Source organism: Bifidobacterium sp. ESL0784 (assembly GCF_029433295.1).
Classification (GTDB): Bacteria; Actinomycetota; Actinomycetes; order Actinomycetales; family Bifidobacteriaceae; genus Bifidobacterium.
In genome coordinates, this window is the sequence record NZ_JAQTHV010000005.1 from 1 (window position 1) to 53,997 (window position 53,997).

40 protein-coding genes and 1 riboswitch are annotated in these 53,997 nt (G+C 55.9%); of the genes, 14 read left to right on the forward strand and 26 right to left on the reverse strand.

What is annotated here, in order from left to right; all coding sequences use genetic code 11:
• Positions 1-344 precede the first annotated feature (344 nt).
• Entirely contained in the window at positions 345-1,664 is a 1,320-nt protein-coding gene (glyA, locus tag PT279_RS08755; protein WP_277167078.1) for a serine hydroxymethyltransferase, read from the forward strand.
• Positions 1,665-1,748: 84 nt separating this feature from the next.
• Here the strand turns inward: glyA and PT279_RS08760 are convergent, their stop codons facing one another.
• Together PT279_RS08760 and PT279_RS08765 are read right to left on the reverse strand one after the other, a co-directional pair.
• The gene (locus PT279_RS08760; protein ID WP_277167079.1) at positions 1,749-2,165 is read right to left on the reverse strand and encodes a DUF3052 domain-containing protein; all 417 of its coding nucleotides are present in this window, start codon (positions 2,163-2,165) and stop codon (positions 1,749-1,751) included.
• A 101-nt stretch (positions 2,166-2,266) separates the two neighbouring features.
• Positions 2,267-3,334: a S16 family serine protease gene (locus PT279_RS08765; RefSeq protein ID WP_277167080.1), complete on the reverse strand. Its 1,068-nt coding sequence runs from the start codon at positions 3,332-3,334 to the stop codon at positions 2,267-2,269.
• A 216-nt stretch (positions 3,335-3,550) separates the two neighbouring features.
• On the opposite strand from PT279_RS08765, the gene PT279_RS08770 reads away from it, so the two are divergent.
• The gene (locus PT279_RS08770) at positions 3,551-5,197 is read left to right on the forward strand and encodes a zinc-dependent metalloprotease (RefSeq protein ID WP_277167081.1); all 1,647 of its coding nucleotides are present in this window, start codon (positions 3,551-3,553) and stop codon (positions 5,195-5,197) included.
• A 15-nt stretch (positions 5,198-5,212) separates the two neighbouring features.
• On the opposite strand, the gene PT279_RS08775 is transcribed toward PT279_RS08770, so the two are convergent.
• Positions 5,213-6,718, reverse strand: coding sequence for an ATP-dependent helicase (locus PT279_RS08775; protein ID WP_277167082.1), 1,506 nt, complete (start codon positions 6,716-6,718; stop codon positions 5,213-5,215).
• 113 nt (positions 6,719-6,831) lie between these two features.
• On the opposite strand from PT279_RS08775, the gene PT279_RS08780 reads away from it, so the two are divergent.
• Both PT279_RS08780 and PT279_RS08785 read left to right on the forward strand, forming a co-directional pair.
• Positions 6,832-8,628 carry a phosphotransferase gene (locus PT279_RS08780; RefSeq protein ID WP_277167116.1) on the forward strand — a complete coding sequence of 599 codons (1,797 nt, stop codon included), beginning with the start codon at positions 6,832-6,834 and terminating at the stop codon, positions 8,626-8,628.
• Positions 8,629-8,787: 159 nt separating this feature from the next.
• A complete protein-coding gene (locus PT279_RS08785; protein ID WP_277167083.1) occupies positions 8,788-9,012 on the forward strand; it encodes a DUF3107 domain-containing protein in 225 nt (74 codons plus the stop codon).
• 182 nt (positions 9,013-9,194) lie between these two features.
• On the opposite strand, the gene PT279_RS08790 is transcribed toward PT279_RS08785, so the two are convergent.
• Complete coding sequence (locus PT279_RS08790) at positions 9,195-10,079, reverse strand: PHP domain-containing protein (protein WP_277167084.1); 885 nt, start codon at positions 10,077-10,079, stop codon at positions 9,195-9,197.
• Positions 10,080-10,185: 106 nt separating this feature from the next.
• Between PT279_RS08790 and PT279_RS08795 the strand changes: the two genes are divergently transcribed.
• A complete protein-coding gene (locus PT279_RS08795; RefSeq protein ID WP_277167117.1) occupies positions 10,186-10,860 on the forward strand; it encodes a vitamin K epoxide reductase family protein in 675 nt (224 codons plus the stop codon).
• A 186-nt stretch (positions 10,861-11,046) separates the two neighbouring features.
• On the opposite strand, the gene dapF is transcribed toward PT279_RS08795, so the two are convergent.
• Positions 11,047-11,946: a diaminopimelate epimerase gene (gene dapF, locus PT279_RS08800; protein ID WP_277167085.1), complete on the reverse strand. Its 900-nt coding sequence runs from the start codon at positions 11,944-11,946 to the stop codon at positions 11,047-11,049.
• A gap of 167 nt (positions 11,947-12,113) precedes the next feature.
• On the opposite strand from dapF, the gene murI reads away from it, so the two are divergent.
• Together murI and PT279_RS08810 are read left to right on the forward strand one after the other, a co-directional pair.
• Positions 12,114-12,890 carry a glutamate racemase gene (murI, locus tag PT279_RS08805; protein WP_277167086.1) on the forward strand — a complete coding sequence of 259 codons (777 nt, stop codon included), beginning with the start codon at positions 12,114-12,116 and terminating at the stop codon, positions 12,888-12,890.
• A 190-nt stretch (positions 12,891-13,080) separates the two neighbouring features.
• Complete coding sequence (locus PT279_RS08810; RefSeq protein ID WP_277167087.1) at positions 13,081-13,926, forward strand: patatin family protein; 846 nt, start codon at positions 13,081-13,083, stop codon at positions 13,924-13,926.
• Positions 13,927-14,329: 403 nt separating this feature from the next.
• Here the strand turns inward: PT279_RS08810 and PT279_RS08815 are convergent, their stop codons facing one another.
• Both PT279_RS08815 and PT279_RS08820 read right to left on the reverse strand, forming a co-directional pair.
• Positions 14,330-15,226 carry an SPFH domain-containing protein gene (locus PT279_RS08815; protein ID WP_277167088.1) on the reverse strand — a complete coding sequence of 299 codons (897 nt, stop codon included), beginning with the start codon at positions 15,224-15,226 and terminating at the stop codon, positions 14,330-14,332.
• A 268-nt stretch (positions 15,227-15,494) separates the two neighbouring features.
• The gene (locus PT279_RS08820; RefSeq protein WP_277167089.1) at positions 15,495-16,556 is read right to left on the reverse strand and encodes a CrcB family protein; all 1,062 of its coding nucleotides are present in this window, start codon (positions 16,554-16,556) and stop codon (positions 15,495-15,497) included.
• A gap of 377 nt (positions 16,557-16,933) precedes the next feature.
• On the opposite strand from PT279_RS08820, the gene PT279_RS08825 reads away from it, so the two are divergent.
• Complete coding sequence (locus PT279_RS08825; protein WP_277167090.1) at positions 16,934-18,349, forward strand: FAD-dependent oxidoreductase; 1,416 nt, start codon at positions 16,934-16,936, stop codon at positions 18,347-18,349.
• A 151-nt stretch (positions 18,350-18,500) separates the two neighbouring features.
• Here the strand turns inward: PT279_RS08825 and PT279_RS08830 are convergent, their stop codons facing one another.
• Both PT279_RS08830 and PT279_RS08835 read right to left on the reverse strand, forming a co-directional pair.
• Positions 18,501-21,377 (reverse strand): ABC transporter ATP-binding protein/permease, encoded by a 2,877-nt coding sequence (locus PT279_RS08830; RefSeq protein WP_277167091.1) that lies wholly within the window; start codon positions 21,375-21,377, stop codon positions 18,501-18,503.
• A 168-nt stretch (positions 21,378-21,545) separates the two neighbouring features.
• A complete protein-coding gene (locus PT279_RS08835) occupies positions 21,546-21,920 on the reverse strand; it encodes a helix-turn-helix domain-containing protein (protein WP_277167119.1) in 375 nt (124 codons plus the stop codon).
• A gap of 475 nt (positions 21,921-22,395) precedes the next feature.
• Between PT279_RS08835 and PT279_RS08840 the strand changes: the two genes are divergently transcribed.
• A complete protein-coding gene (locus PT279_RS08840) occupies positions 22,396-23,010 on the forward strand; it encodes an NAD(P)-binding domain-containing protein (protein WP_277167092.1) in 615 nt (204 codons plus the stop codon).
• A 48-nt stretch (positions 23,011-23,058) separates the two neighbouring features.
• On the forward strand, positions 23,059-23,688 hold the full coding sequence (locus PT279_RS08845; RefSeq protein ID WP_277167093.1) for an NAD(P)H-binding protein: 630 nt from the start codon (positions 23,059-23,061) through the stop codon (positions 23,686-23,688).
• Between the two features lie 148 nt (positions 23,689-23,836).
• Here PT279_RS08845 and PT279_RS08850 read toward each other — a convergent pair whose 3' ends face one another.
• On the reverse strand, positions 23,837-24,892 hold the full coding sequence (locus tag PT279_RS08850; protein ID WP_277167094.1) for an acyltransferase family protein: 1,056 nt from the start codon (positions 24,890-24,892) through the stop codon (positions 23,837-23,839).
• A 129-nt stretch (positions 24,893-25,021) separates the two neighbouring features.
• Positions 25,022-25,143, forward strand: a riboswitch (TPP riboswitch).
• On the opposite strand from PT279_RS08850, the gene PT279_RS08855 reads away from it, so the two are divergent.
• The 4 genes from PT279_RS08855 to PT279_RS08870 all read left to right on the forward strand — a co-directional run bounded on the left by PT279_RS08855 (position 25,135) and on the right by PT279_RS08870 (position 29,777).
• Positions 25,135-26,061 (forward strand): hydroxyethylthiazole kinase, encoded by a 927-nt coding sequence (locus PT279_RS08855; protein ID WP_277167095.1) that lies wholly within the window; start codon positions 25,135-25,137, stop codon positions 26,059-26,061. It overlaps the preceding riboswitch by 9 nt.
• 98 nt (positions 26,062-26,159) lie before the next feature.
• Positions 26,160-26,900, forward strand: a complete 741-nt coding sequence (gene thiE, locus PT279_RS08860; RefSeq protein WP_277167096.1) for a thiamine phosphate synthase — start codon at positions 26,160-26,162, stop codon at positions 26,898-26,900.
• A 35-nt stretch (positions 26,901-26,935) separates the two neighbouring features.
• Entirely contained in the window at positions 26,936-27,856 is a 921-nt protein-coding gene (gene thiD, locus PT279_RS08865; protein WP_277167097.1) for a bifunctional hydroxymethylpyrimidine kinase/phosphomethylpyrimidine kinase, read from the forward strand.
• Between the two features lie 19 nt (positions 27,857-27,875).
• Entirely contained in the window at positions 27,876-29,777 is a 1,902-nt protein-coding gene (locus PT279_RS08870) for a bifunctional hydroxymethylpyrimidine kinase/phosphomethylpyrimidine kinase (RefSeq protein WP_277167098.1), read from the forward strand.
• 100 nt (positions 29,778-29,877) lie between these two features.
• On the opposite strand, the gene PT279_RS08875 is transcribed toward PT279_RS08870, so the two are convergent.
• From PT279_RS08875 to cas3, 16 genes are all read right to left on the reverse strand, one after another.
• Complete coding sequence (locus PT279_RS08875) at positions 29,878-33,387, reverse strand: FtsX-like permease family protein (RefSeq protein ID WP_277167099.1); 3,510 nt, start codon at positions 33,385-33,387, stop codon at positions 29,878-29,880.
• 4 nt (positions 33,388-33,391) lie between these two features.
• Positions 33,392-34,093 carry an ABC transporter ATP-binding protein gene (locus PT279_RS08880; RefSeq protein ID WP_277167100.1) on the reverse strand — a complete coding sequence of 234 codons (702 nt, stop codon included), beginning with the start codon at positions 34,091-34,093 and terminating at the stop codon, positions 33,392-33,394.
• 122 nt (positions 34,094-34,215) lie between these two features.
• Complete coding sequence (locus tag PT279_RS08885) at positions 34,216-36,369, reverse strand: TetM/TetW/TetO/TetS family tetracycline resistance ribosomal protection protein (RefSeq protein WP_277167101.1); 2,154 nt, start codon at positions 36,367-36,369, stop codon at positions 34,216-34,218.
• 659 nt (positions 36,370-37,028) lie between these two features.
• Complete coding sequence (gene hemH / locus PT279_RS08890) at positions 37,029-37,940, reverse strand: ferrochelatase (RefSeq protein WP_277167102.1); 912 nt, start codon at positions 37,938-37,940, stop codon at positions 37,029-37,031.
• Between the two features lie 186 nt (positions 37,941-38,126).
• A complete protein-coding gene (gene hemH / locus PT279_RS08895; protein WP_277167103.1) occupies positions 38,127-39,113 on the reverse strand; it encodes a ferrochelatase in 987 nt (328 codons plus the stop codon).
• A 55-nt stretch (positions 39,114-39,168) separates the two neighbouring features.
• Positions 39,169-40,119 carry a ferrochelatase gene (gene hemH, locus PT279_RS08900; protein ID WP_277167104.1) on the reverse strand — a complete coding sequence of 317 codons (951 nt, stop codon included), beginning with the start codon at positions 40,117-40,119 and terminating at the stop codon, positions 39,169-39,171.
• Entirely contained in the window at positions 40,109-41,545 is a 1,437-nt protein-coding gene (locus tag PT279_RS08905) for an MFS transporter (protein WP_277167105.1), read from the reverse strand. Before PT279_RS08905 ends, hemH (PT279_RS08900) begins: the two co-directional genes overlap by 11 nt.
• Positions 41,538-42,452 (reverse strand): hydrogen peroxide-dependent heme synthase, encoded by a 915-nt coding sequence (hemQ, locus tag PT279_RS08910; RefSeq protein WP_277167106.1) that lies wholly within the window; start codon positions 42,450-42,452, stop codon positions 41,538-41,540. The genes PT279_RS08905 and hemQ overlap by 8 nt, the downstream gene beginning before the upstream one ends.
• A gap of 903 nt (positions 42,453-43,355) precedes the next feature.
• Positions 43,356-43,706 carry a type I-E CRISPR-associated endoribonuclease Cas2e gene (cas2e, locus tag PT279_RS08915; protein WP_277167107.1) on the reverse strand — a complete coding sequence of 117 codons (351 nt, stop codon included), beginning with the start codon at positions 43,704-43,706 and terminating at the stop codon, positions 43,356-43,358.
• Positions 43,707-43,711: 5 nt separating this feature from the next.
• Positions 43,712-44,734 (reverse strand): type I-E CRISPR-associated endonuclease Cas1e, encoded by a 1,023-nt coding sequence (gene cas1e, locus PT279_RS08920; protein ID WP_277167108.1) that lies wholly within the window; start codon positions 44,732-44,734, stop codon positions 43,712-43,714.
• Between the two features lie 8 nt (positions 44,735-44,742).
• Positions 44,743-45,462 (reverse strand): type I-E CRISPR-associated protein Cas6/Cse3/CasE, encoded by a 720-nt coding sequence (cas6e, locus tag PT279_RS08925; protein ID WP_277167110.1) that lies wholly within the window; start codon positions 45,460-45,462, stop codon positions 44,743-44,745.
• Between the two features lie 11 nt (positions 45,463-45,473).
• Positions 45,474-46,187 carry a type I-E CRISPR-associated protein Cas5/CasD gene (gene cas5e / locus PT279_RS08930; protein ID WP_277167111.1) on the reverse strand — a complete coding sequence of 238 codons (714 nt, stop codon included), beginning with the start codon at positions 46,185-46,187 and terminating at the stop codon, positions 45,474-45,476.
• Positions 46,184-47,293: a type I-E CRISPR-associated protein Cas7/Cse4/CasC gene (gene cas7e, locus PT279_RS08935; protein ID WP_277167112.1), complete on the reverse strand. Its 1,110-nt coding sequence runs from the start codon at positions 47,291-47,293 to the stop codon at positions 46,184-46,186. The genes cas5e and cas7e overlap by 4 nt, the downstream gene beginning before the upstream one ends.
• 23 nt (positions 47,294-47,316) lie before the next feature.
• A complete protein-coding gene (gene casB, locus PT279_RS08940) occupies positions 47,317-47,970 on the reverse strand; it encodes a type I-E CRISPR-associated protein Cse2/CasB (RefSeq protein ID WP_277167113.1) in 654 nt (217 codons plus the stop codon).
• A gap of 28 nt (positions 47,971-47,998) precedes the next feature.
• Positions 47,999-49,726: a type I-E CRISPR-associated protein Cse1/CasA gene (casA, locus tag PT279_RS08945; RefSeq protein WP_277167114.1), complete on the reverse strand. Its 1,728-nt coding sequence runs from the start codon at positions 49,724-49,726 to the stop codon at positions 47,999-48,001.
• Positions 49,727-49,741: 15 nt separating this feature from the next.
• Positions 49,742-53,035 (reverse strand): CRISPR-associated helicase Cas3', encoded by a 3,294-nt coding sequence (cas3, locus tag PT279_RS08950; protein WP_277167115.1) that lies wholly within the window; start codon positions 53,033-53,035, stop codon positions 49,742-49,744.
• Positions 53,036-53,997: the final 962 nt, after the last annotated feature.

Consider the following 53,997-nt stretch of genomic DNA (forward strand, 5'->3'; position numbering starts at 1 on the left):
TGAAATAGCAACGCTGAAGCCGAAACACCTACTCCCATATAGTCGAGAATAGGTGTTTCGAATCCCTTATTGCCCACCCCTTCTTCTCACTGTTTTATCTATAACGAATTCCGGCATTCCCGTATATAACGGATTATCAATCCTTGCGATAGCGGGTTGTCCATAAATAAGGACAGACGGGGCATGTTCCCGCGCTTTTCTGGCATAATGATTTTGTGTGCAGCAAGTAAGGCAAGATGCATTTGACTGCACAATCCGTAGAATCCATTCCTTTATTAAGGACGGCGAAGCGGAAGCAAACTGCCACATCCCCGGCAGACCACGAGTATTAAAAGGAGTTCGAAATGGCTGAACCATTTAAAGCCGACACATCCAACCCTGCAGTCGTGCAGAGTTCGTCGGACGTGTTCAACACGCCCATCGCTCAAGCGGACCCCGAAATCTCGTCGCTTATCAACGACGAACTCAAGCGCCAGCAAAACGGCCTTGAGATGATCGCTTCCGAAAACTTCGTGCCCCGCGCCGTTTTGGACGCACAGGGTTCCGTCTTAACCAACAAATATGCGGAGGGTTACCCAGGACGCCGCTACTACGGCGGTTGCGAGTTCGTCGACGGCGTCGAGACCTTGGCCCGCAATCGTGCCAAGGAGCTCTTTGGCGCGGAATTCGCCAACGTCCAGCCCCATTCGGGTGCGCAAGCCAACGCAGCCGTCTATCAGGCCCTCATCAAACCGGGCGACACCGTGCTGGGCCTGGCGCTCGACCATGGCGGCCATCTGACCCACGGCACCAAGATGAACTTCTCGGGCAAGTTCTATCACGCCGAATCCTACGGCGTGAACCCCGATACCTTCCTGATCGATCCCGAAATCATTCGCCAACGTGCGTCTGAGGTCCACCCGCAGCTCATCATCGGCGGTTGGAGCGCCTACCCGCGCATCGAGGATTTCAAGGCGATGAAGGAAATCGCCGACGAGGTCGGTGCGAAGTTCTGGGTCGACATGGCCCACTTCGCCGGCATGGTGGCCGCGGGTCTGCACCCGAGCCCGGTCCCCTACGCCGATGTCGTCTCCTCGACCGCGCATAAGACTTTGGGCGGACCGCGTTCCGGTTTCATCCTGGCCAAGAAGGAATACGGCAAGAAAATCAATTCCGCTGTCTTCCCCGGCCAACAGGGCGGGCCGCTGATGCATATCATCGCCGCCAAGGCCGTGGCCTTCAAGGTCGCCGGCACCGACGCGTTCAAGCACCGCATGGAACGTACGTTGGAAGGCGCGAAGATTCTCGCCGACCGCCTGAACGCCGACGATGTCAAGGCACAGGGCATCACCGTGCTGACCGGTGGCACCGACGTGCATCTGGTGATGGTTGATCTGCGCAACAGCGAGATGGACGGACTGACCGGAGAAAACCTGCTGGCGCAGTGCGGCATCACAGTCAACCGCAACACTGTGCCGTTCGACCCGCGCCCGGCTTCCGTGGCCTCCGGCCTTCGTATCGGCACCTCGGCCCTTGCAACACGCGGTTTCGCCGCCCCACAATACGAGGAAGTCGCCGACATCATCGGCACAGCCCTGGCGGCAGGCAAGGACGCGGATGTCGAAGCGCTGCATGCCCGTGTCACCAAGCTGACCGAGGACTTCCCGCTCTACCCTGGGCTCTGAGTCGTCGTTAAGTGAAAACCGAAAGTCCCCACCGGCCATAAACCGGTGGGGACTTTCATATGAGTTGAAGATCTGTATTCTGCTTCAGCGACCCTTGCCAAACGCGCGCAGACGGATGCCGTTCCAATCATCCGAAACCGTCAGCGGGGTGGCCGCGTTCATACCGGCGGTCTTGGCCGCGGACTGCACCGTATTGGAAGCAGGGGCCCCTGAACGGCCGGGCTTGGGGGTGAGAATCCATAGCGGACCGTCTTCACCAATGACGCCGTGTGCATCCATAATGGTATCGGCCAAAGCGTCTTCGTCGTCGCCATCACGCCACCAGATGATGACGCCATCCACGGCGGAATCGTAATCCTCATCGACCAGATCCTGACCGGTCAGATCCATGATTTTCTCTCGGGTGGACTCACTCACGTCGTCATCCCACAGCCATTCCTGCACGATGTCGCCTTCGTGAAAACCGAACTCTTCAGCGTTTTTTGATGCCGTTTCATTCACACTTCCAATATAGCAAAGATAGAGGAACAGCGCACACGATGACGTCGCGTGTCATCCACATTGCGGGAACTGCTATACATTTGCATCATTTCTATAGTATTTCACTGCTTCGCCGTGCAATGAGGCAGGCTTTCGGCCTTTCCCTGCCCGATGGCAACCAAGGCGCGGTAAGCCTCATCCAGCGTCGAGACCTTGACGTCGCGCAAACCGCTTGGCACATGCCCCACAACCTCATCGCAATTGCCTGCCGGCGCAAGGAAATAGGTGGCACCGTCGCGTTTGGCCCCGAGCATTTTGAGCTGGATACCGCCGATTTTGCCGACCTCGCCCTTGGCGTCGATGGTGCCGGTTCCCGCTATCGTCTTGCCGCCGGTCTCGTCTTGCGGGGTCAACTTGTTGATCACACCCAGCGCATACATCATGCCGGCCGAAGGGCCGCCGATGTCGTCGACGTGCATTTCAACCTTGGCACTGGTTGCCCCGGTAATCCTGTGTTTACGTGCGAAAGCGAGCGCCGCCGTAGTGGCGGAGTCCTGAGAACCGGTCATCTGCTTGGTGGCGGTCTTTTCATATTCCTCCGAGCTTTGGCCGACCGGGAAAACGGCTTCACTCGGCATGACCTGCTGCTGAGGGTCGATCCATGCGATCAAAGTCTGGATACCCAAAGCTGGGGAACCGGGCACACCTTGGGCATTGACGGTCAACAGCAACAGCTTGCCCCGGCTTTTGTGCGTGGTCGCTCCGGTGATGGCGATGACCTGTTTACCGCCGGCTTCGCCCAGCACGTCCTGGGTCGGACCGGGTGTTTCGATGACATAAGGGCTGGGAAGCAGCAATACGAGGAAACACAGCACCGCGCAAATCAACCCTGCGAAATACCACAGCGAATGCCGCGAGCAATAACTGGTGAAACGCTGCCGGATTCCGAGGTGACCGCGATGTGCGACGGCCATTTTCCCGTTCTCAGCACTTATATCAGAAAGAGGATTTCCATCGACATCATCCGAGCCTTCAGCCGTTGCCGCAGAACCATTGCCTGTGTCGAATGCGCTGATAATGCTGCTGAACTCATCGCTTTCATGGGATGACGAATTCACCGTAGCCTCACCGACCGGTGATATCGGCGTTTGCTCACCCGAAAACCGCTGATCCTGATTTCTGCCTGCCATAACTCACCAGTATGCTGCCTTGCCCAGACGCAGTGCCTTGGGGAAAATGCCGAAAACAAAACGACGAAACGACGCCGGAACACAGCCTATTCCCGACTTTGCTGCAATCTCGTCGCCAGCGGAAGATTACGCTGATAAGACCATAGAAGACCATAATATGGAATCAACATACGGACGCTACATTGCTCTCAACAGGACTTTAGATAAGGAAACCCGATGGACGAAAACGCGATACATCAATGGCTGATTGACTGCTTCGGTGAAATACAAGGCAACATGGCCTTCCAGCAGCTCAACGCCTTACCCGACGCGGTCAAAGACCAGCTTATGGGGCAGGACCCTTCCAAGCTGCCCAAGCCCGCCGAAGTGAAGGCGCTGATGAACGCGTTCACCACCAGCGGCCTCAACACCGTGGGCGACATGCAGCAAAGTGCCGACCAGGGGCCGGTGAACGTGAAGCTGGCGACCTCTTTGGCCTTGGCCATCGCCAACGACGAAGGCAGCGAGCAGAGCGTCAGCGCCACTGAGGGCGAAGCCGTGCGGCAGGCGATGAGCGAGGCGAATCTTTGGCTTGACACGGCCTGCGACATCGATCCGGCCCCGGGCGAGCCGCAGGTGTTCACCCGCGCCGATTGGGTCAACGCGACGGTGGATTCCTGGGCGAAATTCGCCAGTCCAGTGGAGCAGTCCATGAGCGATGCGCTTTCCAGCGTCATTTCCGAACGCTTCGGCGATGCTTTTGGCGACGGCGGCGAAATCGCGGGGGTCTTCGCCGGCCCCATCCCCGTGCCGATTCCCGACAATATGAAGGATCCGGCCAATCTCATCAAGATTCTCGGCAACACCGCTTTCTCCACGCAGCTCGGGCACGCGGCGGGCCAGCTTTCACACGAAGTGCGCGGCAGTTTCGACCAAGGCATTGCCCTGCAGAAGAATCCTGCCGGCGCATTGATAGCCCAGAACTCCATCCAATATGCCAAAACGCTGGAAATCGACCAATCCGAGGTGCTGGCATTCCTGGCCCTCGAGGAAGTGGCTCATGCCCGCCTCTTCGCGCATGTACCGTGGCTTATGCCCCGTTTCGAGGCGTTGATCGGCAAGTACGCGCGCGGCATCAGCATCGACTTGGACGCCATGGAGGAGCAACTGCGCGACGCGACTTCGATGGATCCCGATTCGATTTCCGGAGCCGTGGATCTGACGAAGGTCGGCATTGCGGACACCCCGGAACAGAAAGAGGCACTTGAAAGCCTCGAAACGCTTTTGGCCTTGGTCGAGGGCTGGGTTGACGCGGTGACGTGGAAAGCTGGCATGGCCCATATCCCGCATATCGAGCAGCTGCGCGAGATGGTGCGTCGCGAGCGCGCGGTCGGCGGGCCTGCGGAACGCACTTTCGAAAGCCTGTTGGGCATGGAATTGCGCCCCAAGCGCATGCGCGAGGCCGCCGACATCTGGGAGAAGATCGGAGCGAAAGAAGGCGACAAGGCCCGCGACGAGAAGTGGTCGCACCCCGACTTGCTGCCTAAGTTGCCCGATGTCGATACGGGAAAGGCCGAAACCGAAACGTCGGAATCCGACAATACCACGAATCCCGACGCGAACATCAGCACGTTCGCCGCCGACGGCAGCGCTACCACATCTTCCAAACCCGGCATTGACTGGGACGCCGAATTGGAAAAGCTGCTCAACGCCCAAGGCGACGACGATGAGACGAGCGCTGAAAATGCCGACAGCAGCAATGACGACGGCAAGGATGATGATTCATCGAAACCTGATGATTCGCAGAAACCGGATGACAGCAACGACACCGCCGGAAATGCCGAGGACAACAAACCGGAAGAAAGCGACAAACCGCAAGGCTGAGCGAATCGTCACAACCTACCAGAAGCGGCTCGGAGTACGCGAGAAGGTCGAAGCACCGTCCTTGCTGCGCGCGTAGGAAAGGTGCAGAGAGTCCTCGGCACGGGTGACGGCCACATAGAAAAGCCGCCGCTCCTCCTCCAAAGCATCTCCCGGCGCGGGCGAACCATACGGCAGCAGCCCCTCCGAACAGCCGATGATGAAGACGTGCTTGAATTCCAAGCCCTTGGCGGCATGGATGGAAGAAACCGTGACCCCGGGTTCGCGCCGACTGGCCAAGATCTCCATGGCCTCGCGTCGGCTTTTGTTATCATCTTCGAGCACCGTGTCCGCGCTACTCGTGTCGTGACGGGTACGGTACGGGACACTTTGCTCTTTCAATGCCTTGCAGACCACCTGCTGTTGGGCGTTGAGCCGCGTCAGCACCGCACATTGCGATGGTTTGGCGCCCTCCGCGACAAATTGCGCGATACGTTTGGCCACACCCTGCGCTTCCTGCTCATCGTCCTCATAGGTGGTTTTGACCACGCGCATGCCCTCGTTTTTGCTCCTCACCGAAACCAGACGCAGATATTGGTCTCGATCGGGAGCCGCGGCCAGCACGCGGTTGGCCATCGAGACGACCTGCGGGGCGGAACGATAATCAATGTTGAGATTGATATCGGCGGAAAGCCTGCCGAATTCAGCCGCGAAATTGTTGAGATCGTAGCTGGAAGCCCCTGCAAACGAATAGATCGTCTGCGCAGGGTCGCCCACCACGCACACGTTGCGGTTGTCGCCGCCGAGCCATAAGTCCATCAGACGGTGCTGCAGGGGCGAGACGTCCTGATACTCGTCGACGGTGAGCCAGCCGATGGACTGCCGGATCTGCGCGGCCTGCTCGTCGAAGGCCTCAAGCACATGGCAATCCAGCAACAGGATGTCGTTGAAGTCCATCTCGCCGCGCGATGTCTTTTCCTGCTCATAGGCCGTGTACACATCAGTGAAACGTTGCGGGTCGAGCTCGGCAGGAGGTATACGATGAGTGGCTGCGCACACCCGTTCATAATCTTCAGGAGCGATAAGCGAGACCTTCGCCCAGCTGATTTCGGCTAGCAGATTACGCCTGGCGATACCGTCATACTGGTCGCTTCCGGTGGCCCGTTTCAAGGCACGCGCCATGATTTCCTGCGAATCCTCAACGACATGCGGGAACGGGGCGACGCTCACCTCATACCAGACTTTACGCAGCTGATGCAATGCCGCCGAGTGGAAAGTGGCCGCACTGACCTTATCTCCCACCCCGAGCGCGGAAAGACGCTGCTTCATCTCGTCGGCGGCTTTCACTGAGAACGTGACCGCGAGCGCACGACTCGCGTCCCATTCCCCCTTGGCGCAGGCGTAGGCGATGCGACGCGTCACCGTTCGCGTCTTGCCTGCACCGGCGCCGGCGATGATGCGAACCGGACCCTCCAGGGAGCTGGCGGCAGCACGCTGGGCGTCATCAAGTCCCTCAAGCATCGTTTCGGCATCCATGGTGGTCATATCTTCTCATTGTGCCAGCCACACCCGATAGTCGTACAATCCCCTGAAGGCGCGCAAACTCTAGGACATAGGGGTGTATTAATCTGGTAGATGTGACTTTACGAAGCAAATTCATGCTGGCGGCCCTCGCCTCAGCCGCCATGCCCGAGACCTCCATGGCCGGGGTGTGCGAGCACAACCGCAGCGACAAGGCCGACAATGCTGTCGGCATCGATTACGCCGTGGTACAGGACACCGCAGGCCGACAGTACGACGTATTCGTCTCCAGCGAGCCAAAAGGCAAAAAGCTTCTTGCCAGGCGCGCGAAGGCGGCGAAGGTTCTCGCTCAATCCCATGAGATGAGCGGGCTCGGCTTCGCCGTGGACCGTGCGTTGGCGTTCAGCGCCGCCGGAACCGGCAGCAAGACGGGCAAAAACTCGGTGCTGGTCTCACCCCATGTACAAGGCGAGCCACGCCAACTTGATTTGCTGACCGTTCAGGATGCCGCAAGCGTGGGCACCGCCATCGGAGCTATCCACCGGCAGCGCACCGACTTTTTGACCGAAGCGAAATACCCGGCGTTCACCACCGGCCAGATTCGCGCCCAGCTGACCGGCTGGATCAAACGCCTGCAGCAGGCCGGCCATGTGCCGACCGCCATCACCTCCAGCTGGGCGAAGATCATCGAGACCGACGGCCTCTGGTCCTTCTCTACTACTTTGACCCACGGAGGCTTCGCGGACGGCGATTTCCTCTTCGCCGATTCCACCATTACCAAGGTGGGCAATTGGCAGGATGTGCAGGTCAACGACCCGGCACGTGACCTCGCATGGATGTTCGCTAAAATGGATGAATCTCATCGCAATGCGATGATGAATGCGTACGGCGGAATGATGGGCTCGCGAATCGATGACCTTATCCTCCTTCGCGCCAACCTTTGGCTGCAGATGGAGCAGGTAGGCGATTTCATCGAGGCGCTCGGACGAGCCGACAATACCAAGATCCTGCAGTTCAAGGCGCAGGTCGAGCATCTGGCCCATCAGCTGACCGTCGTGGCCAACAAAGCCGCAGGTGCAGCCACAGCGGCCTCGGCGGTCGTCCCGCCGAAAAAGGATGCCCCATCATCCGCGGAGGAGCGCGGAAGCCGAGATCCTTACGAGCTGGAAGACGACGAAAGCGACAAAACCGGTTCCGCAGAAGTCACCAAACTCGTGGAGGCCAGCGACAGTACCGCCGACCGGCCGGTACATTTCAAGCCCGCACGCTCACAGGCATTTGATGACGAGGACGACGACCGCACCGACGACAAGAAGCCGGCAGCACAATCCGAACCGCTTTATCCCAACATGCCGAACCCCTCGTCCTCCGCCACGATAATATTGACCGAAGCCGAAAAGAACTCCGGTTCAAGCAACGATGAAGCCGAAGCCGAAAGCCAGCCTGGAGCAAAGGCGGAAGACCTCGAGGACGAAACCGGAGAGAAAAAGGTCTCATGGCACATCCAGTACTCGCAAGAGGACGACATCTACAGCGGCAAGGCAGAGACGAGCGAGGTCGACCATGAGGCCCCAACGGCTCTGATCCCTCTGCTCGAACGGGAGCAGCAGGCCTTGCATGACGCTCAGATGGGACTTGAAGAAGCCGAGGAAAAGGCGCAAAGGGAACGTACCGCCTCAAAAACGGATATCAAGGCACAGGATAGCCACAGCGAACGGGAGGTAGCGGAATCCGACATCGCCAAAGAACTGGACGATGCGGTCGAACAGGACGACACCGCCAGGAAGAACGCAGCAAAGGATGATGGTACCAAAGCCGACAGCCCATCGCCATCCGGCGAAGTATCGACCGATAACCACGATTCCAACGTCTCAGATGACTCAGACGATACCGAAAACCACGACGCCGCCAAAACCAACGGCTCTTCGCACTGAACCGAAACCGCCCCGTCTCACAATGACCGGAAATCGAAGGCCCCCAAGCCGTCGTTCCCCTGCCATTGGACAATCGGCGCAATCCTAGCCAGAAGCGTAATGACCAGCCTTCGGGCACAATAAAACCTAAGAACAATTCAATTACGAAAGAGGTAACACATGGATGTCGAACTCGGAATTCAGAACGTGGCACGTCCGGTCAATTTCACGACCGAAGACAGCGCCGATCAAGTCAGCAAGAAAATCGCGCAGGCCGTGGCCATTCATGAGCCAATCGATCTGGTAGACGACAAGGACCGTCATATCGTGGTGCCTGCCGGTGCCTTGGGCTATGCCATCATCGGTTCGGAAACCAAGCACGCCGTCGGCTTCGGCGCCCTCTAGACATAACGGCCACGGGTACATAATTATGCCTGTGGAATAATATATCCCGCTAAGCCCAGTATTTTGTGTTACATCTCACAAACTGGGCTTTTTCTTTCTTTCAGGCCGTTTCGGGACTATAATACACTGGTGGAATCCGGGCTTTGGCATGGAGTGGATGCCACTCAGCGCCTAGTGGCCACTTAGGAGACCAGCAGGATGGCCCCACGCTCCACGATTTGGGCCACGACATCATCCGCCGTCAGGTTCTCCCCCAACCTGTTCGGTTTGCCATCCCCATGCCAATCCGAACCTCCGGTCACCAGCAGTCCAAGCTCACGGGCGAGCCCCAACAGACGTTCGCGCTCCTCGGTTCCATTGCCGCGATGCCACACCTCAAGCCCTCCCAACCCCGCGTCGGCAAGTGCGCCGATCTGCTCGTTCGAAAGCAGAATCCTGTTGCGGCTGTAATCGCCGGGATGAGCGACGACGCTGACCCCGCCGGCCTGCCGCACCACCTGAACGACCTGCAAAGCGCTTGGCGAAGGCGTCGGTATGTAATACTTACTTGAGGACGAGATGGCTCCGGCGAAGGCTTCGGAACGTGTACGGTAGAACCCGGCCGCCACCAACGCATCGGCCATATGAGGCCTGCCCACCGTCGTCTCCCCACCTTTTTTGGTTTGACTCATGACGTCATCCCAGGTAATGGGAAAATCCTTTGAGAGACGCGAAACCATGCGCCGCGCCCGATCAATGCGCGCCTCGCGCGTGGAACGGAACAGGTCCACGATGCCTTCATTTTCCGGGTCATACTGATAGGCCAGCATATGCACTGAAACATGACCATCCTGAGCGGTGACCTCACTTCCTCGCAGCAACGGAAAATGACGGGTCCTGGAGACTTTTACGGCGTCATTCCACCCCGCAGTGGTATCATGGTCGGTGATTGCGACACCGTGCAGGCCGTTTGCATATGCAAGGTCGACCAGTTCGGCGGGAGTCTTGGTGCCATCGGAAAAGACCGTATGGCAGTGGAGGTCCCAGCCGGAAACCGGGTTGCACTCGTTATATTCGTCACTAGACATAGGTCTATCGTAGGCCTACGAGCCTGACAGCCGATAAGATGCTGGGGGGAAGAAGAAAGCAGGGATATGCATGTCGACTAAACACAGCGTCGCCGCCGTGCGCAACATGGAACGAACATCGAAAGACCCCAGCGGCCAACTGCCCCCTGACTTCAGCAGCAATCGCGAACCCACAGGATTCTTCCACGGACCCATTTGGAACTACGGCATGATGTGCCTGGGAGCGGGAATCGCCCTGTTCGCCTCGCTGATGCTGGCGGCGGATACGCTGAAACTGGCAAGAAACCCGAACAAGGCGCTGGGCTGCGACGTGAACTCCGTTCTTTCCTGCTCCACCGTCGCCGAATCATGGCAGGCCGAGATCATCAAGTTCGCCGGGCTGAGCTTCCCGAACGCGTTCTTCGGCATCTGCTTCTATTCCGTATTCGTCACCGTCGCAGTGGTCGGCGCGTGCAACGTCAAACTCCCCTACTGGTTCTCCATGGCAGCCTGGTGGGGCGGCGTCGCCGCGATTTCCTACTCATACTGGCTGATGACCCAGTCCATGTTCGTCATCAAGGCACTCTGCCCCTGGTGCATGACTATGATGTTCTCCACGACAATCATGTTCATGGCGCTTACACACGCGACAGTAACAGTACAGAAGATACCGCGGAAACACTGGCGCAAGGGTCTCAATACTTACTACCGTATGCGTTACGACTGGATGGTCAACATCGTCTGGATCTTCGCCATCATCGCGCTTATCTTCGTCAAGGAAGGTGCCGCGATCTTCGCCTGAGTAGCCTTGAGTTCTTAGCAGAAACCCGCACGTTCGTTGTGATAGACAGATGTGCGGGTTTCTTGCTGGATACGCAGATACCGGCGTTTATATTATCCTGTGGCTTTCACGTTTGCCGGGGCACGTCAGTGCGGTTCGGCCTATAATCCGACTTCACCGATCCTTACGTAGCCAATTGCCATGTGGTTAAAGCAGCTCTACCTTCGCCACGATCACCGCGGCGCCGGTGAGCCTCACGTCGTCATCGCTGACATCGACATGCACCAAACCGCCACGAATGGAAATGTCCCAATGGCTTACCCCGGTCTTCGCCCTCAACGTCACCGCCGTGGCCCCGAGACCCGTGCCGCAGGAAAGCGTTTCCCCGCAGCCCCGTTCGTTGACACGCATCGTCGCACTGCCGGTGTCGGCGGCTTTGTCGTTTGCGTCGATACGCACGAATTCGGCATTCTGGTCGGTCTCGATCACCGGGCGTACCACGGGTTTGACACTAAGATCCAGATCCTCGACGGCAGGCAATGTGGCCTTGTCGTCTTCCAGTACCGAGACGACATGCGGATTGCCCATATCGACGAACGTGCCGCGGGCTTCGCCGGAAGTGCCGGGAATGGTGACCCCGTAAGTATCCAACGACCCGATTTTGCCGGCACCCAGACTCACTTGGAACACGTCGTCGCCATAAGGCGCAAGCGCTCCTAGTGAGCGCAGGGTCTTGACCCCGGCGCGTGTGCCCAGCTTGAACGGCGTGCCGTCGGGAGCATCGGCCATGCCGGCACGCTGCGCAAGCAACGCCGTCACGCGGGTGCCATTGCCGCACATCTCCGCCAACGTCCCGTCAGCGTTGCGATAGTCCATGAACCACCCGGCCCCGCCATCCCGGCATTGTGCAATCTGCACGGACGAAAGGTCACTGACATATTCAGGCTTCGTCAGGCGAATCAGGCCGTCGGCACCGATGCCGAAATGCCGGTCGCAGATATGACAGATCTCGTCGGCGGTCGGTTCGAACCTGCCCTCACGGTCGATGTAGATGACGAAATCGTTGCCGGTGCCATGCCCTTTATAGACGAATTGTGGAAGACTCATAACAGACAAGTCTACCTGCTCCCCGGTTCATGCGTCATGCCGGCAGCCGATTGCCGCATACAGGCCACCGCCGGCCTATCGTGTGTATATTCGTTCGGACCGCTATTATTCAAAGTGAAATCACTAACCTTGAAACAGGTTTTGAAATCGCGGTGAAAGAGGACGGTATGGCAAGCAACGCTCCCATAGGCGTGTTTGATTCGGGGCTGGGCGGCATTTCCGTCGTGCGGGAGATTCGCAAGGAAATGCCGGGCGAAAACATCATCTATTTCGGCGACTCCGCTAACGCCCCCTACGGCACCAAAACCCCGGGAGAAGTGCGCAAGCTCTCGTTCGCCATCGTCGATCGGTTCGTCGCCATGGGTGTCAAGGCCATCGTCATCGCCTGCAACACCGCCACTTCGGCCGCAGTCAACGATCTGCGCGCAACCTATGACTTGCCGATTATCAGCATGGAACCGGCGCTCAAGGTGGCATGTGACCGGGGCAACGGCGAGCCGCAACATGTCATCGTCGCCGCCACTCCGCTGACACTGCGCGAGAAGAAATTTATAGCCTTGATGCAGCGTTTCAGCGCCACCAACACCATCTATCGCCAGCCCTGCCCCGACCTGGTGGAAATTGTGGAGCACGACCAGCTGGAAGACCACGATCTGGTGATGCATACGTTGCACCGCTACTTTGACAGCTATGACCTTGACGAGATCGACTCGGTGGTGCTCGGCTGCACGCATTTCGTCTTCTACCGCGACTATTTCCGCGAATTGCTCCCCTCCTCAACGGCCATCATCGACGGCAACGAGGGCACCACCCGGCATCTGCACGACCTGCTCGCCGCCGCCGGCAAACTTGCCGAGCCGACCACCCAAGGCGGAGTGACGCTGAAGAACTCGGATACCAGCGAGCGCATGGCAGCCCTGGCCGCCAAACGTCTCAATGACTGATATTCGAGACGTGAAAAATTCACGCCGTACAAAGCCTGCGTTCGGCCTGCCGATGCTGTTCTGACCTCGATAATTTGTCATCTTTCCCAGCCATGCCCAAGCATCGCCTTTCCATTGCGATGTCCGTGAGGCAGACGTATGCTCAGTTAACTGACAATAATCGACTTCGGCTTTAAGGAAAGGGGAGACGATGACGAAAACTGCTTTGATCGACGTCGGTGGAGGTTTCCGCTCCATTTACGGCGCAGGCGTGATGGACCGGCTGATGGATAAAGGCATCACCTTCGACAAGTGCTACGGAGTCTCCGCGGGCAGTGCGAACATGATCTCCTACATCTCCGGCCAGCGTGGACGCACCCACAAGTTCTATACGGAATATGCCTTCCGACCGGAATATGCCAGTGCCAACAATTTCCTCAAGCTTCATAATTACGCCAATCTGGATTATATCTACGGCACCCTGTCGAACTCCGACGGCGAATACCCCGTCGATTACCCCGCTTTCGCCGCCTCTCCCACCGAATTCACGGTGGTGGCCTGCGACGCACGCAATGGCTACGCGCGTTACTTCGACAAGTCGGACGTGCATCAGGACGATTACGACGTGATGAAGGCCTCCAGTGCGGTGCCAGTGGCCTGTGAACCGTATATCGTCGACGGCATTCCGTATTACGACGGGGGCATCGCGGATCCGATTCCGGTACAACTGGCTGAGGACGAGGGTTATGACCGCATCGTGCTCATCCTGACCCACCAACGCGATTTCGTGCGCGAGGCCAAAAGGGACGCCGCTCCCGCAGCTCTGCTGAAACGCTCCTACCCCGCCGCCGCGGAACGGCTCAAGAACCGCTACCGCACCTACAACGAAGAGATGAAGGTAGCCGAAAAACTCGCGAGCGAAGGCAAGGTGCTCATCCTCGCGCCTGACGATCTTTGCGGGCTTGACACGCTGAGCAAGAACTCGGAGGGGCTGGAAGCAATGTACCAGAAGGGACTTGACGCGGCCGAATCCGTGCCGGAATTCCTCGTAAACTGATTGCTGGTCTTTCGAATTTAATGCCGGCAAACAGGCTCTGTCTGCAACAGGTATGCAGCCTGCCGGCGTAAGACCCTCCATTTACTCCATTGCTGCATGCAAACGGACTTTTATGGTAATTGACATGCCGTTTACCAACAGTAATAGGCATAATATAAGCTGCTGCGGCAAACGGACTTTTGCAACAAGTTCCATGCGGTTTATCAGCAGCAATGTGCGAAACCATTGAAAATAATGTTGGACGGATTCCTCGGGTGAGTGAGGAATCCGCCCAGCTAATTGACACGTCCTTGTGTCGCGTCAAGCTGTTCGATTTTCCGGACACCTTGACTGGTACTGCTCAGTATAGCGGATGTCCGTTCCTCACTCACCGGGAAACGGCTTATCCGGGAATCGAACCCTCTTATTTCGCTTCGTTGGAGGTGACCATGGCCTTGGTGACCTCGTCGAAAAGCTGCTGGTAGCCACCGGGAGTAGAGGCGGGAAGCACCACGGTCTTGGCGTTGCCGGATTCGCTCAACGAGCGCATCACGTCCAGGTACTGATTGAAGAGCACCACGTTGTTGACGTCGGCGATATCCATGCCCACACCCTGCAGGCTCTTGATCTGGTCGACGATGCCGTTGGCGATCTCGCGACGGTAATTGGCCTGGCCTTCACCCTGCAAACGGGTCTTCTCGGCGTCGGCCGTGGCCTGCGTCTCAATCTGGATGCGCTGGGCATCGGCGCGCTGGCGGGTGGCTTCCTTCTCGCGCTGGGCGGCATTGATGGAGTCCATCGCGGTCTTGACGGCCGGGCTCGGGTCGATGGCGGTGATCAGGGTCTTGACGACGGTGAAGCCGAACTTCGCCATCTCTCCGCCCACGGTCTTCTGCACGTCGGCGGCCACGTCGTCCTTCTTGGCAAACGCATCGTCAAGCGAGAGCGCAGGAATGGCGGAACGCAGGGCATCCTCGACGTAGCTGCGCAGCTGGCCGGCCGGATCGCGAAGCTCATAGTAGGCGGTGGCCACGTTGCGCGGGTCCACACGGAACTGCGTGGAGGCAACGACGGTGACGAAGACGTTGTCGAGAGTCTTGGTCTCGAGCTTGACATTCAGCTGGTTGACGCGCATGTTCGTCTTGGTGGCAATGCGGTCGGCGAACGGAATCTTGAAATGGATACCGGCCAGCTCCACTTTGAGGAACTTGCCGAACCGCTCGATGATGTATGCCTGCTGCTGCGGCACTACGAAGATGCCCGAGGCAACCAGCGCGATGATGATTACCAGAACGATAATCAGGAAAATAAGCCCTGCCATGTTAATCCTTCAAACTCTTTTCTTATGTATCACAACAAAAGCGATGCTCATCGGCATATGGTTTTAGGCCATATCTCGATGCCATCCTTTTAATCAAATCGTAGCAGAACCTCTGGTAGCACTTTCTGCGGATAATCAACACTGACGAAAATAATCACCGTCCAGGCACACGAAAGCTTGGAACCATCGGGTCCCTAAAGCCGAACACGCCGAACGGAAACAGCAAAACCGGGCCGACAACGTCAAGTTTCGATAAGCCAGAGCAATGCTAGACAAGCATGCCAAGCAACAGCAACGCAAGGGAGACAACCATCATCCCTGCCGTATGCACGAAAGCCCACAGCGGCTTGCCGCCACGCACCAGCTTCGCACCTTCCACGCTGGCGGTGCTGAAGGTCGAGTAGCCGCCGAGAAAACCGGATGCGAGCAGGTATTGCAGAGTCGACAAACCGGCGTGTGTCGCGCACCAGCCGGCCACCAGACCCATGGCCAGACAGGCGGTGAGATTGACGACAAGAGTGCCGCAGGGGAAAGGAGAGCGGACCCGGTTATTGACCCAGGCATCGACGCTGTATCGGGTGAAGGCCCCAAAACCACCAATAAGCGACGCGACGATAAGCAAGCCGAAAGCGGCAACGTTTTGCCAGTAATGGCGGTTGGCCAGCAACGCAAGAAGAACGATGCAGGCGAAGAGAACGAGCGCAACGCCTACCAACAGGCCACGGTTGGGCTCAGCCGGTTCATCCGATTCAACAGCGTTGGCGGTACCGACGGATGCCGCCGAATTCCCCGAGTCGGTGGGAACAGAAGGAGCATTCGCGCCAGGCTGGCTCCTGCTCTCATCAGCAACGTCATGATCATTCCGCCGGCTCCCACCGGCGACAGGCGCCAAAGCATTGAGCCGGACTCGACGTCTACCGACGACCTTTCCAATCGCCAGACCAAGCAGCGCACACAACAGACCGAAGATGACACTGCCCAAAAGATATGAGAGGGCCACGCCCACATGCCCGCCCCTGATACGCTTAGCGACTTCGAGCATGAACGTGCTGTACGTCGTGTACCCGCCGATCAGACCGGTACCGAGCCCAAGTCTCGTCACCCTCCACAGGCCGATATCCGGCCCAAGCTGGGCCATATACGCCGTGATGAACCCAAGGAACACGGCGCCGGTGAGATTGATGGCCATGGTCATGAACGGCCAGGCGACATCGGCCGGCTGCAGTGCGCTCAACGTCAGTCGCACCAATGACCCGCACGCACCGCCGGCAAATAGACTTACGGCGACGCTCAGCGTGGAGACGGTAAACGAACCCACCTTTTCCGCCATGATGGACTCCATTCCCATTGCCGGTATCCGTTTGCCCGGATATCATTCGAAAATCAAAATAATCCGCCAATCTGACAAATAAACTTATATATACATCGATTATACAAATGTCGTAATACTCTCCGACGTTTTTTACTTTCAATAAAAGAGACTTGACATGTAAAAAGTCAAACAGCTTTTTTAAAAATCTGCTAAACTCTTAGATATCGTTGACTTTCGAGCCAAAATTTAAAAACAAAATAAAACTTAAAACGTTTTAATAAATCCACGTTTGCAAGGCATTCGTCGAGCCTTCTGACTATCATATTAGAAGAGCCAGTGTTTTTACCCCCTTTGGGGTATAACATGGGATTGAGGAATTATCAGAGGGAATTTTCATGACTACAGTTGCTGTTATCGGATGCACGCACGCGGGTACCTTTGCCGCGAATTCCATTCTTCGCAATCATCCTGACTGGACGGTTGATGTCTTTGAGAAAAACGACACCGTCTCCTTCCTTTCCTGCGGTATCGCCCTGTGGGCCGGCAACCATGTCAGCGGCACGGAAAAGATGTTCTACACCTCTCCCGAAGAACTTGAAAAATCCGGGGCGAAGATGCACATGCGCCACGAAGTCACCGATGTTGATGTCAAGGGCAAAAAACTCAACGCCACCGACCTTGAAACCGGAAAGTCGAAACAATACGTTTTCGACAAGCTCGTCATCACCACGGGTTCATTACCTGCAGCACCCTTCATCCAAGGCTTGAGGGAATCACTCAAGAACGGTCAGGCGATGCTGTGCAAGGACTTCAACGACGGCCGGCGCATCGTCGAACGAGCCAAGAAGATCAAGTCGGTCGTAGTGGTCGGAGCCGGCTATATCGGCTGCGAGCTGGCGGAACAGCTGAGCACGCGCGGCATCAAGGTCACGCTTGTCGACGCGCTGCCGCATGTGCTCGACAACAATTACGACAAAATCGTCACCGATCAGGCCGAGGCAGAGTTCAAAGAACACGACGTGACGTTGGCCATGAACCAGAAAGTCGTCGCGTTCCGCCCCGAGACAGGCAGCGACGGGGTCGAGAACTCCGGCATCACCGTGGTCACCGAGCTTGGTGAATACACTGCGGACCTCGCAGTGATGGGTGCAGGCTTTGTGCCGAATACCAGCTTGGTTTCCGCACAACTGCGCACGTTGGGCTACGGCGCCATCATCGTCGACAAGTACATGCGCGCCGCCACCCCTGAAAGCGACATACTCGACGACGTGTTCGCCGCCGGCGACTGCGCAACGGTACATTTCAACCCAACGAATACCGACGAATACCGCCCGCTGGCCAGCAACGCCATCCGCGAGGCGATGTTGATCGGCGAAAACATTGAAGAACCCACCAAGGCCTACGCCGGCACCCAGGCGACCAGTGCCATCCAGCTTTACGACCTGTCGATGTCTTCCAGCGGCATGACCTTGGACTTAGCCAACCGACGTCATATCGAGGCCGACTCGGCGACCATCCAAGAGAATTACCGTCCGGAATTCATGCTCTCCACCACCCCGGTGACCGCAACGATCGTCTACGAAAAGGCTACCGGGCGCATTCTGGGCGCGCAGTTCGTCGCAAAGCATGATATTTCCATGGCGGCCAACCTCATTTCCGTGGCCATCCAGGCAGGATTCACCATCGACCAGCTCGCTTCGACCGACATGCTCTTCCAGCCCAACTTCGACCAGCCGATCAACTTCGTCAGTTCCATGGCAATGGCCGCTGCAGACAAGCGAGACAAGGAACTTAAAACTGCGGGAGAATAATCTTCGGGTATAGAGCTTTCATCGGTTTGGCCCGGTCTGCGTATGAATGACATACGCAGACCGGGCCAAACTATTTTTTCTCTGCACCCGTCAGCTTCGTAGCGCCCGCAAGCAATCCGCTTCCTGCAGCAAAACGAAGCTGGGAATCAGGCTATTCCGTGCGCAACGCAGTGGCCGGGTCCTGCTTGGCGGCCTTACGCGACGGTATAAGCCCGCCGATCAACGTCAGAACCACCGACAGCACGATGAGGATGATCGCGCCGGAAAGTGGCAGCGCGGCATTGACCCGATTGGTGCCCATGAAGTGATGCATGACGGCATTGCCAGGGATTATCAGTATCAGCGTGACCACGATGCCGATGACGCCAGCACATAGGCCGATGATGCCCGTCTCAGCGTTGAATACCGTGGAGACGTTGTGCTTGGAGGCACCCATCGCACGCAAAATGCCGATTTCCTTGGTGCGTTCCAGCACGGAGATGTAGGTGATGATGCCGATCATGATTGAAGAGACCACCAGCGAGACCGCGACGAAGGCGATCAGGACGTAGGTGATGACGTTGATGATGGTGGTCACCGAGTTCATCATGAGTCCCGCATAATCGGTGTAGACGATGCGGTCCTTCTTCTTGGCGCCGTCGTTGTACTTCTTGATGGCATCCTCAATGTTGTTTTTCGCGTCGAAACTGTCGGCGTAGATCTTGATGGAGCTTGGGGCGTCGCGGCCGATGACGCCGAAATCGGCGAGATTGCCGTTGTAGGTACCCGTGGAGACGTATTGGTTATAGATCGAAACCAGCACGTTTTCAGGTGCCGTGGCAAGGTAGTTGCTGAACGCCTGCGCCACCTGCTGCTCGCCCATGCCGGAGACCGCTTCCTGCGGATTGCTGGCTGCGGCGGCGTTTCCGGCTGCGGCCGCAGCGGCGTTGCGCTGCTGGGTGACGTCGGCGGATTGGTTGGAACTCGCCGCGCCCATGCCGCCAGGGGCTTGGGTCATGAGGCTCTTGGCCATGTTCGCCTGATCCGAGACCGGCAACGAGGCCACGTAGGCCTTGGCATTGGCTGCCTTGGTTGCGTCGTCGGAAGGTGCGAAGGTCATGCCGTTGAGAACGTTGTGGGTGCGATCAGCCTTCTGCGCATCAACGATTTCGCTGGATTTGGCATGGTCGATCAGGGAATTGGTAAGCATGCGCGTATAGCCGATGCCGGGTGCCAATGGTGTGGTCTTTGCGTCGCCGTTGGCACGGACGACGCCCACGACCTTGAGTTTCACTGCGGACTGCGAGTCCATAAGCTTGCCGACCTGATCGGCATCATTGCCCACGTACTGATAGTGTCCGTTCGCATCCTTGACGTATTGGTCGGCGGCGGGCAGCAAAGTCAAAGGCTGGTCCATCGCCTTGGAATAGTCAATGCGGGAGGTATTAGTCTTGACCTTTTCTCCGCTGTTGAGCTTGTTCATCATGTCGTTGTAATCAGATGCGGGCAGCAAACCGAGTTCGTAGACCTGGGTAAGCGGAATCTCGTTGTTCTTGTCAAGCACGAGTACTACCTGGTTGCTCGACTTGGGCCAATGGCCCTTGACCATCTGATAGTTGTCGGTGATCACCGAACTGATGGGCTGTTTGTCGGCATGTTCGCCGGGCATAATCTCGGTGAACGCGGACGGCGCCTTGTTGTTGTCGGTTTTGCCAGTGAATTGGGACATCTGCATGGATTGCAGGCTGGAGAAATCGGTTGAAGACGAATTGAGACCGGCAATCTTGCCGGCCACGGACTGCGAGGCCGATCCACCTACTTTCACGCCTTCGACATCCACAAGAGCACCTGTGGAATCGTGCGTGAATACGGAGAACTTTGGCGAATACGAATACTGGATGCCGACGTCACCCACATACTTGCGCACGTCGTTACCCGGCTTGTCAAGGTACTGCTTGAACGGACTCAGATTGTTGCTGGTGATGCCAGTGGTGACCGACGCAGCGCCCTTGACGCTGGAATCGTCGGGATAAATGCCGTTGCGCGGCTTGGCCTTTTCCTTGGAATCGGCTGCAGCCTGAGCGGTGTCCATGATCTTGTTCATATCGAAGGTCTGCTCGTTGATCTCGATGGGATACGAGGTCAACGTCTCCTTTTGGATATCGGCGATATAGCGGTTCACGCCAGTGGAGACCGAAAGGATCAGCGCAATGCCGATGATGCCAATGGAACCGGCGAATGAGGTCAGAATCGTTCGGGCTTTTTTGCTTTTCAGATTGTTGAAGCTCAAGGCGACCGCCGTGGCGAATGACATCGAAGCCTTGCCCATCGTGCGATGGACGGCAGGCTTTTCGTCAGCCACTTCTTTGGGTTCGACAGGCCTTGAATCGCCACGAATCACCCCGTCTTTCAGCTCGACGATACGGTTGGCGTATTCGTGGGCAAGCTCGGGATTGTGGGTAACCATGACGACCAGACGGTCTTTGGCCACTTCCTTCAACAAATCCATGATCTGCACGGAAGTCTCGGAATCAAGCGCGCCTGTAGGTTCGTCGGCAAGAACGATGCTCGGGTCATTGACCAGCGCACGGGCAATGGCAACTCGCTGCATCTGGCCGCCGGAAAGCTGGTTCGGTTTCTTGTTGATATGCTCGCCCAGACCGACCTTCTGCAAGGCTTCCTCCGCACGCTTGCGACGGTCGGCGCGCGAAACGCCGGAAATGGTCAGTGCCAACTCGACGTTGGAGAGGATGGTCTGGTGCGGAATCAGGTTATAGCTCTGGAAAACGAAGCCGACCGTGTGGTTGCGGTAGGAATCCCAGTCGCGATCCTTGTATTTTTTGGTCGATGTCCCGTTGATCACGAGGTCGCCGTCGTCGTAGCGGTCAAGTCCGCCAATGATGTTCAAGAGCGTGGTCTTGCCTGAACCGGACGGACCCAAAATCGCTACGAACTCATTGTCACGCAAAGTAAGACTCACATGATCCAACGCCTGTTGGACGAAATCGCCCGTCTTGTACTGCTTGCTGATGTCTTTAATCTGTAGCACGAATTCCCTGCCTGCCTAATCGCTGTGTTTATTGTCACACCAAACTCGGTTATGCCACTTTACCCCAACGCACGACCTTGTTCGCCTTCCGTCTTAGTTATCAGCACCACCAGTACATGCGACCAAAAGCAAGCCAAATGATACTTTTCTTCGCATTGTTCATCATGTTCAGTCCACCGGATGAAGCATGGCCTGCTGGTAGCGGGTGCCCCATACTCGCATGGCATCGATGACCGTCTTGAGGCTGCGACCGGTTTCGGTCAGGGAATACTCGACCCGCGGCGGGACTTCAGCGTAGACCTTGCGGTTCACCAAGCCGTCGGCCTCCATTTCGCGTAAGTTCGAGGTGAGCACTTTCTGCGAAACATTACCGACCGAACGACGCAGCTCACTGAAACGCTTGGTACCCTGCAACAAATCACGCACGATGAGCACGGTCCATTTGTTGCCGATCAGTGTCATCGTCGTTTCGACCGGGCATGCCGGAAGAGATTTTGCGACACTACCATTAGTCGCATTACTCGCTTTCACATCATCGTTCATTTTGTTCATATCACTCCCGTCAAACTCATCCATCCATTTACTCCGTATTGTCAAGACCGGAATCTGCATGCGATAAACCCATCTGACCGATATCTTGACTTCAAGAGAGCGAAGCATCAAGCCTCAATTTCAAGGGGAGGTTTTGATCGTCTCGCGTCTTAAAGGAGGTTACGACCTGATCCGAATCCAGACAATTCAGGAATCATTTATAATTACTTTTAGAAACTAACAGCACTTTTGGACTTTATAGCAGTAAATGACTATTCATCCAATAGCGTATCTTTCAAATTCTCAGGATTGTATTTCACTTGGAAACTCACAAGAGTTACCTAAAAGTACCTATACTTCCTAAATGTAACTACCAACTTTCAACGCCGTTCTCCGGTACAGTAACAATTACAGCACCTGCTGAGATTCCGGTTTCAGGAATCAAACGCAGGATAACCAAGTAAAACCAGGTAGAAAAGAGCACATCATGACAAGCATCACCGTTTTCGGATCAGGACACATCGGGGCGGCCGTGGCAGGCATTGGCGTCGCGGCGGGAGCCGACGTACAGGTCATCGACCGCGACAAGGCCAAGGCCGCGGCCATTCCCGGCGTCACGCCCTCCGTTTGGAGCGAGGAAATCACCGGCGACATCGTCATTCTGGCGCTGCCCTACCCTGCCGAGGCCAGCGTGGTTGACGAATATGGCACGCAACTGGCCGGCAAAATCGTAGTCGACCCGAGCAACCCCGTCGATTTCAGCACGATGGACCTGGCCCTGCCGCAAGGCGTTCATTCAGCCGCCGAAGAACTCGCAGCGAAACTGCCGGATTCCAAGGTCATCAAGGCTTTCAACACCGATTTCGCCGCAACGTTGGCCAGTGGAACGAACGATGGTGCGCCAACCACGGTGATGGCCGCTTCCGACAGCGAGGACGCCAAGAAAGCCTTGCAAGCCATCGTCGAGGGCGCAGACCTGCGTTTCGTAGATGCCGGCCCGTTGAAGCGTGCATCGTACATGGAAGGCTTCGGCGCTCTGCAGATGGTGCTGGCCATGAACGGCGGCACCCAGTGGACCAGTGGCTTCAAGGTCGTCAAGTAAATCGGCCTTCATTTACATTCATTCGTTAGCTATAAAGGGGAACAAATCATGAGCAAGAAAATCGCAGTGATAGCAGCCAACGGCAAAGCCGGACGCCTGATCGTCGAAGAGGCCGTCAATCGCGGCATGGACGTCACCGCCATCGTGAGAGGCGAGAACAAAACCAAGGCGCAGCACGCCATTATCAAGGATCTGTACGATCTGACCGCTGACGACCTTGCAGGTTTCGACGCCGTCGTTGACGCTTTCGGTATTTTCGACCCAGCCCAGCTCGATGAGCACAGCACCTCGTTGAAGCACCTGGCCGACGCGCTTTCGGGCAGCGACACCAGACTTCTGGTGGTCGGCGGCGCAGGCAGCCTTTACACCGACAAGGCGCATACCAAGCAGCTTTCCGACTCGTTCCCCGACAACATCAAGGGCGTACCGCTGGCGATGGGCAAGGCTCTCGATGCGTTGCGCAAGCGCGACGACGTGCATTGGACCTACGTGAGTCCTGCCGGCGATTTCCAGGCCGACGGCCCACGCACCGGCAAGTACGTTCTGGCCGGTGAGGAATACACCACCGACAAGGACGGCAAAAGCGCCATCAGCTACGCCGACTATGCGGTGGCCCTGGTCGACGAAATCGCCGCCGCCAAGCCGCATGACCGCGAGCGCATTTCCGTGCGCTGGTAAGTTAACTGCGGGTATACCAAGAATTCACAAGTCGTCGTCTTCCACCGAATTGAACAATGGAAGGCGACGACTTTCTGTTACCAGATAACTTCAATCAACATTGCAAACTAGAGAACGATAAAAAGAAAACAGTCGGTTGAGGGAATCCTCATGCATTCGATGCGGGAATCTTCTTGGCCAGCGAAGGGAAGAAAACGACGTTGATCTTCGGAATTCGGTAAAGCAGTAGAACCATCACCGCAATCAGGATTGAGCGCGCCGCAAAAATGACAAATGGCTCTGCCTGATAACCGACGAGAGACTGAAGCTTTTCGGCGATGGTGCCCCAAGGCAAGTCATCCTCCTCCAGAAGATGTGCGCAGAAAATCGGAAGCGTGTATCTGCCAATCAATGCCAAAGCCTTGTTCAAGTAAGGTACCCAGCGGTCAATGACCGAGGAGGCGCCGACGATACACAGGGTGGCGCCTATCGATCCGACAATCGACAGCAACGGGGTCTGCCCATAAGCGTTCGTAGCCAGACCGAATTCGGTAAATTTCCACATCGCCCATGCCCAGACTAGCGCACTGGGAACCCACAGAATGGGACAGCGACGAAAAATCCCGACGATGTCGAAACTTTTTGCCAAACATCCCAAATACACGAAAAGCGTTGCCGTCAAACCCGCCTGCACACTCAACGGCAACCAGACATAACGCGAAGACACATAGCCGCAAGCGAAAAAGACAAGAATCCACAACGGGGTGGCCGGAAGACGGTAAGAGACATGAACCAGCAGATGCGCCCAGAACAACGCCAGAAGGAACCATATAGCACCGATGTAACGCGACATGGGAAAGAGGGTATTGGTCATGTCGGAACCCGAACCGTACAACGCGGCCACCGTCCAACCGCCGACGATGCCGGCGACGTCACGATGGGTCAGGAGCGCAACAACCAGGTGAAGAAGCACCACCGTGGCTGCCGTGATGACGTAGGTGAGCAGCAATTCCCTTGATTCCTTGCGCCACGCGAATCGGCGATCGGGATGCATGAAATACCCGGAAAGCAAGAAGAAGAGCGGCATATGGAACGAGAAAAAGAAGATGTAGAGCCAGTTCGAGACGGTGCCCATCGGGGAGACCAGAAGAATGCTATGGCCAAGGACGACGCCGATCATGGCAATCCCCTTGGCGATATCGAAATAGCGCACTCTTGAGCTCATCCTGCACTCCCTGCCTCTATGTCTCTACCAACAACAAACCCCAGAATATACCGAGGTGACATACCGCAGAAGCCGGCCACCCGCTGACTGGGAATCCATCTTGTCCAATGAAGCGCATAGCGTCAGGGATTGTAAGTGCAGGGGAACCTGCGAGACCGCTTCGGCGGGCGCGCAAGTTGAGACGAGCACAACGCTCGACCCTTGGAACCTGTTGGTTAATACCATCGTAGGGAGACGCGAATATGGTCAATGACGCATACTCATCAGCAAATAACAATCTGAAGAATCTCAATAATCTGGCGACGGACGATCCGCTTCGCACGCGCGTCCGTGAGGCCGCGCAGACCGTGCGCGACACCACCCCTCTGGCGCAGTCCTTCACCAACTTCGTTACCATCAATCTCGTGGCCAACGCACAGCTCGCGGCTGGCGGCGCAGCCGCAATGAGCTTCCTGCCCGACGACATCGCCGACGGCGAGGTGGCCAGCGGAGCCAGCTATATCAACGTCGGCACGCTCCTGCCGTTCTACGAGGACGCACTCGAGGAAATCGCCAGACACTTCCACGCCGACCATCATCGCTGGGTGCTTGACCCGGTGGCCGCCGGACTCGGCACCACGCGCACCGATATCCTCAAATCCTTCAAGGTGGCTCCGCCCACCATCATCCGCGGCAATGCTTCCGAAATCATCAAGCTGCGCGAGATGTGGGAATTACCGTTGGACGCGGGCGACAAGCAGAGCAAATCCAAGAAATCCAGCGGCCCGGTCGGCGTGGAATCGGCTGATGACGTCGAAGCTGCGGAAGAATCCGCACGCGTTCTGGCGAAGTTCATTGCCAAGGGCGACGCGCAAGGCCAAGGAGCGGTGGCCGTTTCCGGCGAAACCGACCTCGTCACCGACGGCGAGCACACCTACCGTCTGCCCGGGGGCAGCGCGATGATGACCAAAATCACCGGTGCCGGCTGCTCGCTTGGCGGCGTGGTCGCCACGTATCTCGCCGTCGCCGACCCGCTGACCGCAGCTCTCGCCGCAAGCGTGCTCTACAACCGTGCCAGTGAAACCGGAGAAGCCAACTCCCACGGCCCCGGTTCGTTCCAAGTCGCGTTCCTCGATGGCCTCTGGTCAACCACTCCCGAGCAAATCGCCGCCTCGCCGATACTCGGCTGAGCCGCCTTCTGCGATTGACACGATTCGTACGGCCGGGTCAATCACAGAATTTCTATACAGTCTATATTTTTATTACCTATTACAGAATCGAATAAATTTTGACTACAAATAATTCAGTATTTCCTGCATCTATACGCGATCGCTTTGACCTGAGCTCCTACCTTGTGCTCGGACCGGCAGATACCAAATCACGGCCTGTCCCCGATATCGTGCGGCAGGCGCTGGCCGGTGGCATCACCTTCGTGCAGATTCGCGTCAAGCCGGGCGACGCCAGGGACATCACCGAAATCGCGCGACAGACCTCCGATGTCATTGACCAAGCCGGCGCCTCCGAGGCCGTCCCGCTGGTCATCGACGACCGTGCGGACGTGGCTTGGCAATGCAGAGACATGGGTATCAAGGTTGACGGCGTTCATATCGGGCAGGACGACATGACCCCGGTCGAGGCGCGCAAACTGCTTGGGGACAATGCCATCATCGGACTGAGCTGCAAGGTGCTCGATGAGGTGAAAGCCGCCAATGCGCTGCCCAACGGGACCATCGATTACATCGGCGCAGGTCCGCTGCATCCCAGCACCACCAAGCCCGATTGCATCGTCATCGGCGCGGATCACAAACGCCATACACAGGACACCGAATCCATCAATGCTTTGTGCACGGAGTCCCACTACCCCATCGTCGTGGGCGGAGGTGTGAAACTCGAAGACCTGCCGGACTTGGCGCAAACGCAGGCCGCCGGCTGGTTCGTGGTTTCGGCCATCGCCGGAGCCGACGATCCGCAAGCCACCACCAAGGCCATGGTGGACTCGTGGAATGCCGCACGCGCGAAGCGTGGCTGAAAATGTCTCATAACTCATCTATCGATGACTCACCAATGGTGACGGCCACAACCGTTCATCCATACAAGCTGCCGGCGGTGCTGTCCATCGCTGGCAGCGATTCCTCGGGCGGGGCCGGTATCCAGGCCGATCTCAAGACGTTCATGGCCTGCGGAGTCTATGGCATGAGCGCCATCACCTCGTTGACCGCGCAGAACACTACCGGCGTACGAGCCTCCGCAGCCGCGTCACCGGACATACTGGCTGCACAAATCGACGCCGTATTCGAAGACATCCGTCCCGATGCCGTCAAAATCGGCATGGTTCCCAACGCAGAACTCATCGAAGTCATCGCGGAACGGCTTCAGCATTACCGCGCCGCCAATATCGTGATCGACCCGGTGATGATCGCTTCCAGCGGCGACCGACTGAGCAGCAAAAGTTCGGTTGACGCGCTTTGCACGAAATTGCTTCCGCTGGTCACTTTGGTGACGCCCAACATCCCCGAAGCCGAGGCATTGGCAGATTTCGATGCATCTCGTGACGCTGCCAATGACACCAATCCCCAAGTCATGCCGGAAACCACGAATGTTGGCAACACCGTCGAAAACGCGTCTGGAACCATACATGATGAAACGAGCACCATTGAAGCCGCACGACGTATCACAAAGCATTGTGGCGACTGTGCTGTGCTTGTCAAAGGCGGGCACGGACGCGACGGCGCCAACGATCTGTTATTAGACAACGGACAGATAACCTGGTTCCGTCACGAACGCATTGTCAACCCGAACACCCACGGAACTGGCTGCACGCTTTCCAGCGCCATCGCAGCGGGGCTTGCAAAGGGCCAATCACTGACCGAATCGGTACAAAAAGGCAAAGACTACCTCACGGGTTGCATCGCTGCCGGCCTTGACCTCGGTGCCGGTTCGGGGCCAATGGATCACGCCTGGCAATGGCGCAATAATGAAAACTAGACAAGGAAAGATTGCGATAATGACCGATACAGCCGATTCCTTCGATTCCACTCAGAATTCAGGCATTTCTGAAGCCCAAGAAACCAAAAATACGACACAAACTTTAAACGACAATTCAGCACAGGCCATCACCAAACTGCTCGACATGCAGCAACGCTATGACAGCGAACTGAATCGGACCAAACCGTCGCGCCTGCGCGTGCTTTCCATCGAGGGTTCGGATCCCATCGGCGGTGCTGGCACGATGGCTGACATGAAGGCGTTCACCGCACAGGGGATCTTCGGATACGCGGCGATGACCAGCGTACTGGCACAGAACACGCAGGGTGTCGCCGACATCGTCAACGTCGAATCGTCGTTTTTGCTTGCCCAGCTCAAGGCAGTGAGCGACGACGCCAATATCGATGCCATGAAAATCGGGATGCTCGGCACACCGGAGTTGGTCGATACCGTAAGGGAATGGCTGGCCGAACTGTTGAATGCATACGAGACTAGCGGCAAAAGCAAACCGACCGTCGTGCTCGATCCGGTGATGTATGCCAAATCCGGCGACCGACTGCTCACGGCCGAAGCCGAACAGGCGTTGACCACGCTGATTCCGTTGGCCGATATCATCACGCCGAATGCGATGGAACTGGCAGCACTTGATGCAATGGGCAAAAAGGCAGAACTGGACAACGAAGTTTCGAGCAACAAAAGTGCTGGAAACAAGCCATCAGACGATGATACTGATACACTTCACGCAGCTAAAACCAGTCACACCATTCCCCAAGCTCCAAGTTCCTATAAGGAAATGGAACGGCTGGCAAAATCCGTAGCTACTCACTTCGGCGTTGCCGTTTACGCTAAAGGCGGCGCTTTGGCCCTCAGTGGCAACAAGGATTGCACCGATATCCTCGCGGTACCGAACTCGCACGACACAACTATCAGAACCAACAAATTAGACAATCCGACCGTAAGCAAATCAGCCAAACCGATCAATCCCGCCGATTCTGCAGATCGCCTTTTCAAACCTGAAACCTCAGTAGCCATCACCCGCATCGAAGGTGCAGCAGTGCCAACGCAAAACGTGCACGGCACCGGCGATACCCTTTCGAGCACGCTGGCTGCCCTGCGCCCGCAATGCGAAGACTGGGTCGAGACCGCCAAACGCGCCAAAACATGGATGACCGGAGCCATTGCTGCTGCTGACAGCCTGCATGTCGGCCGCGGTCATGGTCCCGTCGATTTCACCTGGCAGCACTCCCCTACGGGTTTGAGTTTCACCGAAGATTATTGGCGTCATACCGATGAAATTCGCGAGCGCATCGCCAATATGCCGTTTATCGAACGCATGCTCGACGGTACGCTGCCGCTCGACGATTTCTCGTTCTACCTGCATCAGGACGATCTCTATCTCACGGATTACACCTCACTGCTGGCGTTGGCGAGCAGCCGTGCCTCCGACCCGCATGAACGCGCATTCTTCGCTGATGCCGCCTCGTACGGACTTGAGGAAGGGCTGACGTTCCACAAGCAGTGGTACCGTGAACACGGTTTCAGCGTCGAACACGCACCGATGAGCGAGACCACCGCCGCCTATCTCGGCCACGAGCACCGTTTTACCGACACAGGTTCCTACTCCGCGCTGGTCGCCGTGGTCATGCCCTGCTACTGGGTCTATTCCGTCATCGGACAGGAGATGGAGCAACAGGTCCGCAAACGCAATCTCGACCTCGACAATCACCCCTACGGCCTGTGGATTCGCATGTACGCTGACCCCGGCTTCGCCTCGCGCACCCTCGAGGAACTGCGCATCTGCGACAAGCTTGCCGCTGACGCCGGCATCGACGAATACCACCAAATGATGGACGCCGCCCTAGGCTCCACCGAGCACGAATACCGCTTCTTCAATCAGGCTCTGGCCCGTCACCACTTCTGACCTGCCATCCTAACGAGTAACCGGTCAATCCTGCCGAGTTTTCGTACGTTTTGAAGGCTAAAAAATGTACGAGAACTCGCACAACACCGCTGTTTCGGTCTCAGTCCACGGACTTGAGGGCTTCGAGCATGTCGAGATGCTTCAACTTGGATCTGACGAACCAGCCCAGCGCGGCAGTGATGAGGCCGACCACGACCAGCGGGACCACGAAGGCGAGCCAGGTGATGGATGGATCGAACATGACGTCGTCTGGCGGGACGGCGGTGATGATGTAGCGGTGCAGCCACGCGCCGAATCCGTAGCCTACGATGATGCCGAGGATCGAAAGCAGGATGGTTTCGCGGTAGATGTACATCGTGGTCTCGCCGTTGTAGAAGCCCAGCACCTTGATGGTGGAAAGCTCACGGACGCGCTCGGAAACGTTGAGATTGGTGAGGTTGTAGAGGATGACCACGCCGAGCATGGTCGCCACGATGATGAGCACCCACATGATCTGGTTCAGGGCCTTGACCACCACATCGATCTGGTGCATGAGCGTCGTGTTCTGCACTACGCCCTCGATGCCGCCCAGCCGCATGAAGGAGGCCGCCTGTCGCTTGGTGTTGGCAACACTCCCGTCCTTCAACGTGACCATATAAGCGTTGGTCTGGTAGCGTTGCCCGAAAACGGAACGGTAGGCGGACGGGCTCATCACCATGAAGTGGCCAAGGTACATCTCACAGATGCCGGTGACCTTGACACGGTAAGTCTTGCCCGCGTCATCTTGGAAGTCGATGGTATCGCCCTTCTTGGCGTGCACGAGGTTGGCGAATCGCTCGGAAATCACCGCCCCATTCGAATCGAGCGACAGCAGGTGGTGACCTTGGCGCGTGTTGAGTTTGATGTAATCGTTGAATGCTTTCGTGTTCCGCGGCACGAGCATGGTGACGGACTGCTTGTCGCCGTTGCGCCCGGCAACCTTGGTTATCGATTCGTAATGAACCGGCAGCGAGCGCTTGATATCGGACTTCTCGAGCCGCTTGCTGATTGCTTTGTTCTGGGAATCGGTTACATGCGCATTCTCGGCTGCGATAAGATTATAATGCATCACGTCGCCGAACTGATGTGCGTTGATGGCCGAAATCGAGCCCTGCACTGCAAAACCGGCGGTCAACAGCGCCACGGAGCCGCATACACCGAAAATGGTCATGAACATGCGCTGCTTGTAGCGGAAAATGTTGCGCGCGGTCACTTTGTGGGTGAAGTTCAGGTGGTTCCAGATGAGGGGGATACGTTCCAGCAGAATCTTCGATCCAGCACTCGGTGGCTTGGGCAACATGAGCGCGGCCGGCCGTTCCTTGAGTTCGCGGGCGGCACTCCATATTGCCGGCACCACGGCACTGAGCATAGCCAAAACCAAGGCGAGCAGCGTGACCTGCCAGTGGAATCCGAGATGGATGACCGGCACGTTGAAACCAACCTTATAAGCGTTATAGACGATTATCGGCAGGAGCGTGTGTCCGGTGACGATGCCGATAACCGCACCCAGAATCGAGGCGGCGAAGCCGTAGACCACGAATTTCTTCATCACGTCACGGTCGGAATACCCCAGCCCCTTGAGCGTGCCGGCGTTGATGCGCTCCTCATCGACGAAACGGGTCATCGTGGTGAACGTGACCAGCGCCGCGACCAAGTACATGAAGTAGGGGAAGATGTGCGAAAGCGAATCGACGATCACCGAAATCGAATCGTAGACCTTGTACCCGTCGGAGCCGGGTGTCTCGCGTTTGGAATCCACGGAATAGACCGGATTGCCCACGGCATTGAGCATCGCGGTGGCATCGTTGAGCTTTTGTTCGGCCTCCTTGATTTTCTGCTGCGCACCCGGCTCGGCCTGATCGAACTGCGCCTTGTTGGTGTTGTATTCGTTGGTTTTATCGGTGAGCTCGGTTTGCGCCGCGTCAATCTGGGCCTGGGCCTGCTGCTGCGTGGTGATCAGCTGCCGCTGTGACTGCTGGACTTTGGCGCGAGCCTGCGATAGCTGCGTTGCCGCCTGATCGAGCTTGGTTTTGGCGGCTGCCAGCTGCTGCTGTTTTTGTTGCAGCTGAGCATTGCCGGTATCGACCTGGGTACGTTTCGCGTTGAGTTGCGCCTGAGCCGCCTGGATTTGGGCGATGCCCGGGTTATAGGTTCCGTTGATGAAGGCGTCACGGCCGGCCTGAGCTTGAGCCAGATCATTGGCAATCACCGGTTTCTGAGCATTGAGCGTAGTCAGTTGTGCATTAAGCTGCGTAATCAACGTATTATATTCGTCAACTGTAATAGCACCGCTTTCATGCTGACCGTTCACTTCTTTAATACGCGCGTTTATCGCATCTATTCCCTGCTGATTAGCCGTTTGTGCGGAAGTCAGTTGAGCCACCGCATCATCGGCCTGCTTCTTGCCCGCCGCAAGTTTTCCCGAGTTGCCGTCAATCTGCGACTGCCCGGCATTCAGCTGTGTATAAGCATCGTTGACCTGCTTTGCAGCTGAGGCAATCTGCCCGGCTCCGGCATCATACTGCTGTTTGTTCGCGTCGTATTCTTTCTGCCCCTGCGCGATTTTGCCTTGGGCGGCGGCAATCTGCTGCTGGGCCGTTGCGACCTGCATGGCCAGCTGTTGCTTGGAAGCGGCCAACTGTTGGTTGCCGTTGTCGAGTTGCGTCTTGCCATCGGCCAGTTGCTGCCGTGCGCTGTCGAGCTGCTGTTTGGCATCGTTGACCTGCTGTTGCCCGGAGTCGATTTGCGTTTTGATCTGTTTTTCGATGGCCTGACGACGTGCTTTGGGGCGTCCTGCCAAGATTTTATCAAGCGCTTTTTTGTGCGCTTGCAAGGCGTCATTATATTTCGATGAATAATGGTCGCGCATATGGTCGAGATCCGTGTAGGTCAGCCTTGCAATCATGTAATCATCTGATTTGAAGGCGCCTGGCGTCACCACCGCGTACCCGTCCAGTGAGCCTGAACCGGAGGTCGAAGGCCCCATATTCACCGAACTGAGGATTTCGGCGGAATCGACCACGCCGACAACCTTGAAACTGTCGTGACGCAAAACCTTACGTCCCAGCGCATCCGCCTTTTCGCTCAACCGCAATGTGGAACCGATTGGGTATTTGCCCTGATGCGAGGAATCGATAACCGTCTCACGCGCGGTTTTCGGCATCCGACCCGCCACCAGATGGTAGGTCGAAATATCCTTCGGCGCGGAAAACACACGGACGCTTTCGTTGCCGCCCCGCACGACGACATCTTTCAGATATCCGTATTCGATACGCGAGGCTCCAGGCGCTTTGTCGATCTGCTGCCTGTCGGCCTTGTCGAGCCCATAGTCGGAGATGACGCTCAGATCGGCCAGATGATGTTCGGCAAAGTAGGCATTGCCCGTGTCTCGCATATCTGGGCCGGAAACGGTAAGTCCGACCAGCGCGAAGGAACCCAGAGCCACGAGCAGCACGATCGAGAAGAAGCGGCCTTTGGATTTTGAGAATGCCTGCCGGATGTCATGCCAAAGCATACGCTTTGAACCACGGAATTGCGGTTCTTCTGGGCCGCTATGCGCGCTTTTCAGACTTACTGTATCGTCGCCCGCCATACCGTCACCATTCGATGTCGTCGATGTCGGCCGGCGTTGCATGCTCTTCGATGCTCTGCACTCGGGCGTCACGCATGTGGATGACGCGGTCGGCAATCGGCGCGATGGCGGCGTTGTGGGTGACGATGATGACGGTGGAGCCGAATTTGCGCGACTGGTCCTGCAGAATGCGCAGCACCTGTTTGCCGGTGCTGTAGTCCAACGCTCCGGTCGGCTCGTCACAAAGCAAGATCTTCGGCTTCTTGGCCACGGCACGGGCGATGGCGACGCGCTGCTGCTCCCCGCCGGACAGCTGGGCCGGGAAATTGTCAAGCCGGTCCTCAAGACCGACGTCAATGAGCGTCTGGGCCGGGTCGGCCGCATGCGGCACGATTTCAGCGGAGAGCTCGACGTTCTCACGCGCGGTCAGGTTGGAAACGAGGTTGTAGAACTGGAAGACAAAGCCGACATCGTAACGCCGGTAGGTTGTCAGCTCACGCGCGTTGTATTGCGCGATGTCTTGGCCATCGATGATGACCTGCCCGGAATCGCAGGTATCCATGCCACCCAGGATGTTGAGCAATGTCGATTTCCCGGCACCAGAAGCACCAAGGATGACCACCAGCTCACCTCGGTTGATGGAAAATGTTACGTCATGATTCGCATAGATAGTAGTTTCACCGGTTTTGTATCGCTTCGTCTCGCCCTGTACGTCGATATATGCCATCGCATGACCTCCCGTAACCCAAGCACCATCGCGCGGCAAAACCCACGCTCATCCCAATGATATTAATGTCGTGCGAAATTATGCGCGGCGGAAGAAAAGATTATACAAAACTGTTTTACTATCTAATTATTAAGCTGCAGCCCACTGTCGACGTGGGCGAAATCGGGAACTTTGTTCCACTTGACCGTATAGCCGGCGCCGTGGGCGCAGAAGACGGAATCGGGTGTGTTTTCCAAGTCGGTTTCCGGGTCGTAGGCGGTTTCTTCGATGATTTCGTCGGCATTGTGGCAGGGATGGTAGCCGGCGAAAACGCAGGTCAGCGAGCCGCGGCCGTGCGTGTAAGCGTTGACATCCATGGAGTAGTCGCGCATTTCTGAAACCGGCGCTTGACCTTCCAACTCAGTATAATCGCCATCGGATTTCGGGGTGCCGAAACTGCCGCTCATCCGCTGGATATCGGCCATTGCCCGGCCCAACATGTCTTGCGGAACCTCCAAGCGGAAGCTGTACCACGGCTCCAACAGCCGGCACTCCCCCTTCGATTTCAGTTCCATCAAGCCTTGCCGCACCGCACGATAGGTGGCCTCACGGAAATCGCCACCTTCCGTATGCTTCTCGTGGCCACGGCCGGCGACAAGGGAAATCCTCATATCGGTAATGGGCGAACCGGTGAGCACACCCAGATGCTCCTTCTCGCGCAAATGGGTCAGAATCGCACGCTGCCAGTTGCGATCGAGGTCGTCCAAGCTGCACCGCGACTCGAAGTGCAGGCCACTGCCCGGCTCCCCTGGTTCCAGCAATAAATGGACCTCAGCGTAATGACGCAACGGCTCGAAATGGCCAATGCCTTCGACAGGGCTTGTAATCGTCTCGCGGTACAGGATGCCACCCGGGCCGAAATGGACATCAATCCCGAAGCGGTCGTGCATCATCTGGGTGATGATCTCGACCTGCACCGCACCCATCAGCTGCACATGGATCTCACCGAGTCGCGCCACCCAGCGCACATGTAGCGCCGGATCCTCGTCTTCAAGCGTTCGCAGGGCCACAAGAATCCTGTGCAATTCCGGTGTAACTTCAGCAGCGGGCTTAGACTGCTGCCGATCCGTTGATGAGCCATCATTCCGCGTCTCACCGATAGTATTTTGAGCCTCATCGCCAGCGTCTGCTTCACCGGGCAACACCGTATAGGTCAGAACCGGCTGCAATACAGATTCCCCTGCATCGGCTTCAAACCCCAGCCCCTCGCCGGGGAAGGTTTTCGTCAACCCGGTCACCGCACATACGTCTCCGGCCGCAACTTCGTCGGCCAGTTCGAACTTCGCTCCGGAATACCGACGAATCTGGTCAACCTTCTCCTGCCAGATTTCAGTGTCGGAATCGGGTGAACCATCCTCTTGATGCCCATCGGTAAGCGTTTCCTTGACTTTCAAAGCGCCACCGGTGACCTTAAGCCAAGTGAGGCGATTGCCCTGTTCGTCGTGCGAGATCTTATAGACGCGAGCGCCGAAATCCGCGGGATAATCCTTCTGCCCTGTAAACCGTTGCAGCCCCGCGAGGAATTCATCGACACCTTCAACTTTCAGCGCCGACCCGGAATAGCAAGGGAAAAGCTGACGTTTGACAACCATCGAACGCAAGGTTTCATCCGAAATCCTGCCGCCGTCCAGCAGCTCGTCCATCGCAACGCCACTATCGTCAAGCAAAGCGACTTCCTCCTGCTCCCCCGGCTCGCTGTCCCCTTCGAAATCAACGCAACCCTCGGAAAACCGTTGCTGCATCTGCGTAACGAGCTTGGCTTTATCGGCTCCGGCGGTATCCATCTTATTGATAAAAACAAACGTCGGCACATGATAACGAGCCAAAAGCCGCCACAACGTTTCGGTATAGCCTTGCAAGCCGTCGTTGGCGCCAACCACGAGAATCGCATAATCCAGCACCCTTAGCGTCCGCTCCATTTCGGCCGAAAAATCAACGTGGCCGGGTGTATCGAGCAGAGTGAATTCGAAGCCGTTCTCGCTTATACCGGCTTTCGAATTTCTGCCTTGTTTTACCGAAGTGCTATCGGTATCTCCCGCACCGATATCAAGAATGGCCTGCTTGGAGAAAATGGTGATGCCGCGCCGCTTTTCCATCGCGTCAGTGTCAAGGAACGCATCGCCGTGATCCACGCGCCCGAGCTTGCGGATCTCGCCGGCGCGATAGAGCATCGCCTCGCACAGCGTGGTCTTCCCCGCGTCCACATGTGCCGCAATCCCCACCACCGCTCGTCTCATTGTCGCTCCTCTAAAACGTATCGGTCATCCATTCCCGATTAATCATAAGACGAACCTTACATGAACAATCAAATCCCGTTTATACGAAGATGAAGCTTCTTAAAAAGCAGCGAACGCTACAGGAAAAACAAGGTCTTTGCCAATCTCGGAAAGCCAACAGGCAGAGGCGAAACGGCCATGGTGAAGCAAGCCAAAGAATTCGGGAAGAGAGAACAAGCGACGTCGCTTCACCACACAACCTGCGGACTTCCGATCCTCCAGTAAAACCGGATTTCCGTTACACCAGCGAAAGATAGGAGACAAGGCCTTCATCGAATCACTGATTACAGTGTACACGCCTTTGCCGTCTTTTGCGACACTCTAGCAAAAATTCGTCTCGAAATACGGAAATATATCAAAATGGAATATCGTAGCCGTCGTTTAGGCGACGCCCTTAAAGATAGACCGTTTGACGGAGATTGCGGCCACCTCCCTGCGGATTCATCAGGAAGCGGAATTCGCAGGGCCATGAACGCACAACCGCTTTTCGGCACCGCAAACGCTCGCGCGAAAAACAATCACCGACATCGCCCAGTGAACGGTTTCGGCATTCCAACACACCCACGCTAAAAACATTCACTTGCGGCCAAGATCAGGTCAAAGCGGCAAAGGCAACGACACTATCGCCCGCAGGCCGCGTCCTCGAGCGCGGCGGTGAGCAGCGGGTCGGTGTTCGGCAGCGGGAGACGAACCAAAGTGGCACCGAGGCCTTCGACGGTCTTCCTGAAGGCGACGTCCACGCCGAAAAGCACCTCGAGATTGTCGGCGATGAAACTCAACGAACCCGAGACAATGGTCTTGATCCTCTGATTCTCGATCAACTCCTTGGCCACGTCGTTGATGTCGGGCAGGACCCATTCCTCCGGCGTGCTGCCGCCGTTCTGCCAGGCGATGACGTACTTGCTTTCGTCGAGACCGGCGGCCTCCGCCACTGCTTTGGCGACTTGAACGGCCTGATCAGTATAGGGGTCGCCGCTTTTGACCACGCGGGTCTGCAGGCTGTGAGAGCTCAGGATGACCAACGTGCTCGGACGGCCGATGACTTCCTGCTCGTCCTTCAAGCGGTCGGCCCAGTATTGGATGAGATTGTGGTCGAGCCACCAGCCACGTACCGCACGATAGGAGACCTGCGGATACTGTGCGAGCCGGGTTTCGGCGCGATTGTGGTAGTCGCCGCTAGCGTAGGAACGCTCCGGAAACAGCGGCAGGCCGACCACTTTCGTATAGCCGTCGGCTACGATCCGGTCAACGGTCTCGAAAATCGTGGGCGACGCGTATTTGAAGGCGAGATAAACCTGATATTCGCCAGGATGGTCCCGATCAAGCTTTTCCTGCAAGGCTTCGGCCTGCTCACCGGTGACGCGGCCGAGCGGCGAAGTACCGCCGATGATCTCGTAGTGTTCCCTCACCGACCGGTACATTTCCTCGCTCGGCTTGCCGCCGTGGATGCCGGTATAGAAATCCCGCACTTCCCCGACGTTGTCGGGGGCGCCAAGGCCCATGAGCAACACTGCCGTTTTCTTCTCTGCCATGATTGTCAACCTTCTTTTATAGGAAATGACGATTATTACTGATAATTATTAGAATGCAATAGTTACGATTATGCGGAATCTCCATACCGGAAAACCAAAACTCTTCGCAAGATTCCGGTTTTTCGATTTCTTCAGTTTTCAAAAACCGTTAAATCCATGCCACCGCGACTCACTTGGCTACCGTATCTACGCAATTTTTATGCAATGAGCGCAAGGAACGGCAATCCCGATCTGGGACCGAGCTCTGACCTCGCCTTCGCATACCAAATCCTCCAGCGCCTCGATAAGTAACGGATCGTCGTTGGGCATACGCAGACGAATCAGCGTTCCGCCAAGCTTTTCGACGTTTGCCTTGAGCTCGATATCGATGTCGTAGAGCACTTCGACATTGTCGGCGATGAAACTCAGCGGGGCCACGACAAAGGTGTCCGCCTCGCCGCGCTCGATGAAGTCGCGGACGGCGACCTCGATGTCCGGGGCCAGCCATTTGTCGACCGAGGGGCCGCCGCACTGCCAGGCCACCGACCATTTGCCGTCTTGAAGTCCGGCACGTTCGGCCACGGCCTTGGCATTGTTGACCGCCTCGTCGCGATACGGATCGCCGCCTTCGATCACAGTATTTTTGACACTGTGCGAAACCAGCAGCACCTTGGCATTCGGCATGTCCACGGTTTCGCGGACCTCGGCAAGCCGGTCGGCCCAGAAGCGAACGAGATGCTCGTCAGACCACCAGCCGCGCACGGCGGTGTAGACCATGTGCGGATGCTTGGCGAACTGGGCCTCGGCCCGGCGATGGTAGCCTTCGTTGGTCGAGGTGGAATACTGCGGCGCAAGGGCGATGCCCCGCACGTCGGTGATGCCGTCGGCGGCAATCTGGTCGGCGACGTCCTCGATGAAGGGCTCGATGTATTTGAATCCGGTATAGACCTTGTAACGATCCGGGAAATCATGGTCAAGCCGACGCTGCAACGCGCCTGCCTGATCGTCGGTGACGTGGGCCAACGGCGAGATGCCACCCATGTTCAGCGCGTCATAATGCGATTTCACGCTTTCGTACACCTGCTCGCTCGGCTTGTGCCCGCCAAACATGCAAGTGCAGAAATCCATGATGTCGCTGGATTGATATGGCGTGCCGAAACCCATCAGCAGCACCGCCGTGACTTGTTGGCCCATCGTTGTTTCCTTGCGTCGGTTTCTTATTTAATTTTGCTATTGCTGTCGCCGCTCGCTATTCGGCGCCCAGAACGGCATCTTCAAGCGCGGCTTCCAGCAGCGGGTCGGCGTTCGGCATCTGCAGACGGCGAAGCTTGCCACCCACGGATTCGATTTCGTCCCTGAGCTCGATATCGACGTCATCGAGAATCTCGAGGTTGTCGGCGATGAAGCCGAGCGAACCCGAAACGATGGTTGAAATACCGCCGTTTTGAATGAGATCCTTTGCAGTCTCTTTGAAATCGGGCCCTATCCACGGCTCACCGGTACGGCCGGCGCTCTGCCAGGCTATGGTGAATCGGTCATGGCGCAGGCCGACCGCTTTGGCGACGGCCTTGGCGTTATTGGTCACTTCATTGAGATAAGGGTCACCGCCGTTGATGATGCGCATCGGCAGGCTGTGGGCGCTGAAGATAACCTTGGTATCGGCACGGTCGATGAGATCCTTCATGGCGATCAGCTGGTCGGCCCAGAACTTTATGAGATTCTTGTCTTTCCACCAGCTGCGAATGGGATGATAGGTGATCTCCTGATGCTTTTTCAGGGCTTCCCGGGCGCGGTCATGATAGTTTTCAACGGAATAGACCGAATACTGCGGAGCGAGTGGAAGTCCATAGATGTCGGTGATGCCGGCCGCGCTGAATTCGTCGATGGTGTCGGCAATATACGGCTCGATGTATTTGAAGCCCTTGCGCACCACGTATTCACCGGGATGGTCGCGGTCGAGCGCGGCTTGGAGTCCGGCGACCTGGTCATCGGTGATCTTGGCGAGCGGCGAAGTGCCGCCAATGGCCTCGTAACGGCCGGCGAGTTCATCGAAGAGGCTCTGTGGCGGTTTCACACCGTGACGAATGTTGGTGTAATAGCCCATGATGTCCTCGGTTTTGTACGGGGTGCCGTAGGCCATCAAGAGCACTGCCTTCTTGGGGGCGAAAGTTACGTTGTCGGAATTGTTTTCACTTGTCATTATCGATGTTTCCTTTGTTGAATGGAATGAATAGGGTCAGCACGATGCACACCACCGCGATGATGAGCGCGACGAGGAACATGGCACGGAACGAGGTCAGCGTCGGGTTGCCCTTGACGCTGCCGATGAGCTGGGCGGAGGCGAAGACGAGCGGGGCGATGGTCATGCCGATCTTCTTGCACGCCGAGACGCCGCCGATGGCCTGCATACGCTGGTCAGGCGCGGCCAGACGGCCGGCGATAACCTGCAGCGGCGAGGACATGAACGCACCCAGACCGAAGCCGAACAAGGTCGAAAGCACGAAGAACGCAGGCAGGCTGTGTGCCGTGAAAAGAATGCCGATCACGGAAATGCCGTTGATGGCGCTCGAGACGATCAAAGCCTTCTTATTGCCGAGCTTGTCGACGAAAATGCCGCCAACGTACGAGCCGATCAGACTGCCCAGGCCGGTGCCCATCATGGTCATGCCGGAAAGCGCCTTGGAAAGATGGAAGACGTCGTGGACGTAAGAGGGAATGTAGACGAACAGCGAAAAGAGGCTGCCGCCGACCATCGCGAGCACGAGGGTCAGCACGTAGGAACGGTTGCGGAACAGGCTGATCGGCAGGAACGGCATTGTGGACTTGTCCAGCTTCTTTTCGCAATAGAGGAAGACCAGGAACGCAACCACAGCAACGACGAAGAGCACGAGGATCATGACCCAATACTGCTTGAAATGCTGGCTCATGGTGATGCCCAGCATCAGCGTCAAGAGCACCACGGAGAAGGAGCAGAGGCCCGCCAAATCGGTTTTGCTGCTCTTCGCCGCAAGCTGGTTGTCCATGACGAACCAAGCCATTACGAAGAGGATGAGCAGGACGGGAAGCATGCCGTAATAGAAGGCGCGCCAGTTCTTGGCCATGCCGATGGCCATACCTGCCAGGGCCGGACCGGCGACCGCGGAAAGACCCGCGACCACGCCGACGAAGGAGACCCTGCGGCCCTGATGGTTCTTGTGGGCGGCCTGCATAAGCTCGTTCATCGCGAGCACCATGATGCCACTGTCGCCGATGGCCTGGATGAAGCGACCGGCGAGCATCAGCGGATACATCGGAGCAACCGCAGTGAGCAGGCAGCCGACGAACCAGAAGCCGAGCTCCCACAGGAAGACCTTCTTGGTGCCGCGGGTGTCGGAAAGGTTCGCCATGATCGGCGTGCCGACCACCAGGCCCAGCGTGTAGATGCCGGCGACCCATGAGGAGCTCAGCGTCGTAAGGCCGAAGGTCTTGACGATTGAGGAAAGCAGGGTACCCGCCGAACCGCTGTCGAGCTGGGTGACGAAAACGACCAGCGCATAGAACCAGATCGGGGGCTTGCTCACCGCGTGGCCGACGGTTTTCGCCGCGTCGGCCGCCTTGGTTGCGGCTTGGGACATGGTGTCACTCATGATGATGAGTCTCGGAGTTTGGCGCGACCGCGGCGGAATGTTCCGATGCGGTCGGATGTGGCGGTATGGCAGGTTGCACGGCAACCGGTTCATTGGATCCGGCGGGAATAATCTCGCCTTCCAGCGTATGGCGAGCGCCCGGCTTCGGCTTGCTTACCTCCCAACCGTCAAGGAAAAAGTGGTCCAGATCCTCCACGGGCAGATACGTTCCTGATACGAAATAAGGAAAATCGCCATAAACGGCACTGGCTTCGGCGTAGCGCATGGCTTCGATGATCTTCTTGAAGACCAGCGGGTCGTCGGCCAGGAGTAGGACACCCCACTCGTGGTCATCGAGCCCCATCGCGCCGGTGATGAACGGGAGCACGCGGCCGCCGAACGAACGACCGATCATGCCATGGTCCTTCATATAGGCCTGGCGCTGCTCGAAGGGAAGCGTGTACCAGTTGGCACCCGGATCACGGGTTTTCGACATCGGGTAGAAGCAGACATACGGCTTCTTGGGCAGCTTCGGCTTGACCGCACGCTCGACATAGCCCCAACCACGCTCGCTTTTCGGCTTGCCGGAATAGGTACCGGATTCGCCGATGGAGACGAATGAACCGGCCCTGGTCAGGAACTCGGAAAGCGGTAGCTTTGCCAAACGGTTTTCGATTTCGTTGAGCTCATCCAACGTCTCGCGGTAAAGAATCAGACCAAGGTCGCCCTTGGTGCCACTGACATCGAAGAGGTACCAGCTGCCTTTGCCGGCTTTCTCATTGGCCCCGAATTCACCAAGCATCTGCTTGAACTGGGCCACTTCACTGCGTTGCGCTTCAGGGCTCTGCTTCTGGAATGACGGCCAATCCATCTTCCACCACAGGTCCAGGCAATACCAACCATCCAAGGTCGCTACTGGCTCTTGCATATCCTCATCTCTCCTTTTGCTTTGTATGCGGATATGCCTGCCAGCCCGCGGCACGGCGTTGTTGCACGTCATTGTCGACAAGACCAGTCAGATACATCCGATAGGTTACATCAAACCTTGTAAGTCTTTTTTGACAATTAAACAGGTTATCACTTTATAATAACCCATATAGTTACCAAAATTAACACAAGAAACCTTGCTAACAACAACAAAACAGCCGTTCTTGCCAGATATCTCTAAATAGCCATCAACGCAGACAACTAACTAAAAAAATCTGTTATAATAACTATTAGAAGGTTTGACTTCTCAAGTCACAAGAAATATGTTACTCGCCAAAAACAACTTTTGAGACGTTTTACCAATATTTAGTCTCAAAACAAGCTATTCCGCGGATTTCCCGGCGTGTCGCGCTCTAGTGAGCGACATTGCGTCGCAATCGAGCGATGGAAATAAAGGACCCCCACACCAACCTATGACTACTGAAAAAGCCTGGCAATACGTGTGGAATTTTTCATACGAGAGTCCAACACAAAAAGAGCCCGGCGTACGCCGGGCTCAAACCCCACAATTGTGAGGACCATCTTGGAATCCCACAATTCAACATGGTCAAATTGGGATCATCTCCATAGATGGAGAGCGCACTATCTGCCAGCGATTACATACAACATCATTACAAGCAGAAGCACGACCGAAACGAGGATAAGATCTCGAAGAATAATCAAAGCAGTTACCCTTCTCTGAGTCTTTCCCTGTTTTACCTTAGAAAGCTTAATGCTCGACGCAATACGAATGGACGAGGTTTCGGCTTTCTCTTTAATGGATATTTTCATTCTCACCTCCTTTCATAATAAAAATTATCATAACCAATAGACATTTTACAATTTAATATAATTAAATTGTTATTTATTTATCGAACTTCTTGATTTTCCGATATTTACTAGCGTTGCTCCAGCCATGCTTGATGTGGCCGGCCATGGAAGCCTTCTCTGCGCCTTTGGGCCGTTTCACTAGTTCAAGCCCATCGCAATCGGTCGGAATCCAATCCGGACGATGCACTTTGAACGCCAAATGCTGTTCGTTGCGGGCGGAATAGACCATTATCGCGCGACCGTCTTTCACCAAACCCGTGATTCTTTCCCACAGTTCTTCTCTAACTCGCGCCGAAACATGGCCAACGAACACCCCAGGCGAAATCTCAAGCAGCCAACGGGTCAAATCGCCTCGTAAACCCACAGGACATGCGGTCAGTACCACAACTATCAATGTCCACCGCCTGTCATAAAAACGGAATCCTCATCGTCGGCCTCACCGCCATACGATTTGCCTGCATCGACTTCGCCAAGTTTTTCATCCCAGAGACCCACATGATCCGAATCGGGGTCGTCCCGGACGCCCTCGGCGTCCAAAAGATAGTGAATATCCTTGACCATCCGAGACATAATCGACAAATCATAAACGGCATCGCGCATGTTGCGACGAGTGACGGCACCGATATCCTCAGGATGAGCGGCCGCCGTGTCGAAAGCGACAGGAATGACGAGTTCGGCACGGTACAAATCCGCAATGTCATAGACGAAGGAGCGTTCATGGCCGACGTGCACAAATCCAAGCCCCGGAGAACAACCGAGCGCAACGATCACCGCATGTGCTATGCCGTACATGCAGGTGCTTGCCGCCGAAAGCGCCTGATTGATCTCATTGCCGGCCTCGAAATCAAGATGGTCATAGGTTCTTTTGTCCCATTCGACACCCGTCCGCTTCGAGTTTTGCCGATACACTTTGCGAACCCGTGCACCTTCCCGTCCTCGAAGTTGCTGCATGGTCAACCGGCTGACATCCTCGCCGGGAAAGCGCATCCCGTACATTTTCCTGGCGACAGCCAAACGAGTTCGGGTATTCGAGACCAAAGCAGCCTGCTTCTGCAGCAACGCGGCGGAATGTGTCAGCGGCCGACCAAACGCGTACATCCGCACACCACGTTCGCCGACCCATATCACCGAAGCGCCATTCTCACCGATAACCGTCATCGCCTGGTGGGTAACATTGCTACCCGGCCCAAGAAGCAAAACGCTCAACGAAGCTGCAGGAATATGAATCGTACCGGTGTTGTCGGTGACTGTGATGGCGTTGTCATCGCGTTTAACGATACAATGCTCGAAGTAAACGAAGGAAATCCTGTCTTCAGCACGGACCAATTCGTCCAATTCCGGAGGAGGAGAACCCGGAATTGAACTATTATGCTTTTTCTTGACCCTCACCGAAGGTTCAGAATTATTTTCCATTATTCGCCTTATTCAACAGATGGATTGACCTTGATTGGAGCCACCGTCAGCAAGCCGCAACCGAAGCCTTTGGCCCTGCCTATACCGAAACAGAGCGCGTGCTTGAATTTTTCGGCATCCGTTACTTCTAGTGAACCATCAAAAAGCACCGTGGAAATCGTGACCTTATCGCCCTTGCGTTGTCCACCCTGCTCGGTTCGCTGAAAACATTCTTTTTTACGTTGTGAAACAACCAGCTGATAGTTACCTTTATGCTGCAGGACATTGAAACCGTTCGACTCCGAGCGATCGATGAGCCACTGGGACTGCTGCTCTACGGTGACATGTCCCAGCCGTTTCCCATCTTGCGGCTTTCCATGCCCCGCAAACTTGTCATGCGCTACTTTATGAACGGGATTGGCACGCAATCTGAAATTGAAGCGTGCACCGACATTGATACGGTTCAAAACTGGGGTATAATCCTTCGATTCCCATTCCTGATACATCGGCCATCCGGCCTGTTCTACGATGTGGGTGAAATCCGGTTTGGCCGGACTGACGACGTAAAGCCAAACCGAATGGGATTCCTTATTGAAATCCAGCCGCCAGAGGATTCTTCCTTCCTCCGTTTGCCTCACTATACTTGGAGGGAAACACGCCTCTACCGCTGCATGCATCCGATATGGCGACGCAATAAGCTGCTGTGCGCCATATCTTCCTGCGTTCAAAGGGATTCTTGAGATAAACATTCCTGGTCTCCTCAGAAATTCATGGGATCATGGTCATCGGCGAACCGCATCGCACCAGCATCGTTGGCAATATCGACATCAGGACAATCGGGATTGGGTACCGAAAAATGGTAGACAGCCCTTCCGGCATATTGACGATGCTTGATGCTGAAACTCAGCGGCAAATCATCCTGATTTTCCGTGTTCTCCCCCGGATGGGCATCACAAGCGACTTCCAATTGCGGAAGATTATGCCTGCTTTTGTAATAATCCGAAGCCCGCCAAGGCTCTTGCGCAAGCGCTTGACGCACGTCGTCATACTCATCGTGTACTCCCAACGTCACCGGGAAATCAGCTGGACACGCCCTTCTGCCCAAGTACAACGGCCATTTCGGATTTCTCAAGGTAACGTCCAACGTCACAAGAAAATCACGCGTGCCACCCAGCGCTACCAAAAATCTTGCATCGGCCAGATAATACCGATTCGTCAACGGCATCGGCTTGCCTTCGACTGGTCTTTCAGTCTGGAAATCGCGAATTACGCGACCGGGCTGCTCAACACGCACGCCGAATTCGAGCCCAGCCAGGTCTTCTATCGGGTCCTCTCTGCTGCGGCCTTGCGCCGAAGCAAGCAATCCCAGAACGCCGCTTTTCGTGGGCTCATTATTGGTGTTGCGTCGCACGAAACGAGATGAGTCGCCCCACGACTGCATGGGAGCCGAGAGACTGAGCAGCAGGACGCTCATGCTTCCTGCCCCGCCTTTAAAGAGTCCAGAACAGCGTTATGCAGGTCTTGCTTCAACTTTTCAAGCGTTGTGCCGGTTTCCGTGCCAATCGACCAGGAATGCTTTGCCTTGACATCGTAATCCTTCTCCACTTTCTCGATCTTCTTGGTCAACAGTTCCACAGCATTCTCGGATACGGAATGATCGGCGTCGGCCCGGACAGGCTTTTCAAAGGCAGAAACCATATTGATCGGCTGATCTTTGCGCAGAGAAACGATGACGACCTCAGGAAGCGTATGGTTGGCGAACGAATTCTGCTTGCCTGACGGCATAGAACGTACGAACGCTTCGACAAAAGCGACGACCGCATCGGCAACGGCTTCGTTGTCGTCAATCTGATCGGCCAGTGAATCGACATTCACATTGGCGTAGCGATACAGCGTCGAAGCATTGAACCCCGTGCTGTCGATCATGGCTGCTCCGGCGTTGTCATCGTTGGCAAGATCGTCCAAGGCCGTGAAATAGTCGGCTTCCTGACGAACTGTATCCACCGAAATCGCATGGGCCACCTGGGATGCGGCATCCACATTGAGGTCCGGAGCATCGGCCAACATCCGCCCGAACAAGGCGATATCGATGGCCTGTGTGCCGTGGAAAATATCCTTGGCCACTTTTTTCATTTCGGTATCCGGCTTCTTCCAGTCAGCACCTTCATGAGCCCATTGCACCGCGAGATCGGCAAGCTTGTCGAGCTCGCGCTCACTGATGAAGACGAGATAGCCGGTCTCGTCGTTGCCTTGCTGGGAACCAGCCCTCGTCGACGACTGTGTCTTGATGCCGATGATCTTCAACAAGGACGCGGCAAGCTCATCAGAGGAATCCTTGAGGTCGGGATCTTTTACGCAAATCCGATCCGAAATTTCGCCGGGAACCAGTTTGGTGCGTACGCCAAGCTTTTCTTCAGGCAAAACCTTTCTAAAACTGTCACGCATGGCCTTTTTCCAGGCCTGACTGGAGACTCTGGCGCGCAACGAGCCGCCATAGTAAGCGGTTTTCGGGCTTCCGGTATCGTCACGGTTAATATTGCTGGGCGGTACATTCTGGATTGCATAGATATCAACGAACATGAGTATGCCTTTCTTGATTATTGCTACGATTTATTGTTTTCCGAAGATTTGTCGCCGTCATTGGCACTTGATCGAGTCATATAGTAGTCCCTGCCCCACCTCATGATCACATCATCATGGCTTCCGTCAAATTGAAGCAGATAAAGGTCGCTGGCCAATTCCCGGTAGCAGATACGGCACGCAACAGCATTGGCACTGCTCCTCATCAGTTTGATGAGTTCACGCATAATGCGGACCGAATCCTCAAAACTGCTGGCCGTCTCAAGGCTGCGCAGACGGGCATGAACGCCATTGGCGCGGTCCAAATCGGGCTGGACGCCGCGGCAAGCGCCACCGAAGGAACCTAACCTTCTTTGCACAGCCCGTTTCTCCGGCGTTTCGCCATCAATTGCCAGATTCATACCGAGGCTGCTTTCCGACTGCTGGTGATAAGCGTATAGCTGCAAGGCGGCTTTGACGGCAAGAAGCTCTTTCGACTTAGGCTCCGGAACACCAAGCTCCTCGATTCGCCAATCTTCAAACAATTCATCGCCAACCGACATCCAATCGCTTCCGGTCTGGGTATCCAACCTACGAAGACGCGCCAGTTGAGCACGGGCCCAGGTCTTCTCGCGCGGGTTGCCATAGACATAACAACGTTGCAGCCGTGAGACCTTGCCATTGACATACTTGCCCACGGCATCAGCTTTTTGTCCTAACGTCATCTCAATCGCCTTCTCTTTCCAGTTGATTCGTATCCTCGGTCTGTTCGCCCTTTTCCGAAACCTTCAATGGCCCGAGCAAACTCCGTAATTGATTGAAATAGATGCTGCAGGCCTTGGCAGCCGACATGTGGGCACCGTTCTTCATGGTCTTGTCATCGAATTCGCGGAAAACAGCACCCTGTGCGTCATCAGACAGATAATGCTGACCAATTCGTCGCAGAAGCTTGTGAGCGTCTTGTTTCCATTCCGTCTCATAAAGCGGGATATCACAATCCGGGGCAAATCGAGAAATCCGCTGTCTGCACATACCGTCGAGCTGGCCATAGGCGAATTCTTTGACGTCCGTCGAGGCTCCATCACTTCTGTCACCGCCCGCAGTACGGATGCGACCAACGAACCCTGCAAGATCCTTAACGCACTGCTCAAGTAATTGAACTACCTCAACAATCGAATTGATGATTTCACCGGCCTCGGGAGCTTCCGGCTGCAACAAGGCGGCATTGATATCCAGTCTGTCATCGATGCCATCGGCATACACCGAACTTTGGGTTCCATAGGTCATCGATTGGGTATGGATCGTCACTTGCGGCAACGCTTCGCCGGCATCTTTGAATTGTTCGTCCACATCATCCATCCATGCCAGCACACCAGGCCGACGGCTATCATTCTCTATTTTCAGCATCGGTTCAAGATTGCGCCACAACGCCCTGCTTGAATCCAACGTCCTCGGCATGAAGGGAGGAGAGGGAAGATTGAGCTTCTTCTGTTGCGGAACGCTGGTGCGCCAAGCCGTCATCATTTCACAGGTCTGCTTGTTGACGGCGGTAAGGACATCTCCATAACAGGAAATGACCCCTATGATCTTATCTATGGTCGCGTCAGGCACCAGCCGAACCCGTCTGCTTTGCCAAGTCAGCAAATCCACCACACCTCGTGGCTCGTCACGCATCGTAATGTCAGGACCCGCAGGTTCGCGTTCCCAAGGAGCGGTATCCCGCTCGTCGCCTATCAATGGCGTTTCGCCTCGTTTTGAGTCCCCGACAAGGCACCAATTGAGCATCAAGGTCTCGAAAAGGTTTCTACCTTCAAGGAACGTTCCACCGATGGCTCCGAGCCAACCCGTGCCGACACGCCCCTTCGGAGCATAGACTTTGCCTTTGTTGACATGGGTATTGCCGACAACCGGGGTCTTGATGCCTCCGACATCATAGGTCTGCATGAACACAAGCCATCGTGCCGCCTCGGACAGAGAAACGTCTTTGATGGTACCTTTCGCGCGCATGGAAAACAGGAATTTATCAGGTTTGGGAATATCGGCAATCAGTTCAGCAACATCGTCGTACTCTTTGTCTCCCACATATTCCAAACCGGCCACCTGCATGAATGGCGCATCGTCATCAATAAGGTAAAACCTGTCATGAACCGAATCAAGATATTCTTCAAGAGCTTGGACGTCGAAACCCCCTTGGTCCCATACCGCTTTCCAAAACACCATTTTCTGTTCGTCGGAACCGTCAAAATTATAGAGCGCGGTATAGGAACGGTACAGAATGGCCAGAATCAACCTCAACAAAGGCAGGGTCTGCTGCGGTATATCCCCTGATATCTCACGAATCTGTGGAGCCTGCTGCAAAAGCGTCGTAATCGAGACATCGCAGGCATGGCCATCAGTATAGACCACACTGATCCAAGGTTCATCTAGCAAATTGAATTTCGAATTCTTGGTCATTTCGCCTCCATCTGTTCAGGCCTTATCAACGGCTCCATCGTCCTGTTGATCGTCTTTTTCATATTCTAGACCATTCTCTCGCGTATACCGCAATCGATACCCCAGTAGCGATGTCTCATAAACCCCATTGTCGGCCTTTTCAAGGAAAAGAACCAGCCTGCCGGCGAGCCAACGGGACTCCTGCCATTGCATGACATCATCGGCGCACCCATCTTCCAATTGCTCGATCAGCTTGTCGATTTTAGACGGCGCGCAGAGAGCCAGCGGAAGCCTCACAGCACACTGCGCAACAAGTTGAGAAAGGGTATCGTTCGGCAGTTCGTTAGCAGGCACTTCAGAACCGAGAGGAATTCCACAAGACTTATCTCCGATCCAGGGCAGAAGCCTAACGCCATCATCGCTTTTGGTCAGCAACAACACTTCTATGCTTTCCTGCGTGTCACGAACCGCGCGCGGCCCGATGTCATCGTCCAGATGGAATTTACTGCCATCGACAAGCTCGCCGCTCTGGTTCACCTCGTCTAAAGCGGAGAACAGATCTACCAATGAGTTGCCCCTACATTCCAATACTTTCAGCGAATGCAGCAAATGACTTCCCGCCCGCCGCTTCTTGCGCATATCCTCGGTCTGCCTTTTCTCCACTGCCGTCTGATACCGTTCAATCCAGCTTGGCGGAATATGCTTGGCTACTTTATCGGAATAAGCGGTACGGACCAATGTCGGAATATTGTCGGGTAACGAGACGCAGGAAGCCGCGCCCTCATCACTAAGTCTCGATACCGCCAAAGACTCCATCAATGAAGCAGCGGAATATACCCTACCTATCCCCGGCGAAAATCGCGGACCATTCGCCTGCCAAGACGAAACTCCACGGATATAGCATCTAGCGCGGCGCAGATTCACCGGCCGGTCGCACTCGCCTTCTCCCCTGTGGTGACGATGAACCCTGCCAAGCCGCTGCATCAAGAGATCAACGGGAGCGATGTCGGTGACCAACAGATCAAAATCGATGTCCAACGATTGTTCCAACACCTGAGTGCCGACCACAATCAGCCGATCGGGACGTTGTTCATTCGTACGCGTGGCCTTTGGCCCCAGAACCTCACGCAGACGCTGTTCGTTGGCCATTCTGTCTAAGTCCATGAACCGCGAATGGGTCAGGAACACTTCACCCTCGCCTTGAAAACGTTCGGAAAGAAGCTTTTTGACTGCTTGGGCACGGCCAACAGTATCGCATATGACTCCTGCGCATCCGCCATCGGCAAGCTTGTCTTTGAGGACCTTCACCAATGCCTCATCGCTGTCATCAATCAGGCTCATATCAACCGAAGTATGACGACCTGAAGGCTCGGTCTGCACAGACTTGACTTCCTGACCGTCGGTATAAGTAATCAGCGGATACGAAGTATCGACTTCCTTGTTATCTAAATCCGGACAGGCCGAAACCGCTTCCGTTTCTTCGCAGTCTGCAGCTTTCTTGTGATTTTTGGGAGTCGGCATGATCGCTTTAACATCTTTTTTTGATTTGGGAAGACCCGCACCCTGCCGATATGCCTCGACCATTTCTGCTCGTTGGTCTTCCGGCAATGTCGCGGACAACAAAATCACCGGCGTACCGGCCGCCCCCAACCACTGCAGCACACGCAGCAGATACTGTCGCATATAAGTATCGTAGGCATGACATTCATCGACGATGACAACCTTGTTGATCATCGCAAGCTGACGGAGCGCCACATGCTTCATATCCAAAGCCGACATCAGCAACTGGTCGATGGTGCACACCAGAAAATTGGCCAGGACGCCCTTCTTCTTGCCCATCATCCATTCGGAGACCAAGGCCGATTCGGTGCCGTCTTTGCTCTGTGCGACATCGTCACTCACATCGTCACTCACATCGTCACCGATATCGTTGAAACCCCTTTGAAACGATTCATCAATCAATCCCTGGAATTTCTCGTTGAGCCTCGCCTTACCGTGCGCCAGATAGACGCTTTTCTCACTTTGGCCGCATTCCTGCTTTAACGTGCCTTTATTACCGCCTTGCGATGATTCTTCTCCGCTATCCTGCGGAAGCTTATTAATCCATTCAAGCACTCTGCCGAACATCGCGTCGGTGGTCGGCAGTGCCACACAGACCCCGCTGCGACCGCTTTTCTCGGCAAAAACCTCTGATACCGCGAGCGCCGCTTCAGTCTTGCCTTCACCCATCGGCGCTTCGATAACCATAATTCCTGGGGTCGAAACCTGCTTGGCAATATTGACTACTTCTCGTTGCATCGGTCTGGCCTGGGCTCCATCGGGCAACGAGAAACGGCGTTCATACAATTCCTGTGTCGAGCAATCCAATGCATCAGCTTCGCTTGAATCATGCCAAGCGGGAATCAATCCGGTCCTCATCCAGCCTTCGTTCGCGCGCGACTGCAAAGCTGGGAGGTTAACCACATCATTACTAATATAACGTTGTTTGCCGCCCATCATCGGAATGAGCGGAAATACGTCCTGGTTGCTGGCAATCCAATCAGCCATGATGACCAAACCGGTCAATACCATGGCGGGAAGCGGCTGGAGCCTGAAACCGGCAAGAAAATCAACCGAAGCGTCATCAAGGCCCACAAGACTACGAACAAAATCAATCAGTTCCGCCTGCGCGCTTTTCCAAGTCTCGCCATCGTCCGACCGCCAACCCATCTCAGAACCCAAATCATCTTCGGCGGACTTCAAATCTCCCTTTACCGGCGGCTTGCCATGATGCCCGCCGACCACACAAAAATATGATTCGCACTGTTTCCTGTTCCAATGGTATTTCTGCATGAAATATTTGGTAAGCATGACCTGACCTGCGATAGGGTGCGTGGGCTTTGTCTCTCTATCAATATCTGGACTATAGAGAAGTTTCACCTGATCAAGTAGATAGGTAAGCCTATACCATTGCCCGTTCTCTGCTTTCCATTGCTTGCATTGGAACACGGGCACCGCCTTGCCGATATCGTGAACCCCCGCAAGAAAGCAATATAGTTTCCGAGCTATTTCGGAATTGCCGCCAACTGCCTGCTCGACGACGCGACGAGTACCTTGCGGAACCCACTGGTCCCATAGCTTTTGTGCCACGAATGCCGAATCGGACATGTGCATGAAAAGCGGAAGCCAACAGTCATTCTCGTTTCTATCGGACTTGCCCCATAAGGCTGATGATTGGGAAGACAAACACAAAGTTCTGCCAGCTACATCCGCCTTATACGATGTAGCTGACGTATCCGCTGTATATGATGCCATGACTTCGATCCATTCCGCTTTGACTGATAGCTCCAAAATACTCTTTCGATAGAATATAAAAATATCGTTTTGGAATGCTTACGAATTGGTTCGAAACGGCTGATGACTTTTAGTAATTTCTTGGCTGGAGATTTAAAGATTTGTCAAATGCGTCTTCATAGTGGGTTCATAGGACATAGAAAGAATCGCCTGAGCTCTCTGCTCACAGAGATTTTATGATTACCACGTTAGGACGAGACTGCTGTACCCGAAAGAATTTCCGAACCTGCCACGAACAACTTGAGAATCTGGAGTTTCAAGGCATGCAACAAAGGCAATCCCCACGGTTGCGAGGAACACAAATCACCGTCAAACGACTTGTCCATGACCGGAGGATCATCCCCACGCTTACGAGGAGCATATGATCTGGCCCTTGGCCATCGCGTCGCGGAAGGGACCATCCCCGCGCTTGTGAGGAACATGTTCATTACTCTGCTTATCAAGTATATTTCTGTAGGATCATCCCCGCACTTACGGGGAGCACCCGTGATGCCGTTACCTATCGTAGGCTTTACAACCATCATCCCCGCGTTTGCGGGGAGCACTTCTCGTGGGCGACATGGACACCCAACACGACACCATCATCCCCGCGTTTGCGGGGAGCACCCTCGGCCGCAGGTTCCTCATCCGGCGGTCCGGGGATCATCCCCGCGATTGCGGGGAGCACAGGACGAGGACGACCTCATTGGGCGAGACGTGGGGATCATCCCCGCGCTTGCGGGGAGCACGACACCGGCCTCATCGAAGCAAGAGACCGTGCGGGATCATCCCCGCGCTTGCGGGGAGCACGACACCGGCCTCATCGAAGCAAGAGACCGTGCGGGATCATCCCCGCGCTTGCGGGGAGCACGACACCGGCCTCATCGAAGCAAGAGACCGTGCGGGATCATCCCCGCGCTTGCGGGGAGCACGACACCGGCCTCATCGAAGCAAGAGACCGTGCGGGATCATCCCCGCGC

Bases quoted from the DNA above. Each gene is read 5' to 3' on its own strand.
- glyA (WP_277167078.1), top strand. From the start codon at position 345: ATGGCTGAACCATTTAAAGCCGACACATCCAACCCTGCAGTCGTGCAG.
- PT279_RS08765 (WP_277167080.1), bottom strand. From the start codon at position 3,334: ATGGCAGGCAGAAATCAGGATCAGCGGTTTTCGGGTGAGCAAACGCCG.
- PT279_RS08770 (WP_277167081.1), top strand. From the start codon at position 3,551: ATGGACGAAAACGCGATACATCAATGGCTGATTGACTGCTTCGGTGAA.
- PT279_RS08775 (WP_277167082.1), bottom strand. From the start codon at position 6,718: ATGACCACCATGGATGCCGAAACGATGCTTGAGGGACTTGATGACGCC.
- PT279_RS08780 (WP_277167116.1), top strand. From the start codon at position 6,832: ATGCTGGCGGCCCTCGCCTCAGCCGCCATGCCCGAGACCTCCATGGCC.
- PT279_RS08785 (WP_277167083.1), top strand. From the start codon at position 8,788: ATGGATGTCGAACTCGGAATTCAGAACGTGGCACGTCCGGTCAATTTC.
- PT279_RS08790 (WP_277167084.1), bottom strand. From the start codon at position 10,079: ATGTCTAGTGACGAATATAACGAGTGCAACCCGGTTTCCGGCTGGGAC.
- PT279_RS08795 (WP_277167117.1), top strand. From the start codon at position 10,186: ATGGAACGAACATCGAAAGACCCCAGCGGCCAACTGCCCCCTGACTTC.
- dapF (WP_277167085.1), bottom strand. From the start codon at position 11,946: ATGAGTCTTCCACAATTCGTCTATAAAGGGCATGGCACCGGCAACGAT.
- murI (WP_277167086.1), top strand. From the start codon at position 12,114: ATGGCAAGCAACGCTCCCATAGGCGTGTTTGATTCGGGGCTGGGCGGC.
- PT279_RS08810 (WP_277167087.1), top strand. From the start codon at position 13,081: ATGACGAAAACTGCTTTGATCGACGTCGGTGGAGGTTTCCGCTCCATT.
- PT279_RS08815 (WP_277167088.1), bottom strand. From the start codon at position 15,226: ATGGCAGGGCTTATTTTCCTGATTATCGTTCTGGTAATCATCATCGCG.
- PT279_RS08820 (WP_277167089.1), bottom strand. From the start codon at position 16,556: ATGGCGGAAAAGGTGGGTTCGTTTACCGTCTCCACGCTGAGCGTCGCC.
- PT279_RS08825 (WP_277167090.1), top strand. From the start codon at position 16,934: ATGACTACAGTTGCTGTTATCGGATGCACGCACGCGGGTACCTTTGCC.
- PT279_RS08835 (WP_277167119.1), bottom strand. From the start codon at position 21,920: ATGAACGATGATGTGAAAGCGAGTAATGCGACTAATGGTAGTGTCGCA.
- PT279_RS08840 (WP_277167092.1), top strand. From the start codon at position 22,396: ATGACAAGCATCACCGTTTTCGGATCAGGACACATCGGGGCGGCCGTG.
- PT279_RS08845 (WP_277167093.1), top strand. From the start codon at position 23,059: ATGAGCAAGAAAATCGCAGTGATAGCAGCCAACGGCAAAGCCGGACGC.
- PT279_RS08850 (WP_277167094.1), bottom strand. From the start codon at position 24,892: ATGAGCTCAAGAGTGCGCTATTTCGATATCGCCAAGGGGATTGCCATG.
- PT279_RS08855 (WP_277167095.1), top strand. From the start codon at position 25,135: ATGGTCAATGACGCATACTCATCAGCAAATAACAATCTGAAGAATCTC.
- thiD (WP_277167097.1), top strand. From the start codon at position 26,936: ATGGTGACGGCCACAACCGTTCATCCATACAAGCTGCCGGCGGTGCTG.
- PT279_RS08870 (WP_277167098.1), top strand. From the start codon at position 27,876: ATGACCGATACAGCCGATTCCTTCGATTCCACTCAGAATTCAGGCATT.
- PT279_RS08875 (WP_277167099.1), bottom strand. From the start codon at position 33,387: ATGGCGGGCGACGATACAGTAAGTCTGAAAAGCGCGCATAGCGGCCCA.
- PT279_RS08880 (WP_277167100.1), bottom strand. From the start codon at position 34,093: ATGGCATATATCGACGTACAGGGCGAGACGAAGCGATACAAAACCGGT.
- PT279_RS08885 (WP_277167101.1), bottom strand. From the start codon at position 36,369: ATGAGACGAGCGGTGGTGGGGATTGCGGCACATGTGGACGCGGGGAAG.
- hemH (WP_277167102.1), bottom strand. From the start codon at position 37,940: ATGGCAGAGAAGAAAACGGCAGTGTTGCTCATGGGCCTTGGCGCCCCC.
- hemH (WP_277167103.1), bottom strand. From the start codon at position 39,113: ATGGGCCAACAAGTCACGGCGGTGCTGCTGATGGGTTTCGGCACGCCA.
- hemH (WP_277167104.1), bottom strand. From the start codon at position 40,119: ATGACAAGTGAAAACAATTCCGACAACGTAACTTTCGCCCCCAAGAAG.
- PT279_RS08905 (WP_277167105.1), bottom strand. From the start codon at position 41,545: ATGAGTGACACCATGTCCCAAGCCGCAACCAAGGCGGCCGACGCGGCG.
- hemQ (WP_277167106.1), bottom strand. From the start codon at position 42,452: ATGCAAGAGCCAGTAGCGACCTTGGATGGTTGGTATTGCCTGGACCTG.
- cas1e (WP_277167108.1), bottom strand. From the start codon at position 44,734: ATGGAAAATAATTCTGAACCTTCGGTGAGGGTCAAGAAAAAGCATAAT.
- cas6e (WP_277167110.1), bottom strand. From the start codon at position 45,462: ATGTTTATCTCAAGAATCCCTTTGAACGCAGGAAGATATGGCGCACAG.
- cas5e (WP_277167111.1), bottom strand. From the start codon at position 46,187: ATGAGCGTCCTGCTGCTCAGTCTCTCGGCTCCCATGCAGTCGTGGGGC.
- cas7e (WP_277167112.1), bottom strand. From the start codon at position 47,293: ATGTTCGTTGATATCTATGCAATCCAGAATGTACCGCCCAGCAATATT.
- casA (WP_277167114.1), bottom strand. From the start codon at position 49,726: ATGACCAAGAATTCGAAATTCAATTTGCTAGATGAACCTTGGATCAGT.